The 50,560-nt window shown below is 45.2% G+C and carries 51 protein-coding genes, 4 tRNA genes and 1 riboswitch; of the genes, 22 read left to right on the forward strand and 33 right to left on the reverse strand.

Annotated features, from left to right (window positions below; translation table 11 throughout):
• Nucleotides 1-111: 111 nt before the first annotated feature.
• Entirely contained in the window at nucleotides 112-396 is a 285-nt protein-coding gene (locus H525_RS0108705; RefSeq protein WP_281172594.1) for a Ger(x)C family spore germination C-terminal domain-containing protein, read from the forward strand.
• Between the two features lie 25 nt (nucleotides 397-421).
• On the opposite strand, the gene H525_RS0108710 is transcribed toward H525_RS0108705, so the two are convergent.
• The 6 genes from H525_RS0108710 to H525_RS0108735 form a co-directional block, all read right to left on the reverse strand.
• Entirely contained in the window at nucleotides 422-1,867 is a 1,446-nt protein-coding gene (locus H525_RS0108710) for an NAD(P)/FAD-dependent oxidoreductase (RefSeq protein WP_027415892.1), read from the reverse strand.
• 228 nt (nucleotides 1,868-2,095) lie between these two features.
• On the reverse strand, nucleotides 2,096-2,719 hold the full coding sequence (locus H525_RS0108715) for a TetR/AcrR family transcriptional regulator (protein WP_027415893.1): 624 nt from the start codon (nucleotides 2,717-2,719) through the stop codon (nucleotides 2,096-2,098).
• A 182-nt stretch (nucleotides 2,720-2,901) separates the two neighbouring features.
• Nucleotides 2,902-2,972 (reverse strand) — tRNA-Gly (locus tag H525_RS0108720).
• Between the two features lie 75 nt (nucleotides 2,973-3,047).
• Nucleotides 3,048-3,124, reverse strand: a tRNA-Met gene (locus H525_RS0108725).
• Between the two features lie 39 nt (nucleotides 3,125-3,163).
• Nucleotides 3,164-3,255: transfer RNA gene (locus H525_RS0108730), tRNA-Ser, on the reverse strand.
• 3 nt (nucleotides 3,256-3,258) lie between these two features.
• Nucleotides 3,259-3,353, reverse strand: a tRNA-Ser gene (locus H525_RS0108735).
• Between the two features lie 322 nt (nucleotides 3,354-3,675).
• Here H525_RS0108735 and H525_RS0108745 point away from each other — a divergent pair.
• Nucleotides 3,676-5,091: a sigma-54 interaction domain-containing protein gene (locus tag H525_RS0108745; protein WP_027415895.1), complete on the forward strand. Its 1,416-nt coding sequence runs from the start codon at nucleotides 3,676-3,678 to the stop codon at nucleotides 5,089-5,091.
• A 200-nt stretch (nucleotides 5,092-5,291) separates the two neighbouring features.
• Here H525_RS0108745 and H525_RS0108750 read toward each other — a convergent pair whose 3' ends face one another.
• Nucleotides 5,292-6,722 carry a TIGR00366 family protein gene (locus tag H525_RS0108750; RefSeq protein ID WP_051330916.1) on the reverse strand — a complete coding sequence of 477 codons (1,431 nt, stop codon included), beginning with the start codon at nucleotides 6,720-6,722 and terminating at the stop codon, nucleotides 5,292-5,294.
• A 310-nt stretch (nucleotides 6,723-7,032) separates the two neighbouring features.
• Between H525_RS0108750 and H525_RS0108755 the strand changes: the two genes are divergently transcribed.
• Genes H525_RS0108755 through H525_RS0108770 form a run of 4 tightly spaced genes read left to right on the forward strand, consistent with a single transcriptional unit; the run spans nucleotide 7,033 to nucleotide 10,533 of the window.
• Complete coding sequence (locus H525_RS0108755; protein WP_027415897.1) at nucleotides 7,033-8,607, forward strand: AMP-binding protein; 1,575 nt, start codon at nucleotides 7,033-7,035, stop codon at nucleotides 8,605-8,607.
• Nucleotides 8,600-9,004 carry a VOC family protein gene (locus H525_RS0108760; protein WP_027415898.1) on the forward strand — a complete coding sequence of 135 codons (405 nt, stop codon included), beginning with the start codon at nucleotides 8,600-8,602 and terminating at the stop codon, nucleotides 9,002-9,004. Before H525_RS0108755 ends, H525_RS0108760 begins: the two co-directional genes overlap by 8 nt.
• Nucleotides 9,005-9,029: 25 nt before the next feature.
• Nucleotides 9,030-10,190 (forward strand): thiolase domain-containing protein, encoded by a 1,161-nt coding sequence (locus tag H525_RS0108765; RefSeq protein WP_027415899.1) that lies wholly within the window; start codon nucleotides 9,030-9,032, stop codon nucleotides 10,188-10,190.
• Nucleotides 10,191-10,197: 7 nt separating this feature from the next.
• The gene (locus H525_RS0108770; RefSeq protein ID WP_027415900.1) at nucleotides 10,198-10,533 is read left to right on the forward strand and encodes a Zn-ribbon domain-containing OB-fold protein; all 336 of its coding nucleotides are present in this window, start codon (nucleotides 10,198-10,200) and stop codon (nucleotides 10,531-10,533) included.
• A gap of 287 nt (nucleotides 10,534-10,820) precedes the next feature.
• On the opposite strand, the gene H525_RS0108775 is transcribed toward H525_RS0108770, so the two are convergent.
• Nucleotides 10,821-11,252 carry a BrxA/BrxB family bacilliredoxin gene (locus H525_RS0108775; RefSeq protein WP_027415901.1) on the reverse strand — a complete coding sequence of 144 codons (432 nt, stop codon included), beginning with the start codon at nucleotides 11,250-11,252 and terminating at the stop codon, nucleotides 10,821-10,823.
• A gap of 270 nt (nucleotides 11,253-11,522) precedes the next feature.
• Here H525_RS0108775 and H525_RS25480 point away from each other — a divergent pair, with 270 nt between their 5' ends.
• Nucleotides 11,523-12,482, forward strand: coding sequence for a polysaccharide deacetylase family protein (locus tag H525_RS25480; protein WP_027415902.1), 960 nt, complete (start codon nucleotides 11,523-11,525; stop codon nucleotides 12,480-12,482).
• A 92-nt stretch (nucleotides 12,483-12,574) separates the two neighbouring features.
• On the opposite strand, the gene H525_RS0108790 is transcribed toward H525_RS25480, so the two are convergent.
• The 4 genes from H525_RS0108790 to H525_RS0108805 all read right to left on the reverse strand — a co-directional run bounded on the left by H525_RS0108790 (nucleotide 12,575) and on the right by H525_RS0108805 (nucleotide 15,923).
• Nucleotides 12,575-13,567, reverse strand: coding sequence for an ABC transporter permease (locus H525_RS0108790; protein WP_027415903.1), 993 nt, complete (start codon nucleotides 13,565-13,567; stop codon nucleotides 12,575-12,577).
• Nucleotides 13,560-14,495 (reverse strand): ABC transporter ATP-binding protein, encoded by a 936-nt coding sequence (locus tag H525_RS0108795; protein ID WP_027415904.1) that lies wholly within the window; start codon nucleotides 14,493-14,495, stop codon nucleotides 13,560-13,562. Before H525_RS0108795 ends, H525_RS0108790 begins: the two co-directional genes overlap by 8 nt.
• A gap of 13 nt (nucleotides 14,496-14,508) precedes the next feature.
• The gene (locus H525_RS0108800; RefSeq protein ID WP_027415905.1) at nucleotides 14,509-15,285 is read right to left on the reverse strand and encodes a GDSL-type esterase/lipase family protein; all 777 of its coding nucleotides are present in this window, start codon (nucleotides 15,283-15,285) and stop codon (nucleotides 14,509-14,511) included.
• A 179-nt stretch (nucleotides 15,286-15,464) separates the two neighbouring features.
• Nucleotides 15,465-15,923: a C40 family peptidase gene (locus tag H525_RS0108805; RefSeq protein ID WP_027415906.1), complete on the reverse strand. Its 459-nt coding sequence runs from the start codon at nucleotides 15,921-15,923 to the stop codon at nucleotides 15,465-15,467.
• A gap of 1 nt (nucleotide 15,924) precedes the next feature.
• A riboswitch (cyclic di-AMP (ydaO/yuaA leader) is annotated at nucleotides 15,925-16,057 on the reverse strand.
• 358 nt (nucleotides 16,058-16,415) lie between these two features.
• On the opposite strand from H525_RS0108805, the gene H525_RS28955 reads away from it, so the two are divergent.
• On the forward strand, nucleotides 16,416-16,592 hold the full coding sequence (locus H525_RS28955) for a hypothetical protein (RefSeq protein ID WP_155837202.1): 177 nt from the start codon (nucleotides 16,416-16,418) through the stop codon (nucleotides 16,590-16,592).
• A 172-nt stretch (nucleotides 16,593-16,764) separates the two neighbouring features.
• Here H525_RS28955 and ptsP read toward each other — a convergent pair whose 3' ends face one another.
• The 18 genes from ptsP to H525_RS0108905 all read right to left on the reverse strand — a co-directional run bounded on the left by ptsP (nucleotide 16,765) and on the right by H525_RS0108905 (nucleotide 38,901).
• Nucleotides 16,765-18,501, reverse strand: a complete 1,737-nt coding sequence (ptsP, locus tag H525_RS0108815) for a phosphoenolpyruvate--protein phosphotransferase (RefSeq protein ID WP_027415907.1) — start codon at nucleotides 18,499-18,501, stop codon at nucleotides 16,765-16,767.
• 24 nt (nucleotides 18,502-18,525) lie between these two features.
• Nucleotides 18,526-18,783: an HPr family phosphocarrier protein gene (locus H525_RS0108820; RefSeq protein ID WP_027415908.1), complete on the reverse strand. Its 258-nt coding sequence runs from the start codon at nucleotides 18,781-18,783 to the stop codon at nucleotides 18,526-18,528.
• A gap of 19 nt (nucleotides 18,784-18,802) precedes the next feature.
• Nucleotides 18,803-20,752, reverse strand: coding sequence for a glucose-specific PTS transporter subunit IIBC (ptsG, locus tag H525_RS0108825; protein WP_027415909.1), 1,950 nt, complete (start codon nucleotides 20,750-20,752; stop codon nucleotides 18,803-18,805).
• A gap of 138 nt (nucleotides 20,753-20,890) precedes the next feature.
• Nucleotides 20,891-21,751 carry a glucose PTS transporter transcription antiterminator GlcT gene (glcT, locus tag H525_RS0108830; protein WP_027415910.1) on the reverse strand — a complete coding sequence of 287 codons (861 nt, stop codon included), beginning with the start codon at nucleotides 21,749-21,751 and terminating at the stop codon, nucleotides 20,891-20,893.
• Between the two features lie 151 nt (nucleotides 21,752-21,902).
• Nucleotides 21,903-23,645 carry a phospho-sugar mutase gene (locus H525_RS0108835; RefSeq protein WP_027415911.1) on the reverse strand — a complete coding sequence of 581 codons (1,743 nt, stop codon included), beginning with the start codon at nucleotides 23,643-23,645 and terminating at the stop codon, nucleotides 21,903-21,905.
• Between the two features lie 201 nt (nucleotides 23,646-23,846).
• On the reverse strand, nucleotides 23,847-24,095 hold the full coding sequence (locus tag H525_RS23390) for a hypothetical protein (RefSeq protein WP_051330917.1): 249 nt from the start codon (nucleotides 24,093-24,095) through the stop codon (nucleotides 23,847-23,849).
• Nucleotides 24,096-24,107: 12 nt separating this feature from the next.
• Nucleotides 24,108-25,724 (reverse strand): sodium:solute symporter family protein, encoded by a 1,617-nt coding sequence (locus H525_RS0108845; RefSeq protein ID WP_027415912.1) that lies wholly within the window; start codon nucleotides 25,722-25,724, stop codon nucleotides 24,108-24,110.
• A gap of 110 nt (nucleotides 25,725-25,834) precedes the next feature.
• Nucleotides 25,835-27,061 carry an ROK family transcriptional regulator gene (locus tag H525_RS0108850; RefSeq protein ID WP_027415913.1) on the reverse strand — a complete coding sequence of 409 codons (1,227 nt, stop codon included), beginning with the start codon at nucleotides 27,059-27,061 and terminating at the stop codon, nucleotides 25,835-25,837.
• Between the two features lie 30 nt (nucleotides 27,062-27,091).
• Nucleotides 27,092-28,207: a M24 family metallopeptidase gene (locus H525_RS0108855; RefSeq protein ID WP_027415914.1), complete on the reverse strand. Its 1,116-nt coding sequence runs from the start codon at nucleotides 28,205-28,207 to the stop codon at nucleotides 27,092-27,094.
• A gap of 26 nt (nucleotides 28,208-28,233) precedes the next feature.
• Nucleotides 28,234-29,223: a UDP-glucose 4-epimerase GalE gene (gene galE / locus H525_RS0108860; RefSeq protein WP_027415915.1), complete on the reverse strand. Its 990-nt coding sequence runs from the start codon at nucleotides 29,221-29,223 to the stop codon at nucleotides 28,234-28,236.
• Complete coding sequence (locus H525_RS0108865; RefSeq protein WP_027415916.1) at nucleotides 29,211-30,398, reverse strand: galactokinase; 1,188 nt, start codon at nucleotides 30,396-30,398, stop codon at nucleotides 29,211-29,213. Before H525_RS0108865 ends, galE begins: the two co-directional genes overlap by 13 nt.
• A 2-nt stretch (nucleotides 30,399-30,400) precedes the next feature.
• Nucleotides 30,401-31,381 carry a galactose-1-phosphate uridylyltransferase gene (gene galT / locus H525_RS0108870; RefSeq protein ID WP_027415917.1) on the reverse strand — a complete coding sequence of 327 codons (981 nt, stop codon included), beginning with the start codon at nucleotides 31,379-31,381 and terminating at the stop codon, nucleotides 30,401-30,403.
• 154 nt (nucleotides 31,382-31,535) lie between these two features.
• Nucleotides 31,536-32,408 carry a UTP--glucose-1-phosphate uridylyltransferase GalU gene (galU, locus tag H525_RS0108875; RefSeq protein WP_027415918.1) on the reverse strand — a complete coding sequence of 291 codons (873 nt, stop codon included), beginning with the start codon at nucleotides 32,406-32,408 and terminating at the stop codon, nucleotides 31,536-31,538.
• A gap of 735 nt (nucleotides 32,409-33,143) precedes the next feature.
• The gene (locus H525_RS0108885; RefSeq protein WP_027415919.1) at nucleotides 33,144-34,256 is read right to left on the reverse strand and encodes an ABC transporter ATP-binding protein; all 1,113 of its coding nucleotides are present in this window, start codon (nucleotides 34,254-34,256) and stop codon (nucleotides 33,144-33,146) included.
• A gap of 89 nt (nucleotides 34,257-34,345) precedes the next feature.
• Complete coding sequence (locus tag H525_RS0108890; protein WP_027415920.1) at nucleotides 34,346-35,419, reverse strand: PucR family transcriptional regulator; 1,074 nt, start codon at nucleotides 35,417-35,419, stop codon at nucleotides 34,346-34,348.
• A 128-nt stretch (nucleotides 35,420-35,547) separates the two neighbouring features.
• Nucleotides 35,548-36,867: a glucose-6-phosphate isomerase gene (locus H525_RS23400; protein WP_035100459.1), complete on the reverse strand. Its 1,320-nt coding sequence runs from the start codon at nucleotides 36,865-36,867 to the stop codon at nucleotides 35,548-35,550.
• 82 nt (nucleotides 36,868-36,949) lie between these two features.
• Nucleotides 36,950-37,909 (reverse strand): 6-phosphofructokinase, encoded by a 960-nt coding sequence (gene pfkA / locus H525_RS0108900; RefSeq protein ID WP_027415921.1) that lies wholly within the window; start codon nucleotides 37,907-37,909, stop codon nucleotides 36,950-36,952.
• Between the two features lie 35 nt (nucleotides 37,910-37,944).
• Complete coding sequence (locus H525_RS0108905; protein WP_027415922.1) at nucleotides 37,945-38,901, reverse strand: ROK family glucokinase; 957 nt, start codon at nucleotides 38,899-38,901, stop codon at nucleotides 37,945-37,947.
• A 318-nt stretch (nucleotides 38,902-39,219) separates the two neighbouring features.
• On the opposite strand from H525_RS0108905, the gene tlp reads away from it, so the two are divergent.
• Together tlp and H525_RS27190 are read left to right on the forward strand one after the other, a co-directional pair.
• Nucleotides 39,220-39,441, forward strand: coding sequence for a small acid-soluble spore protein Tlp (gene tlp / locus H525_RS0108910; RefSeq protein ID WP_027415923.1), 222 nt, complete (start codon nucleotides 39,220-39,222; stop codon nucleotides 39,439-39,441).
• A 425-nt stretch (nucleotides 39,442-39,866) separates the two neighbouring features.
• Nucleotides 39,867-40,019 (forward strand): hypothetical protein, encoded by a 153-nt coding sequence (locus H525_RS27190; protein WP_155837203.1) that lies wholly within the window; start codon nucleotides 39,867-39,869, stop codon nucleotides 40,017-40,019.
• 97 nt (nucleotides 40,020-40,116) lie between these two features.
• Here H525_RS27190 and H525_RS0108920 read toward each other — a convergent pair whose 3' ends face one another.
• Nucleotides 40,117-40,524 carry a DoxX family protein gene (locus H525_RS0108920; RefSeq protein WP_027415924.1) on the reverse strand — a complete coding sequence of 136 codons (408 nt, stop codon included), beginning with the start codon at nucleotides 40,522-40,524 and terminating at the stop codon, nucleotides 40,117-40,119.
• A gap of 45 nt (nucleotides 40,525-40,569) precedes the next feature.
• The gene (locus tag H525_RS0108925) at nucleotides 40,570-41,337 is read right to left on the reverse strand and encodes a DODA-type extradiol aromatic ring-opening family dioxygenase (protein WP_027415925.1); all 768 of its coding nucleotides are present in this window, start codon (nucleotides 41,335-41,337) and stop codon (nucleotides 40,570-40,572) included.
• Nucleotides 41,338-41,491: 154 nt separating this feature from the next.
• Between H525_RS0108925 and H525_RS0108930 the strand changes: the two genes are divergently transcribed.
• The 8 genes from H525_RS0108930 (at nucleotide 41,492) to H525_RS0108965 (ending at nucleotide 47,761) form a co-directional block, all read left to right on the forward strand.
• On the forward strand, nucleotides 41,492-41,815 hold the full coding sequence (locus tag H525_RS0108930) for a winged helix-turn-helix transcriptional regulator (RefSeq protein WP_027415926.1): 324 nt from the start codon (nucleotides 41,492-41,494) through the stop codon (nucleotides 41,813-41,815).
• Nucleotides 41,816-41,919: 104 nt separating this feature from the next.
• The gene (locus H525_RS0108935) at nucleotides 41,920-42,267 is read left to right on the forward strand and encodes a DUF1904 family protein (RefSeq protein WP_027415927.1); all 348 of its coding nucleotides are present in this window, start codon (nucleotides 41,920-41,922) and stop codon (nucleotides 42,265-42,267) included.
• A 245-nt stretch (nucleotides 42,268-42,512) separates the two neighbouring features.
• Complete coding sequence (locus H525_RS0108940; RefSeq protein ID WP_027415928.1) at nucleotides 42,513-42,887, forward strand: YhjD family protein; 375 nt, start codon at nucleotides 42,513-42,515, stop codon at nucleotides 42,885-42,887.
• Nucleotides 42,884-44,125: a DNA polymerase IV gene (locus H525_RS0108945; RefSeq protein ID WP_155837204.1), complete on the forward strand. Its 1,242-nt coding sequence runs from the start codon at nucleotides 42,884-42,886 to the stop codon at nucleotides 44,123-44,125. Before H525_RS0108940 ends, H525_RS0108945 begins: the two co-directional genes overlap by 4 nt.
• On the forward strand, nucleotides 44,122-44,454 hold the full coding sequence (locus tag H525_RS0108950; protein ID WP_027415930.1) for a YolD-like family protein: 333 nt from the start codon (nucleotides 44,122-44,124) through the stop codon (nucleotides 44,452-44,454). Before H525_RS0108945 ends, H525_RS0108950 begins: the two co-directional genes overlap by 4 nt.
• 450 nt (nucleotides 44,455-44,904) lie before the next feature.
• Nucleotides 44,905-45,609, forward strand: a complete 705-nt coding sequence (locus H525_RS0108955) for an iron-containing redox enzyme family protein (RefSeq protein ID WP_027415931.1) — start codon at nucleotides 44,905-44,907, stop codon at nucleotides 45,607-45,609.
• Nucleotides 45,610-45,666: 57 nt separating this feature from the next.
• Entirely contained in the window at nucleotides 45,667-46,635 is a 969-nt protein-coding gene (locus H525_RS23405; protein WP_081413314.1) for a superoxide dismutase, read from the forward strand.
• 193 nt (nucleotides 46,636-46,828) lie between these two features.
• Complete coding sequence (locus tag H525_RS0108965; RefSeq protein WP_027415932.1) at nucleotides 46,829-47,761, forward strand: AEC family transporter; 933 nt, start codon at nucleotides 46,829-46,831, stop codon at nucleotides 47,759-47,761.
• Here the strand turns inward: H525_RS0108965 and H525_RS27195 are convergent.
• The gene (locus H525_RS27195) at nucleotides 47,727-47,870 is read right to left on the reverse strand and encodes a hypothetical protein (RefSeq protein ID WP_155837205.1); all 144 of its coding nucleotides are present in this window, start codon (nucleotides 47,868-47,870) and stop codon (nucleotides 47,727-47,729) included. The two genes, H525_RS0108965 and H525_RS27195, sit on opposite strands and share 35 nt — an antisense overlap.
• A 228-nt stretch (nucleotides 47,871-48,098) precedes the next feature.
• On the opposite strand from H525_RS27195, the gene H525_RS23410 reads away from it, so the two are divergent.
• From H525_RS23410 to H525_RS0108990, 4 genes are all read left to right on the forward strand, one after another.
• Nucleotides 48,099-49,478 carry a globin-coupled sensor protein gene (locus tag H525_RS23410; protein WP_035100464.1) on the forward strand — a complete coding sequence of 460 codons (1,380 nt, stop codon included), beginning with the start codon at nucleotides 48,099-48,101 and terminating at the stop codon, nucleotides 49,476-49,478.
• A 27-nt stretch (nucleotides 49,479-49,505) separates the two neighbouring features.
• A complete protein-coding gene (locus H525_RS23415) occupies nucleotides 49,506-49,733 on the forward strand; it encodes a hypothetical protein (protein WP_245590437.1) in 228 nt (75 codons plus the stop codon).
• A gap of 73 nt (nucleotides 49,734-49,806) precedes the next feature.
• Entirely contained in the window at nucleotides 49,807-50,205 is a 399-nt protein-coding gene (locus tag H525_RS0108985) for an ATP-binding protein (RefSeq protein ID WP_027415933.1), read from the forward strand.
• A 15-nt stretch (nucleotides 50,206-50,220) separates the two neighbouring features.
• Entirely contained in the window at nucleotides 50,221-50,520 is a 300-nt protein-coding gene (locus H525_RS0108990; protein WP_027415934.1) for an STAS domain-containing protein, read from the forward strand.
• Nucleotides 50,521-50,560: the final 40 nt, after the last annotated feature.

The raw sequence follows: 50,560 nt of genomic DNA on the forward strand, positions 1-50,560 counted from the left end.
CAACGATTTCAATTTAAAAGAGATCCAGACCAATACCTTAAATGCGTAGAAGAAAAATGGCTTAATCAACGATTGTGTTAGTTAAGCCGTCTAAGTTTTTTTAAAGTCTCCATTTTAGTACACGGTAGTATCATTGAAATGGACAAAAAACTTACCGAAGACTTCTTACGCCATCAGGCCGAAAAAACCATAGAAAAAGAAGTTCAGCAGACATGGGAAGAAGGCTTAAAAAAACAAATTGATCTATTTGATTTTTCCGAAGTAGTGTACCGTCATTATCCAAAAAAGTGGAAACAATTGTTAGGAGGAGAAAAAGGATTTGCTTTAACTCCCGATTCAATTTCTTCCTTAAACGTAACAGTTAAAATAGTAGAATCAGGAAGATTATTCCCTTAACCGTTTATACTGGATAAACGAAGAGTTAATACCGTGATGCGCCGGGCATTCTACTTAGAATCGATCTCGCAATATGCACGCCGCATGCTCCGGCCTGCGCCAGCCCGCGCGTAATTCCCGCACCATCACCACCGGCATACAGCCCTTTGATTTCCGTTTCAAAATCACTGGTTAGACGGGGACGGGCAGAGTAGAACTTCGCTTCCACGCCGTAAAACAGTGTATGTTCACTGGCGATGCCCGGGGTGACATGGTCAAGGGCTTCAACCATTTCAATTAAACTCTTCATTGTATTGTAAGGAAGAACAAGGCCGAGGTCTCCCGGAACCGCTTCTTTTAAAGTAGGTTCAATAAAACCTTCTTTAATTCGTTTCTCCGTACTGCGCCTTCCCCGTTTAATATCACCGAAACGCTGCAGGATAACTGAACCGTTGGACAAATCATTCGCACGCCTGGAAATTTCCTTTGCATATTCATTAGGTTTGTCGAAAGGTTCCGTAAATGTGTGCGAGATAAGCAGCGCAAAATTGGTATTTTGGCTTCCTAAACTTTTATCTTTATAGGCATGACCATTAGCGGTCATAACCCCGCTATGGTTTTCAACCACAACATGGCCGCTCGGGTTGGAGCAAAAACTGCGAATGATCTGATCTGTTGAGGATTTAAATATAAACTTCCCTTCATACAAGTGCTTATTAATTTCTTCCATAACAACATTGGATGTTTCGACGCGAACGCCGATATCCACCTGATTATTAATCAGATAAAGCCCTTGTTTTTTGAGAAGGTTGCCAAACCATTCGGATCCATCCCGCCCGGGAGCAATGATCACGTGATCGGCAAAATAAACATCCCCTGATTTACACGTAACACCTTTCATTTGCAGCCCTGCTTCTGTTTTCTCCGTGATAATGTCAGCTACTTCTGTCTTAAATTTTAACGTGATTCGGGAATCAAGTGTTTGGTAAATACTTTTAAGAATTTCAAGATTCTGTTCCGTTCCCAAATGGCGGACATTCGCACGCAGCAGCTTTAAGCCAACGGCAGCCCCTCTACGTTCAATATCTTTTACGGCTTCTGTCGTTGGATCCGTTACATCAAGAGTAGCGCCATGACGGAGATTGATTTCATCCACATAACGAATCAACTCCAGCACTTCGGAAGGGGCAAGATAATCGGTCATCCACCCGCCGAACTCTGTCGTAATATTAAATTTTCCATCGGAGTAAGCGCCCGCTCCTCCAAAGCCATTCGTGATGGAACACGCCGGCAGACAGCCGCTGAACTCTTTACGGCCCACAGGCGGAGGGCACTTTTTAATTTTTTTCTCGAGAATGGGGCAGTGGCGTTTAAAGATATCATGTCCTTTATCTATAAGTAAAATGGATAGTTCCGGTTTTTTTTCGGTTAACTCGTATGCCGTAAAAATACCGGCAGGGCCGGCACCTACAATGATCACATCGTACTTCACAAAATGTACCTCCCTTGATGCTTATCGTGTGAAACCTTATTGATTATATCGTTTTTATTGCTAACATTCAAGAAAAAGACGAATATTAATGTTACATCCTTGTATTTCATTCGGTTTTATTCGTGTTTTCATAAAAAATCACCAAGATACCAAAAGAACCCTCCTTTGTTGGAAAAAGGGGGGCTCAGAGAGAAAAACAGGATAAAGCGCAGTGATCTCACGCAACGTTTAATGGGAATATTCAAGTACAGCAGAGCCTGCGGTATACAGGTTCGTCCACCCTTCCAAAAGGTCTTCTTCTGCGTACGTTCCTACCAAATCAAAATCTGCGTAAAATATCATCGCGTATGTCCGGGAAAAAATTGTTCCAAACAGACTGGTGGCTAACGCGTAACAGTCCAGATCCTCCCGGACTTTCCCATTTGTTTTATAAAGTTCGAAAAAATTTGTTAATTCTTGCAGAATTCCGCGGGCAAACGATGCCAGAAATTTTTTGCACTCATCCATCCGGGTCGATTCCGTGAGCATAAGCTTAATTACATGTATTTCTTTTTGCAGGATTAATGTGAACGTATAAATAATGGATTTCACATCTTGTTCGAAGTTTCCGCTAAAGCATTCTTTAATATGCCTGTTCATCTCGGACAGCAACGTTTGCCGTGTAATCATTTCAGAGAAAAGCTTTTCTTTGCACTCGAAATGGCGATATACTGTTAAATCATTAACGCGGGCCAACTTGGCAATTTCGCGAATAGTGGTCGATTGAAAACCTTTCTCAGAGAAAATTTCTAAGGCGCACGTCAATATTTTTTCTCTTGTTCTTTGGACCCTGGGCGAATATTTTTTATTCATTTGTACGGTCTCCTTTACTCTATCTACTACCAGTATCCTCCAACCAGAACCGGGATTCAAGTTACAAATTCGTTGCATTTTTAATACAAAAAAGGATATACTTCTGCATTCGTATCCTCCTTTTCGCAGGAACTGCGCCAAGGCGGGTAAAATACGACAGAAGATATATCCTTTAGTAAGAGAGCGGGTGATGGGAATCGAACCCACGTATTCAGCTTGGAAGGCTGATGTTCTACCATTGAACTACACCCGCAAAATGAAAATTTACAACGCCGAATATGTTTCCTTGTTACTGTTCAATCGTTGTCCCCGTAAGGGCACCCGAAAATGGTAGCGGCGGAGGGGATCGAACCCCCGACCTTACGGGTATGAACCGTACGCTCTAGCCAGCTGAGCTACACCGCCATATTATGGATTGCCAACAATAGATAAAAAATTGCTAAATGGCGGAGAGTGAGGGATTCGAACCCTCGCACGGTATAACCCGCCTACTCCCTTAGCAGGGGAGCCCCTTATAACCTCTTGGGTAACTCTCCATCTGGCGGACAGAGCGGGATTCGAACCCACGAGACGAGTTATCCCCGCCTACACGATTTCCAATCGTGCTCCTTCAGCCAAACTCGGACACCTGTCCACAATTCACCTGAAATCATCGAAAACTCACAATGACAATAACTATCATATCATGTTTAAGTTCGAGAAGCAACATCTTTTTTGGTGGGGCTTTTTGCGATATACCTTTTTCGTGATCGGTGGCTGCGAAAGGAATGCGTAATGGTAGGGCCTGAAACGGTTTGACTTCTCCCAATATTGTCATCTCATGCCACTCAAACAGTTTGAGTTGAGGTATAATAGCCAATGTTTTCTGATGCTCTTTTTTCCCGTATATTTGCATATGCAAAATCGCATTCCATATGTAATAATTCATATAGTACCAATAAATCGGGGATGAAATAATGAAAGAAACAATCCAAGAACTCTATGAATCAGAACTGTTGCTTCGAAATTTGATAGATAATTCCTACGATGCGATCTATATTACTGATGAAAAAGGGAAAACCGCCTGGTATAACAAAGCTTTCCTGCGGATTTCGGGCCTTTCTCCCTCCCAACTGGATGGATACACCGTTTTCGAGCTCTTAGAAAAGGGGTGGTTACCTAATTCAGTAGTGGCAGAAGTTATACAACAAAAAAAAGCCTTCACTAGCCTAATCAATTATTACAACGGCTCAGAAGGTTTAGTGAGTGCAACACCGGTTATGGATGATTCCGGTAACTTACTGCATGTAATTGCCAATGTAAGGGACCTAACCGAGTTAAATGAATTAAAACGGCAACTGGATGACACCAAGGCATTAAATGAGAGCTATCGCCAAACTCTTCAAGAAGTCCAATCAACAGGTGTTGAAGGCAATAGGATTATTTTTCGCAGTTCAGTAATGGAAAATATCGTCTCACTCGCCCATAAAGTCGCTTTGGTTGATACTCCTGTGGTAATTTTTGGGGAATCCGGCGTTGGTAAGGATATACTCGCCAAATATATTCATTACTTAAGTGAAAGACATAAAAAGGGGACATTTGTAAAAGTGAACTGCGGTGCTATCCCTGAACATCTGTTAGAGTCCGAATTATTTGGATATGAAGCAGGTTCCTTTACGGGTGCAGGGCGCCATGGGAAGGCCGGTTTGTTTCAAGTAGCGAATAACGGAACCATCTTTTTAGATGAAATTGGCGAAATGCCTTTAGCTTTACAGGTGAAGCTGTTAGGTGTTTTACAGGACATGGAAATACAAAGGGTAGGAGGAACTAAGCCGATTCCAATCAATGTCCGTGTCATAACAGCCACTAATGCGAATCTAGAAAAGATGATGCATGAAAAAAAGTTTCGACACGATCTTTTTTATCGTATCAATGTATTGACGATCCATATCCCACCACTTAGGGAACGGTCGGAAGACATATTCGATCTATTATTGCATTATCTTGATATGTTTAACAAAAAGTATAAAGTAAATAAAACGTTCTCCCCTGATGTGATAGAACAGTTGCTATCCTATGAATGGCCCGGGAATGTAAGGGAATTAAAGAATATCGTAGAACGGCTTGTTGTCATGTCCGATAGTGACATCATCGAGGTGAATCAATTACCTGGCAGCCTGCAGCAGAGAAAAATACCCGATCACCATATTAATTTAGAACTCCCGTCTTTCACTTCCATTCCCGGTCAGACCTTAAAACAGCTTGTCTCTGAACAGGAGAAACAAATCCTTTCTTACTATTTGTCTACCTATCGCCCGATGAAACGATGTGCAGAGGTGTTAGGAGTTGATCTAGCTACACTTGTTCGCAAGAAAAAGCGATATGGTCTTTGATTCATCATTTTACCGATGCACAAAAGGGGCTGTCTCAAAAGCCTCTTATAGAAATTTCGAGCCCCACTTTAGCAGTAAAAATCGCATCAAAAATAATGAGCCCGTACCACTTTTATAGTGATTACGGGCTATTTTTTGGGATTTAATCATTTGGGACTTACCTTTTGGGTCAGCCCCTTGTAGGTTAATCCTATTTTCAATTACAAATTCAAAGGCATTAAGAACATGGCAATACTTGTAATTATAATATAAATGATCAATAACATCATACAAAATCCAGCTATTTGCCCGAATTTCGTTTTTGTAATATCCAACAAGGCTATGGCCCAGAAAGGTTGGATCAGGTGTGACATCATATCTCCCCACCCATAGGCAATCGTTGTGCTTGCCGGGCTTATTCCCATCTCATGAGATGCTTTTAATAAATACGGTGCCTCGATGATCCATTTCGAACCGCCGGAAGGTACAAAATAGCCAAGAATTCCGGAATACCAATAGACAATGGGTAAAAAGGTATGTGGCGTTGAGATAGATATAAAGAAGTCAGTCAAAACATGTCCTAAGTCAGTATAAGATATGAGACCGAAAATCCCTCCGTAGAGAGGAAATTGGATCAAAATCCCCCATGCTCCCTGAACTCCTTTTTTACAGCTTTCCATGAAAACAACCGGACGCCATGTTAAAAAAAGGGCTAAAGTTAAAAATAACAGATTATACGTGTCTATACTCCATCCGGCGATTCCTTTGGTCATAAAAGTTTGAACAAGAACATACAGCGCAGCGCACCCCATGATTATATTCCAGCCAGGCCAAAAAGCCATTCGTTCAGCAGGAGCGAGGTTTTGATGACTCCTGGAATTATTTTCTCTCGTAATTGAATCCAGCACTTCTTGATCCATTACCACCTGTGACTTTCTTGGTGTTAAAAGCGTTAAGGCAAGCGCAGTCGAAAGAATGGTTACCAAAACAAGGACAATGTTAAATGCGGAAAAAATGGTTCGTGTTACAGGGATCAGTTCGGTCAATATCTTATCTTTTACCAAAAAGTTTTCTGGTGTTGCCACCAGTAAGGTTGCCGATCCGGACAATCCCGCATGCCAAAGCGTCGCCACACCGACATAAGCAGCCGCAACCAAAAGACGCATATCCGACTTCGGATTATGCTTAGCGACAAACGGGACAAATGTAGCAGATACAACAACCGTTAACGCCCAATTGATATAACCTGTTAGGAGAGATACGATTGCTACTAATAGCGTTGCTTGCCAGGGCTTATCTGGATGCGGACGCGAACCCAGCCAGTTTAAGGCTCGTTTAGTTGCAGGTGCTGTTGCACACACATAAGCCACAATGATAGCAAAACTAAATTGTGCCATAAGCGATAATAGAACCCATAGCCCTTTACCCCAAACCTGAATTGCTTTGACAGGAGAAGCATTTCCCCATAGTAACGTCATGGCGAAAACGATTACAGTTAGAACAACGGCAATGATCCAAGCGTCTGGTACCCACTTTTGCGTCCATGCACTCGTAACGAGGGCGAAATCACGAAATTTATTGAGTATTCCTTTGTCATTCCTTTCCTTGATGGAAGGTTGTTTTAATTCTTCTCCCAAATTACTTTGTGACATTTTTCTTCCCCCTTTATTCTCCTAAAAAATTAAACATCATCTTTAAAATGAGATTCTCCTATCACCCACTTTTATATAATTTCGCACCATAAAATTTGCAATTTTCATACCAATTAGCTTTACCAGTAGTTATAACTCCCTTCAAAAAGATCAGGCATTTTTGCATAAGTAAAAATGCCTGATATATGCAAAAGCACCTCAATGACTGTTTCCAAACCCATCGGGATTCTTACGTGTAAACAACGAAAAGATTGGCATCATATTTGCTTTTAATTTGGTTTAGAAAGACATTACTTTAGGGGGGTTATATGTGGACATCATAGGAAACCGGACTCTTCGCGACCTATTAGCGGAAAAGGTATCACTTCATCCCAAAAAAACTTTTCTTATCTATGAAAACAAGGAGGAGCAAACGTTTACACTGACCTACGAAGAATTCGCGGAAAAGGTAAAATGTTTGGGCCGTTTGTTCATAGATTATGGTGTGAAAAAAGGAGACAACGTAACGTTACATCTTCCAAACTGCATGGAGTTTATGATCGCCTGGTTTGCACTCGCACACATTGGAGCCATTATGGTTCCAACCAATATTTTGTCTACCGAAGATGAAATGGAATATATTTTAAAACACTCAGAATCAGTCCTGTTGATTACGGAAGAAGCGTATTTGGAAAAGTTTAAACCGCTACGCTCGAAATTGCCAAAATTGAAAGAGATCTTGCTTTCCCGATATCAAGGAGGTGGATATGCCGATAAAAGCCTTGATCGCTTAATGGAACGGGCTGCGCCTGAAATCCCTTTCATTCCCTTTCATTCGGAAGATGTAGCTGCCATGCTTTATACATCAGGAACCACATCCAGACCGAAGGGTGTACTCATTTCTCATGCGAACTATCTCTTTGCCGGTGAAGTCATGTCAAAATCCATTAGCTTGTCTCCCGAAGATCGGCAACTGATTGTACTGCCCCTCTTCCATGCGAATGCTCAATATTACTCTTTTATGTCCGCCTTAACTGTCGGCGCAAGTGTTGCCATCACAGAACGATTCAGCGCTTCACGCTATTTCAAACAAGCCAAAAGACTGAAAGCAACAGTGGGATCACTTTTTGCTGCTCCAATCCGCATGATTCTTCATCAGGAGTATGATCCTGCAGATCGAGAGAATCAACTTCGCCTCATCTGGTTTGCCCAAGTGATCACGGAAGCTCAGCTTAAGGACTTCGAAGAAAAGTACAACACTCAACTACTGCATTTGTACGGAATGACAGAAACGATCGCTACTCCATTAATGAATCCTCTCCACGGAGTTCGTAAAAACATGGGAATTGGCAAGCCTGTTCTTGGCTATGAAGTAAAAATTATAGACGATTTCGGGAACGAAGTTCCCCAAGGCGAAGCCGGACAGATCATCGTGAAAGGAGTCCCCGGGCGCACGTTGATGAAAGGATATTTCAACAATCAGGCAGCAACAGGGGAAGCTCTCCAGAATGGATGGCTTTATACCGGTGATAATGCCCGAATCGACGAAGACGGATATTTCTTCTTTGTCGACAGGAAAAAGGATATGATCAAGCGTGCCGGTGAGAATGTAGCAGCCAATGAAATAGAAAAAGTGATTGCCGAACATCCAAGTGTTTTTGAGTGCGCTGTGATTGGGATCCCGGATGAAATTCGGGACGAGACCATTAAGGCTTATGTTATTTTGCGCGAGGATAGAAATGCAACCGAAGAAGAAATCATTGCCTTTTGCCAATCCCGTTTAGCCAAATTCAAGGTTCCTGAATACGTGGAATTTGTCGGACAACTGCCTCGAACTTCTGTAGGCAAAATCCAAAAGCACCTGCTGCGAAAATGGCATGAGGAGGGAATCAAGTCTTATGGTTAAAAAAATCAACCATATCGCCATTATCGTTGAAGATATAGAAAAATCCCTTGTCCCCTATAAGCAAGGACTTGGATTAAAGCCAACTGACGTTGAATATGTTGAATCTTACGATGTTCGTGTAGCATTTTTGCCTATTGGTGATACACAGATCGAACTAGTGCAGCCAATGGGAAATGATGGAGATCTTGTAGAATTCCTCAAAAAAACAGGAGGCGGTCTGCATCATATCGCTCTTGAAGTTGAGGATATTCATCAAACGATTCATCGTTTGGATCAGGCTGGCATACCCCTAAAAGACCGTTCTACCCAGAAGGGAGCCCACAACTCAACAGTTACCTTTGCCGAACAGACAGGCTTCGATGGTGTCGTAATAGAATTAGTGGAACCAGCAAAATAATGAAGGAATAATAGGAGGTTACAAAATGGCATTAGCATCTGTTATTGGTATAGGCAGTACCCGCTACGGAATCCTACCATCCTCTTTTATCGAATTAATCATTGAAGCTGCAACGGAGGCGTTAGTTGACGCCGGATTAGGTCCGGATGACATCGATGCTTTCTATCTCGGCAACTTTGCCGGTGATGCCTTTATTGGGCAAAATCATTTGGCATCTTATGCAGCCTCGGCTTTAGGATTGCAAGGGGTTCCTTCAACAAGAGTAGAAGGAGCTTGCGCTTCCGGCAGCCTGGCTATTCGCGAAGCCATTTTTGCGATAAAAAGCGGACTTTACAAGCGCGTATTAGTTGTTGGGGCAGAAAAAATGTCTTCATTGCCCACCGCAGGAGTGACCGGTGTTCTCGCTCAGGCTAGCCATTTTGAATTAGAAGTAAAAGCCGGATTAACATTTCCTGCCGTTTTCGCCCTCGTTGCACAAAGGCATATGCATCGTTATGGAACAACCAGAGAACAGCTTGCTGCCGTAGCTGTTAAAAATCATGATCATGCCTTGTTAAATCCAAAAGCACACATGCAAAAAAAGATTAAACTGGAAGACGTATGTTCATGTACAACGATGGTAGCTGAACCGCTTAATAGGTTTGACTGCTCACTTATCTCCGATGGAGCCTCCGCGATGGTTCTATGCGCTCCTGAACTGGTTGAAGATTATCGGAGTGATGTGATAGATATCATTGGGTCCGGCCAGGCATCAGGTCAATTCGAGATATTTTTAAATGAAGAATTAACTTCTTTTCCAGCTACACGTTTAGCTGCGGAAAGAGCTTATCAAATGGCCAAGATCGAACCGAATGCCATTGATTTTGCTGAGGTGCATGATTGCTTTACCATCGCCGAAATCGTAGCCACAGAAGATCTTGGTTTTTTCAAACCTGGTGAAGGTGGGATTGCAGCACTTGAAGACCATACTCGAATAGGTGGGCGTTTACCTATTAATCCCAGTGGTGGACTCAAGGCAAAGGGGCATCCCGTTGGATCTACCGGAGTGGGTCAAGGGGTTGAAGTCATCACTCAATTACGCGGTCAAGCAGGTAATCGACAAATCAAGAATGCCAAGATCGGATTAACCCATAATTTAGGCGGGTCAGGCGGTACCTGTACGGTTCATATTTATCAAAGGAGGTAAAATCAACATGGCAAAAAAATTAAAAGCTTACCAATGTCGTGAATGCGGCAGGCAGGCACTCATTTCTCCTGGATATTGCCCAAATTGTCGCAGTAACAACAGTTATACTTCTGTTGATGTTGAGGGTAAAGGGAAAATTTTCTCCTATACGACCGTCCATATTTGTGAAGAAAGGCTACAAAGTGAAGTTCCTTACCTATTAGCCGTTATCGAAAGTGAAAATGGGTTGCGATTGATAGGAAGATTGTCTAAGCCCTGGAGGAAACCTGTGATCATTGGAAACCAAGTGGAGTTAATCGATGTTAAGGATGGAACAAACATATTTATGCAAATAGTGGATTAATTTATGAACTATCATTGATCCATGCTGTTCTCCCCTCATAATGGAATGGAGCATTTTTATTTTTTGCAGGGTATTCCCTTGCGCAGCGGGAAGAAAGCAAAAAATAAAAATGCTCCATTCCATCGCCCACCAACTCCGGGATTTTTCGGTCAACCCGAACATTGCAGGAGAAAATAAGGAAAACCCGCACACATAAAAGTGGTACGGGCTATTTCTTGATAAATTTTTATTGCCAAAGCAGGGCTTAAAATCAGAGCTTCAGGTCAGCCCCGTTAAACAGAAGGGTATTACCCGCAATACTTATCGTAAGCAGCCGTTAAATCAGCCGCAATTTCTTCCAGAGAGCGGTTTTCAATTTCATGGCGCTCGATCATGTGTACAAGCTTTCCATCTTTTAATAAAGCAAAAGATGGCGAAGACGGTGCATAGCCTGTAAAATATTCTCTCGCTTTCGCGGTCGCTTCTTTATCCTGTCCTGCAAATACTGTATATAAATGGTCCGGTTTTTTATCATTTCGCAGCGAATGGACCACGGCCGGACGCGCAAGACCAGCGGCACACCCGCAAACGGAATTCACGACAACAAGTGCGGTTCCCTTCAAATCGCCCAACTTTGCTTCCACCTCTTCAGGTGTGCGCAATTCTTCAAAACCATTTGTGGTCAGCTCTGTTCTCATTGGCTGAATCACAGATTTCATATATTCATCATATGACATCATAAATAACATTCCTCCTAGTATAGGCTCTATCTTTCCAAACAGGCATGATAATACCGCCTATTCTATTATATCCCTTTGTTATCGTTTAGAAAATTATAGAATGTGCTGAAATATTCACGGCTGTTATCCAGTTCATCCTCCTCATTGATGATGGCTTCCACGCCCTTTTATCTCCATTAGTTTTATAACCACAGAACAAAACTTTTTTTGCTTTACGCCGTCTATAAAGTGGGGTATGTTTATACTAGAGAAAGAAGGGAAAAAAACAACTTGGAACCACGTAAAAAAAAGAGAAATATAGGGATATGGGTTGCACTTATCGCGCTTGCTACCATTATTCAGCTTAATCTGGTTTTTTCACACAGTAAATCTGCACGCTCGGCAACAGAAACAAATGTAAAAGCGGCACAACCAAACCAATCCACCGCAGCTTCCGGCGGCCAGGAGTCTACTTCCATAACGGCTTCAACTCCACAAACGGGAGACAAGAATAGCGGGCAACCTTCCCCGGCGACCGGTTCATCCAATGCTCCGGATTCTCCATCTCCTCAACCTGCACCAGTCATTGAGGGCCCGATAAAAAGCGTCCTGCCATTCGGAAAATTAATTGCGAACGTTCCGGCAAAGAACAAAACGGTGTATCTTACTTTTGATGACGGTCCCAACGAACGTACGAAAGAGATGGTGGCTGTTCTCGATAAATACGGAGTAAAGGCCACCTTTTTCTGGATTGGTGAAAATATAAAAGATGATATTGTTCCGGTTGCCAAACAGATGGTTGCGGAAGGCCATGTCATTGGAACTCATACGATGCACCATACGAGTATGGCCCATAAAAGCCTGCAGGAACAGGAAGCGATCATCAACCAAACGACAAGCTTTATTTCACAGAAAATCGGAGCGCCTATCGTATATTTCCGTCCGCCATACGGAGCTGTCGACAAAAACACAAGAATTGCTTCTCAAGACACGAAGCAGAGTCTGATTTATTGGGAAGTGGACAGTGAAGACTGGAAATACCCGCACAATCCGCAAAAAATCCTGTCAAATATCGAATCGGAAGTGAAACCTAACGCTATCATTCTCATGCACGAAAAAGCATGGACGCTTGAACTGATTCCGAAAGTCATTTCAATTCTTAAAAATAAAGGATACGAACTTGCACCGCTGCCGGCGCCGGAATCAGCACAGCAATCGAACGAGAAGCCCGCGCAGCAGGTGGCTAAATAACGAAAGAGAGGCAGAGTACCGGGTGACACCCTGGTACTTTTTTCTTTACATTTAGACTATCCAACTCTACAACCTATTATACGTGTTTGTCTCTAACTTAGAACATCCCGTCGGATAAAAACGATATAACTGACTACGAGAGCGGCAAGGGCCCATACCGCAAGTGTAATGACCGAGAAGGCAAGCGTCATTCCCGGAATAGGCGGAAGAGTTCCTGCGAGATAGTCTGTAATTTCAAGATTAACCATAAAAAAATATTTGGCTGTCTCCCATGAGGATACCATATTGGTCAGTATCGTTCCTGCAATCAACGCAGCGACCATAACCCCCATTCCTGCCGCTGTGCTGCGGATAAGCACGGATACCATAAGGGAGATACAGGCGACAGCCAGGCAGGCGTACCAGCATAACCCGTACTCCATAATAATGTAAAGCCACTGCGGCAGCACATGAATATTTTGCGTTAGAATTTCTGAACCCGTGATTTGAAAACCTGTGAGAACCGGGTAACTCCACCCCCCGTAACCGAACACCATTCCGGAGATGAGATAGGCTACAGTCCCTGTCATGATTACAATGACGGATACGAACAGTGCAAGGGCGATACATTTGCTTGTGAGTATTTTCCACCTTTTTACCGGCCTCGTCAGGAGAACTTTAATTGTTCCCGATGTATGTTCTCCCGATACAAGGTCAGAGGCAATGATGACAATCAACAGCGGAATAAAAAGAGTAACCGCATTGCTCATAAAATCCCGTGTAAACGTAACGCCGTTTGGCGAAGTCGGATTAATATTATGGTCGAGATAATATTGCTGCTGCTGTACGCGGACCCGCATCCACTGTTTCCACTCTTCGGGAACCCGGCTGCTGCTTAACCGGTTTGTTGTATCATTAATCTGCTGGCGCAGCGCGACCTTCCAATCGGTCGTTCCCAGATGCTTCTGATTGGTCACAGTTACCCTATACTGTGCATATGTAAAAATAGGAACAAGTACGATAAGAATCATGAAGACAACGAGCAGCCTTTTCTTACGGAGGATTTTTATACATTCGTTCATTACAAGTAAATATAACCTACTCATCTCGGTCTCCTTCCGTGATATGGAGGAACAAATCTTCAAGCGTAGGCTTTCTCCGCTCAATAGAGAAAACCTCAATCCCTTCCTTAACAAGCTGGCTCGTTATCTGTGGAACCAGCTGAAATGGGTTCTGGGTAATAATGGACTCTCCTTCATTGTCATCTCCCTCCAGAATGGCGACCTCACGATACCGCGCGAGAATTGTACGGGCTGCGCCTGCAGGCCGGAGATGCCAGAACGTTTTTTCCGTCGTCTCATCCAGAAGGTTTGCAACCTCTCCCACCTTAATCACCCTGCCCTTATTTATGATCGCGACCCGATCGCACATGAGTTGAATTTCACTAAGCAGGTGGCTGGAAATAAATACGCTCATTCCTTCTTCCGCTAATTCTCTTATAAAGGCACGTAATTCTTTAATTCCCTGAGGATCAAGCCCATTGGTCGGCTCGTCCAGAATGAGCAGGTTTGGATTTCCGAGCAGCGCCTGGGCGATGCCTAGACGTTGGCGCATTCCAAGTGAGTAATCCTTTACCTTATCGTGAATCCGTTCCGTTAAATCCACACGTTCTACGACTTCATCAATTTTTGCGGTTGTCACCCCCGGAATCATGCGCGCAAAATGCTCTAAATTCTCCATCCCTGTCATATAGGAATATAATTCCGGGTTTTCCACAATCGAACCGACTCTGGCCAACGCTTTATTATGTTCCCTCTGAATGTCATATCCGCACACGTTGACGGAACCGTCTGTAGGCCGGATTAATCCGACCATCATCCGAATCGTTGTCGTCTTCCCGGAGCCGTTTGGTCCGAGAAAACCAAATACTTCACCCGAGCGGACAGAAAATGAAATACCATGTATAATCTCTTTTCCACGAATCGATTTTTTCACATCACGTAACTCCAGTGTAACAGACTGTTCGCCTTTCACTCTGCTATCCCTCCTATTCGAGCGCCTGTGCCATTCTCAAACCAATTCTTCTGTACCCTTCCGCATTTGGATGGTAATGGTCGCTAGAAAGGTATTTCTTCACGTCTAATTGAAATATATCAGCTGTCGGCACCATCACGGCAGCATGATATTGATTGAGTACATGGGCCGCCTGATTATTCCACGCTTGAACGACAGCATTGCTTTGTTTCGCGTTCGGCAAATCTCCAAAAGGGTTATAGAGTCCCATATATAAAAGCGTTGCTTTTGGATTGATGGCTGTGATGTCATGAACAATTTTTTGAAAGGCACCCATCGCTGTCGGGATTCGTTTGCTAATAACAGCAGGGTCGACTTCCTCTTCATTCGCATGGAAAAGATCATTTGCGCCAATGGACAGCGTAATGATTTCCGCTTCTTTCACGGATGCACGAATGTCCTGACGATGCTGTAAATCAGAGAGCAGGTTTTCCGCCCTGTACCCGTATATACCGAGATTGTAATCAAACACCTGGCGCTTGGAGCTTTTCCTTAATTCATCCTGAAGATTTCCAACATACCCTTTGCCTGTTTCATCCCCCGTTCCTCTCGTAAGTGAATCTCCGAGAGAAACAATGAGGATTTTATTTTTGCTGCCAATTTCCCCGGCTTCCGGAATGGCATTTCCGGGCGAAGCGACCGGACCCGAATAGGAAACTCCCTTCACCCCTAAATAAAAACCTGTGACTAACAAAACCGTAAATAGGAATCCGGCGATACCAAATATTCGCCACATTATGCGAGTGGACACGTTGTACCCTCACTTTCCCAGCAGTATCGTTTTTATTATATACATATCCCGGAGTAAAATAAAAAGCGTTCAATCTGTTTTTGAATCCAGAATAAACGCTTTTTATTAATAGGTTTAGTTTCTCAAAATACGGGTAATTCTATTATAGATGAGATGGTTTATTTAGGTATGGAGGATACTTAAATTCTTCTAGCTCCGGCAAACCGGCTTCCCCAGTAGTATGGATCATTAAGGCTGCTTATGCCTACACCATGACTTGTTGAAGAATGAATAAATTTACCGTTGCCTATGTACAATCCCGCATGAGATACCTGGTCGGATCCTGACGTTTTAAAGAAAACCAAATCGCCCGCTCTTAAAGCCGAACGTGAAACGGCATGTCCGCTTGATCTGTACATTTGGTCTGCCGTGCGAGGCAAAGAAATGCTTTGTTTATTAAATACGTACCGCACAAATCCGGAGCAGTCAAATCCACTTGTGGACGTTCCGCCATACTTGTACGGCGTGCCTATTAATTTCTCAGCATTTTTGACCAGACTCTTCGCAGGCACCGATGCGGAAGCTTGCCCTGCAGGTAATAAACCTCCAATAAGCACCAGACTTGCTGTTACTACTGCCATGATCTTCTTTTGTTTCACCTTTTACTCCCTTCATGCCTACGAGGTTAGTTGACGGGTTGAGAGGATAAGGTCTCTCTCTGATAACATCAGATACACCCCATAAATATAAATATCCCCCGTTCCATAAAATATGGATTCGGCAAGTAAATCTTTTTTGGCCAGCGACACACCTCTACATTTTCTTTTATCTTTTTAAATAAACCATCTACACAACGCTTTCATTTTATCGAATCTTCCCGAAAAATCATAGTTTTCCGGGAGAACGTTCACAAATTAGACATATTTCCGTGTCATTTTATGCAACTATTTCTGAAATGCATAAGATAGACTCCTTCGTTTTATATGGCCGGTTTTCGGGTATTCTAGCGGTATACACACTGCCTTACCGGCATGAAGGAGGAATCGAACGATGAATAACAATGACGATAATAGAAACCATAAGGAAAGTGAGAAAAACTCGCGGGCGTTGCCGCTCGTCCTTTTTCTGCAGGGAAGCGAAACGGCCGCTTAGTGACCGGAAGGTCGGACCCGACAAAACATCCGGGTATCTCAAGGATGGAGACAATTGTCGGTCTGATCGACCTTCCGGCCACACGCTCCACATCGAAAAAGAAACGTTCGGCACACCCCCGTGAGTTTTTCTCAGGTGACCAATGGAAGAAAGTATATGTTGCTTTAACACTGTAAAGCAACATATACTTTCCTTAACGATAAAGAAAACGGACAAGTCCGCCAGAAAAGCGAACGATAAGCACTCAATGGTCCGGTTAAAACGATCGGAGGACACATCTAACCAGGAGAAATGAAAAACGGGAGCCAGAGAGCTCCCGTTTTTTGTATGAACAAAATTTTTGGGATATTACATAAGTTCAGCAATTGCCGGAACCGACTCCTCAACATACCGCACGATTTCCTCGGCTGATTCCATCTGCAGCACACGCTCTGCAAGGGGCTTTACTTCACTTTGGCTCAACCTGTGCATCAGCGCCCGCGCAGGCAGTATGGAAGATGCGCTCATGCTGAATTCATCGAGGCCCATGCCGAGAAGAATCGGAATCGCCGTTAAATTGCCTGCCATTTCCCCGCACATACCGGCCCATTTGCCGGCTTTATGCGCAGCCTGGATCACCATGTTTATCAGGCGCAGGACGGCCGGATTAAACGGTTGATATAAGTATGAAACGCGCTCATTCATCCTGTCCGCGGCCATCGTGTATTGAATTAAGTCATTCGTTCCGATGCTGAAGAAATCAACCTCTTTGGCCAACTGGTCAGCAATGATAGCCGCAGCCGGAATCTCAATCATCATTCCGACTTCCATGTTTCTGTTGAACGGAATGTTCTTCGAGGTGAGTTCATCTTTCACTTCATCTAAAACTTTATTTGCCTCACGCAATTCAGCAAGCGAAGAAATCATTGGATACATTAATTTCACATTACCATATATGCTGGCTCGTAAAATGGCCCGCAGCTGCACTTTAAAAATGTCCGTGCGGTCAAGGCACAGCCTAATCGCCCGATACCCGAGGAACGGATTCATTTCCTTCGGCAAATCCAGATAAGGAAGCTCTTTATCCCCGCCAATATCCAGAGAACGGATGACGACGGGGCTTTCCTTATCAAACATCTCGGCTACTGATTTATAAGCTTCAAACTGTTCTTCTTCCGAAGGAAACTCGTTTCTGCCCATATACAAAAACTCGGTACGATAAAGACCTATCCCTTCCGCCCCATTCTTTTTAGCGCCAACTGCGTCAAGCGGATTACCGATGTTGGAAACCAACTCGACCCGGTGGCCGTCCGCTGTTACAGAATGGGCGTCCTTCAGCTTGTTTAGTTCAGCCTGCCTTGCTGCAAAATGGCGCTGTTTTTCCTTATAGGAAGCAACCGTGACTTCGTCCGGATTAACATGCACAACTCCTTGCGAACCGTCCACAACCACGTAGTCGCCCGTTTTTACCTGCTCCACAATGTTCTTTAACCCGACAACCGCAGGAATTTCCATTGAGCGGGCCATAATGGCTGAATGGGACGTTCTTCCGCCTATATTTGTAGCAAATCCTGCGACTTTATCACGGTTTAATTGAGCGGTATCGGAAGGCGTTAAGTCATGGGCAATCATAACGACCGGTTCTGAAACATCGTCAAGCGATTTTTCTTCAATGCCTGCAAGACGATGCAGGACACGGCTGCTCACATCACGAATATCAGCGGCACGTTCCCGCATGTATTCATTGTCCATACTTTCAAAAATAGCAATGAAGTTATCCGTTACTTCCTGCAGCGCTGCCTCCGCATTAATGTACTCATTTGTTATTTTTTCCCGTACAGCTCCAATATACTCCGGGTCATTCAATACAAGGATATGGGCCGAAAAAATTTCCGCTTCTTCATCCCCGAGTTTTTTACGGGCTTTTTCTTTAATCACTTCAAGCTCTTGAATGGCCTGTGTTACTTTGCTGTCAAACCGTTCGACTTCTGCACCAACCTGATCGGGACTGAGTGTTTGTTTTTGAACCGCGACTTTTTCTTCCTCTAAAAGGAAGGCAGGTCCCATGGCATAACCAGAGGCCGCGGCAATTCCCTTCCATTCCATAATGAGTAAGTCAACTCCCTCTTATCATTCAAAAACAGTTTCGATAATTTCACCCATTGCTTTTAGGGCTTCTTCTTCTTGCTCACCTTTCGTGGTTACCGTTAACTGTTCTCCCTGTCTGATGCCAAGCGACATCACACCCATAATGCTCTTCGCGTTAACATGTTTGTCACCTTTCGAAATCGTGACTTCACAGGGGAATGAACTTGCTTTCTGCACCAGCATAGTGGCCGGTCTTGCATGCAGACCCGACGGATTTTTTACTGTAAATACTTTTTCCATGATAAAATTCCTCCTTCAATTACTTTGTTTGAACCGTAGCTACTTCGGTTTGTCCGGCAATGACCTGGCAATTCGTTACGGTTACGGATTGGTTGGCTTTCAGATTTGTAAAAACGACAGGGGTGATGGTTGATTTTGCATTTGCTTCAATGTAAGCAAGATCAACATGGAGCAGGGGTGTCCCTATTTCAACACGCTGGTTCTCTTCGATAAGCAATTTAAAACCCTGCCCTTTGAGGTTCACCGTATCAATCCCTACATGAATAAGGATTTCCAGGCCTGTATCAGAAAGAATGCCAAGGGCGTGTTTGGTAGGAAAAGCATTGATAATCTTGCCTTTAACCGGAGAGACGACTTTGCCTTCCACCGGTCTTATCGCAAATCCATCCCCCATCATTTTACCAGCAAATACTTGATCAGGCACCTGTGTAATGTCGATAACTTTCCCCGATAGCGGCGCTACAATATATTCCGTTCCCGCTATCGCTACAGGGGCACCGGCCGGCACTTCCTTTTGAACGGCAGCTTCCTGTGCTTCCGCCGGTTTAGCCCCTTCCATCAGTGCCTTTATCTGCTCTTTAATGGCATCCGATTGAGTCCCGTATATCGCCTGAAAGTTGTTGCCCATTTCCAGTACGCCTGTCGCACCTAACCCTTTCAACCGGTTTTTATCGACTTTTTTCGGGTCGGCAACGCTCACACGCAAACGAGTGATACAGGCATCAAGCGCCGTCAGGTTTTCTTTACCACCGAGAGCCTCAAGAATACCGGCCGCCTGGCTGCCTGCTTGCGCTGGTTTGTTCTGTGTGTTTACTTCCTCGTCGGATTCACGCCCGGGCGTTTTCAAATCCCACTTGCGAATCGCAAAACGAAACATGAAGTAGTAGACCAAACCGAACACAAGCCCTACGGGAATAATAATCCAGCCTCTTGTCGATAACCCGTAGTTCAACACATAGTCGATGAGACCACCAGAGAACGTGTACCCGTCTCTTACTCCGAAAATGTCAAGAATCGTAAAAGACAGGCCGGCTAATAAGGCATGGATGAAGAAAAGAACAGGGGCTACAAAAAGAAAAGAAAATTCAACCGGTTCTGTAATCCCTGTTAACATGGAAGTCAGGCCGGCGGATACCAGAATACCTGATACCGCCTTTCTCCGTTCCGGACGAGCTTCATGAATCATCGCCAGAGCGGCAGCCGGAAGGCCGAAAATCATGTAGGGGAAGAGACCGGCCATAAACCGGCCTGCCGTTTTATCTCCGGCAAAGAAACGAGCCATATCCCCCGTAACCACCTTGCCTGTTGACGGATCGATAAATTGACCCATTGTGAAATAGAACGGCGTTTGAAAAATATGGTGCAGACCAAACGGAATAAGCAAGCGCTGAATAAACCCAAAGAAGAACGGGCCCGCGGTTGAGTTCATAACCCAAGTACTGGCGGCGTCAATTCCATGCTGAATCGGCGGCCAAACAAAGGCAAAGACAACACCCAGCAATAGGGAAGTAAACGCTGTTATAATTGGCACAAAACGTTTTCCGGCAAAAAAACCGAGAACAGGATGAAGTTGAATGTTAAAGAAGCGTTTATACAGAATGGCTGCCGTAAGGCCAATAATAATTCCGCCAAACACCCCCATATTAATAAGGTGTTCCGCCCCTTGATAGGGTGGCTGCAAATGCAGGAATTTCCCCATATTATCAAGTGTCGTTGTCAATACGAGATAGCCAATCACTGCGGCAAGACCGGCGACTCCGTCTCCCCCGGCAAAACCGATCGCTACACCGACCGCAAAAATAATGGGCATGTTATCAAAAATAGCGCCTCCAGCATTTTTAATAACCGGCATATTGAGCAGATCCTTATCGCCGAAGCGAAGCAGAAGCCCTGCCGCAGGAAGTACGGCGACCGGCGTCATTAAGGCCCGTCCAACCTGCTGTAAAACCTGAAACGCTTTCTTAAACATAGCTAATCATCACCCGCTCTTCCATCTCCATATATGTTCATCAACCAAAAAAGGCATGAGCAAATGTCCTGTTACGACTTAAGATGTCGCAATAACAGGAAATTTACTCATGCCTGATCGAATCAGTCACACGGTTCATCATTTCATATGGAGATGGCTAACAATTCGCTGGATGTGCAATGTTAAATAGCTTACTTCCGCTTCCGGAATATCTACTTTCAGTTCGTTCTGCATGATTTTCACTAACTTCCAACTCAAATTATAGCACGCGGGATATTCTTTACGCAACAAATCACTTACAGGGTGATTGTCTTCAAGCATCTTTTTTGCTTCAGCCCGTTCGACAGCGAAACGAAGGTGCGTGATCAATCGTGCGTAATCAATGGATGTTTTATCAATGGTGACATCAAGCTCATTCTCAACTACAGAAATCAGGCGTGATATAAGCTGTGAAAAACGATTCATCTTACTAAGGCTCTGGTTGGTTCTTGAACTGTGAAGGTGAAGGGTTATAAATCCGATTTCATCATCCGGTATTTTCATATGAAGCTGTTTTTCAATTTTCCTTATTCCTTCTTCAGCAATCTTATATTCATACGCATACAAGCTGCGCACCTCATGAAGGAATGGATTATCAATATTGACACCCTGTCCCAGACGCTTAATCGCAAAAGAAATGTGATCGATGAGTGTCACAATAAATTGTTCGGAAAACTTCTTGTTAACCGCTTTCTCAACATACTCAATAAACTCATTTATGATCCGAATAACTTCCTCATCTGTTTCGGCAAAAATCCGGACCATCTTTTCACGGTTGTCTTCTGAAGAAGGTACAAACACTTTTTCAACGGCTTCATTAAATAAAATGCTGTCTCCCTTTTTCTTCTCAAACCCGATTCCTTTTCCGAGCAGGATGACCTCGGTTCGCCTTTCGTCGAGGGCTAATAACGAGTTGTTATTCAGAACTCTTTTTATCTGGTAACGCTTTCCCGTATTCATTGCTTGATTCACCCTTTTCTCCGTAGACTATATAAAGATACATGTTCTGCCGCTAGAAATCAAGCAAAAAAAAGGCGATAAGCCCTTATCCGCTACCTTTTCCACGCGGGAAGGGCGAAGTGACTATCACCTTTGAAAACATTTTCGTCGACTAGCTCTTTATTATGCGTTGAACATTTTCCATTGCTTCCGTTTGCAGGGCAGCCAGAAGGTTCTTACTCTTTTCCAACGAATCCTCCCGAACACCGAAGTAAAACTTTAATTTCGGTTCCGTTCCCGATGGCCTAAGGCAGAACCACGATCCGTCTTCAAGAATGAATTTCAGCACGTCGGATGGCGGCAGCTGAATGGTCTCGTTCGCTGCCCCCGCAAGATTTTTACGCACTCCGGTTTTATAATCCTCGATAAGCACAACCTTCCTGCCCGCAGCTTGCTGCAATGGTTTCATACGGAATTGCTGCAGCACCGCTTCAATCTGCTTGATTCCTTCCTGCCCTTTTAAAGTGAGTGATTCAAGGCTTTCCAGGTAAAAGCCGTATGTTTCAAATATTTCATGCAATCCGTCGTAAAGCGACATCCCCCGTGATTTATAGTAAGCCGCCACCTCTGCAGCCATAAGACACGCCTGCACAGCATCTTTGTCCCGTACGAAGTCTCCAATTAAATACCCGTAGCTTTCTTCATACCCAAATAAAAAGCGATGTTCCCCGGTTGTTTCAAATTCATTAATTTTCTCGCCGATAAATTTAAATCCAGTTAGCGTATCAATGGTATCGATACCGAAACGCCCGGCAATGGCACGCCCGATTTCAGACGTTACAATCGTTTTTACAACGACGCCATTGTCTGGAAGCGTTCCCTGTTCTTTATGCTGCGAAAGCAGGTAATGGAGCATCAGGGCACCGGTTTGATTTCCGGTCAAAACGACATATTCCCCCTGATGATTTTTAACCGCCACTCCCATCCGATCGGCATCCGGATCGCAGCCAAGAAGCAAATCGGCGTCGGTTTCTTTTCCATAACGGATGGCCAGTTCAAAGGCGGCATGCTCTTCAGGATTGGGGGATTTCACAGTTGAAAAATTAGGGTCCGGACGTTCCTGTTCCTTAACGATCGTTACATTGGTAAAGCCTGCCGCATCAAGAGCGGCCCGCACCGGTTTGTTCGAAGTACCGTGAAGCGGGGTGAATACAATTTTCACGTCATCCGCCATTTGCTGAATAAGGGACGGATTCATGCAAATATTTTTCACCTGTTCTATGTATGTCCGGTCCACTTCATCACCGATGATGGTTAATATCCCAGAGGCTTTAAGAGCGTCTTCATCGGCAACCTCTATTGACAGTTCATCTTCAATACCATTAACATAGTGAATCACTTCATTAGCCGCCTGAGGCGGGAGCTGTCCGCCGTCCGGACCGTAGACTTTGTACCCGTTATACTCAGGAGGATTATGGCTGGCCGTAATGACAATGCCCGCGTACGCATGCAAGTGTCGTACGGCGAACGACAGTACAGGGGTAGGGCGCAGTTCGTCAAATAAATATGTGCGAATTCCATGTCTGCCGAGAGTACGCGCCGCTTCCCGGGCGAATTCGAGCGATTTGTGGCGCACATCATACGCGATGGCGACCCCGCGGTTTTTCGCCTCCTCACCCTGTGACTCAATGTAACGCGCCAATCCTTCCGACGCTTTACGAACCGTATAGATGTTCATGCGATTTGTACCCGGCCCAATTTCACCTCGCAGGCCCCCAGTGCCAAACTCCAGGTTTTTATAAAAGCAATCCTCCAGTATTTTTTCATCACCCTGTAGCTTTTCCAGGGCCTGTTTCATTTCAGCATGGAGAGAAGGGTGTTCTATCCACCGTTTCCATTGTGTTTTCCAGTTCATGTTATTCCCCCCTGTTTATAGTAGGAACCCTTTGTTTCTTACCAATTATTGAAGAAACTTTATTAGTATATGATTTATTTTACTTTGTTTTGTCCCCTATTTTATTTTATTTTAAAAGAAGTAAAGAAACCATCCCAAAAACATCAGGAATGACTTGAACATAAATTATTTAACTTCGCCGGTTCCTTCCATCTCGAGGCTTCAAATGGATTCCCCATAATCTGCATCCAGCTTTTTTTTAGCCGTCTGTGGTCTACGGGAAATAAGCCAAAACGTTAATCCAAATACAAGAGTAACGATTCCCCACCACAAGTCAAGGTTCCCGACTTGTTTAATTTTTGATTGAGGATTAGCTACGGCTCCATAGACAATAAGAATGACTCCATAAATGGTAAACAATATACCAACCAGGAAACGTAAATCAAACCACTTTGTCTTGTTCTTTTCCATGGAAATTCCCCCTTACCATAACCATGCATTGATGGCAATTAAAATGACAGCAGCAACAAATGCGAGATAACCAGGGCGCTTATACCACGACATGCTTGCATAATTCGGGCGCTTGGTTAATCCGTACACGACACCGGCCAGTTCTTCCAGCTTCTTCGGCTTTGTAAATAAACTAACACCAATCGTAACAATAACCGTAATAACCCATGCCCACCACGCGCGCCAGAAATTCCCCGCCTGCGGGCTGGCATAATAGGAAGCAGGAATAAGTGCATACAGTAAGAAAGCGCCTACAATTCCGGTAATAAGACCCCAGAAACCACCCCACGGTGTCGCCTTCTTCCAGAACATCCCGAGCAAGAAAGTGGCAAAGAGCGGGGCATTAAAGAACGAAAACAACGTTTGCATATAATCCATTACGCTTGGAAAATCTGCCGCCATATAAGCGGTTGCAATACTGATCAATACTCCCACAACAACAGACCAGCGCCCCATCGCAACATAATGTTTATCTGTAGCATTTTTATTGATATACGCCTGGTAGATATCATAGGTCCAAACCGTTGTAAACGCTGTAACGTTACCCGCCATTCCGCTCATAAAACTGGCGAGCATAGCCGTTAGCCCAAGACCCATGAGACCCGGCGGATAGTAGCGCTCAATCAGAAGTGGAAGCGCTAAATTGTAACTCGGTCCTCCTGTTTTTCCTATAGCCGGATAGATCGCGGCCGCAATGAGGCCGGGTACAATAACAAGAAGAGGAACGAACATTTTGAAATAGGCCGCATAAATAGGGGTATTTTGCGCAGCTCTTAGATTACGGGCAGCCAACGTTCGCTGTACAACGAGAAAGTCAGTTGTCCAATAACCAAAAGATAGAACAAAGCCTAGCCCAAGAATAATACCAACCCATTCAATGCCCATAGAATTGTGGCTTGCCGAACCAAGATTGGCCCACAAATGCCCAAAGCTTTGAGGAAGACGATTCATCATTCCTTGCCATCCGCCTAATTCTTTTAATCCGAGAATAGGAACCAGCAAAAGCCCAGTCCAGATTAAAAAAAACTGAATGACTTCATTGTAGATTGAGGATGTAAGCCCTCCCATTCCTACGTACAATAAAACAACTGCAGCTGATATTATAACACTAGTTGTTAGAGACCAGCCCATTAATACCTGAAAGATTAACCCCATGGAATATAAACTAATTCCCGACATCAGAACGGTCATAAAAGCGAATGATATCGCATTAACCGCGCGCGTTGCTTCGTTATAGCGAACTTTTAAATACTCAGGCACAGAGCGAACCTTGGAAACATAGTAGAATGGCATCATATAAATACCTAGAAAAAGCATAGCCGGAATTGCACCTAACCAGTAAAAGTGCCCGGTCAGCATCCCGTATTCAGCACCGCTGGCGGCCATTCCCAACACTTCAAGCGCGCCTAAATTAGCGGAAAGAAACGCAAGCCCTGTAATCCACGCCGGAATGGAGCGACCGGACAGAAAGAAGTCTTCTCCTGTATTTGCCTGGTTCTTCAAAAGGAACCCGATTCCTATTACAAAAATGAAATAAATGGCAATAATGAGATAGTCAACAAACGTTGCGGTAAATAAAGCGTGTGTCATTTTTCATTCCCCTCGGTTTTAATGGATTTTCAAAGCGGATTGTAATTGCTGTTTTTTTACTAACTTTATTAAATAAATCAAGTATCTGATCATCCAGAGGAACAGCGATATTAAACTTCTGTCACTCCCTGAGGTGTGAATAACTTATGCAATACGAGCGTAACTGCACCTACTGCTATCGCATGAGGACCAAGTTCGGATTTCACGATGGTAACCGATTTTGCCGGAACCGCAAGCGAACGATGCTCTACCGTTTCTTTCAGCGGCTGCAACACGAAATCACCCGCACGTGAAACTCCCCCGCTTAAAATAATACGCGACGGATTAAACGTATTGATCAGGTTGGCAATCCCAATTCCGAGGTATCGGCCGGTATCGGCAAGCACTTCTATCGCTACCGTATCTCCCTGTGCAGCAGCGTTCGCCACCATTTCACCTGTTATCGCATCCAGGTCACCCTTTACATACTCTTCCACCACCGTTTGTTTGCCGATGCGAATCGCCTTCTGTATCCGCTTAACGATAGCAGGACCTGACGTCAGAGTTTCCAGACAACCATAGTTTCCACAGCTGCATTTAGGCCCGTGGATATCAATCGTCGTATGGCCGATTTCTCCTGCGGTATAGGATGCGCCGTGGTACAGATGGTGGTCAAGAATGATGCCTGCTCCGACCCCTGTGCCGACATTTACGCAAATAAAATTGGCGATTCCCTGTCCCTGTCCAAACCAGCTCTCGCCGAGCGCAATCGCACGTACATCATTTTCGATTTCAACCGGGAGCATAAATTCTTTTTCTAGCTCCGTTTTCACAGGGATGTTGGCCAGATTCAAATTCGGGGCAAAAATAGAGATCCCTTTCTCAGGGTCAACCAACCCATGCATCCCGATGCCGATGCCAACAAACGATTGTACGGGATTTTTGGTGCCCTCGATCGCGGAATGGATGCTTTTTTTCAAAAGCCCTACGTATCCTTCCACGTCAACTCCGGCCGGAACTTTCGTCTCGGTATAATACACAACATGTCCGTCGAGGGTAGCAATAACGGCGTTTATTTTTTTGGCGCCCGCATACACCCCAATAATATAAAAGGCGGAGGAATTGATGCGCAGCATGATCGGCTTACGCCCACCAGTAGATTCTCCGAGATTACTTTCGACAACAAGCCCCGACTCAAGAAGTTCCCCAACAATGTTGGTTACCGTAGGCGCGGTAAGACGGGTGATTTTAGCGATTTCAGCGCGCGAAATCGGCCCATGAAGCCGTATTACATTAAGAATAGTTGACTTGTTCATGGATTTCATCCACTGGAAACTTCCAACCTGGATTTGTGTCATGTTTGATTCCTCCAGCCTCTCAATCTTCTGCTACCTGACGAGAATCCCCGGCCTCTTGTATAGTTGGCCGTTCTCTTCAAGAATAATGTACTCCCATTCTCCGGTGTGGGTCATAAATTCATTTCCGTCTTCCAATACAAGGATGGTATCCTCTGATTTAATTCCCCTGATGGCAGGATTCCAAGCAAACGCCTGATGCAGTTGAACCACCCCTTCACTTGCAGGTGTAGCGAGAAATTCTCGCGATTCATAGCCCGTTGGACCGCCCTGATGCAAATAGCGCCAGTCTTCCGCATAGCCAACTTCAGCATACGTTTCAATTCCTCTTTGAAACACGTCTTTAATCAGCACACCGGGACGGGTCGCAAGATTCATCGCTAAATCGATGCGGGAGACTTTGCGGCTGTTTTCTTGGATTTCAGCCGGAAGCGGGCCAAAATGAACAAAGCGTGTGGCATTCGCCACCAGCCCCCACTTCTCCGCACAAAGCACAAGCATGACATAATTGGACAGTTTCTTGTCCGTTGGAATCGGATGACGGTATTTAAAAATTCTCTCGTCCGTTGCCACCAAGATAACCTGCGGATTAATTCCTTGCGGCAGAATTTTCGAAGCCAGGAGGCTCCGGATCTCATATTCCGTCATCCCCGGCTCAATCTCCCGGCCTGTCGCTTCAATTGCCTTTGCGGCAGCTAGAGATAGCCGGCGATAGCGATTCATTTCGTCATCGGATAATACATACGACAATTCTGCCAGTTTCCGGCTGATATCGATTCCGCCGGTAAGCCCGGTGACAAGTACGGGAGGCACATCCGTGCCGATCACTTTTCCGCCGCATAACGTGTGGATCACGGATCCAGTCCCGTCCACCCACTCTGAAGCGGCCATTTCAAATTCGAGGCCTGTCAGCTCCTCCTCTGCAACGCGGGCGGCTTCCATTTTTGTGGTAATACAATATACAGTATCTTTCGTGACAAGCAGGTCAGCCACTCCATTTTCCGTAGTATTGACAATGCAGTTAACCTGACCATCGGTAAGCCATGAAAAACTCCGCCGTTTGCGGAGCAGCACACCGTCGAGCTGCTCTTCGCCCATAAGAATGCGAACTTTTTCAATACGCTGATTTACGTTCGCCAGTGCTGCCATTCCCTCTCCCCCTATATTCTCAGATGCTATTCTTTCGCGTAACCGTGCGGGTGGTGCTTATGCCAATTCCAGGCGCTCTCAATAATTTCGTCCAAGCTGTTATACCGCTGCTTCCATTCAAGTTCCGCCTGCGCCTTCTCATAGGCAGCAATCAATACGGCCGGATCTCCAGCACGCCGTTCGGATACTACCGCCGGTATTGGATGACCTGTTACCCTGCGGGCCGTATCGATCACTTGCTTGACAGAAAAGCCGGTGCCGTTTCCAAGATTGTAAATGCCGCTTTCCTTTGTTCGGCGCAGCCGTTCAAGTGCGAGCCAGTGCGCGTTTGCCAGGTCCATAACATGGATGTAGTCGCGGATGCACGTTCCGTCTTCTGTAGGATAGTCATCTCCGAAGACCGCAATCGATTCCCGCTGCCCGAGCGCAACCTGAAGAATAATCGGAATTAAGTGGCTTTCTGGCGTATGGTCTTCCCCGATATGCCCATCGGGGTGAGCGCCGGCGACATTGAAATAACGGAGCGCTATACTTTTCAATCCGTAAGCCACATCGCACCATTTGAGCATTTTTTCAATCGCAAGTTTGGTTTCCCCGTAAGGACTCGTAGGCTCTGTCGGATCCGTCTCCATGATCGGCACTCGTTTCGGTTCCCCATATGTGGCTGCGGTGGAAGAAAAGACAATGTTTTTCACGTTGTATTCCACCATTTTGGTCAGCAGGGTATGAGCGGCAATCACATTATTATCGTAATATTTTAGCGGCACCTGCACGCTTTCTCCAACAAGCGAATCCGCGGCAAAGTGAATCACCGCTTCAATTTCATTTTCCTGGAAGATGCGGTCGAGAAGCTCCCGTTTTCGAATGTCTCCGTCATAAAATGTTGGTGCCAGCACCGCCTGCTCATGGCCTTTCTGCAGGTTGTCAACTACGATCACATCCTCCCTACGTGAAAGCAATTCCGCAACCGTATGACTGCCTATGTAACCGGCACCACCTGTAACTAGAATTGACATATTTCCACCTCTTTTATCTCACGGGCACCGGCACCTACATCACACGTGTAAAAGGTTGGTGTCAGCCCTGTTTTCGTTTTATATTGCACAGTCACTGTCTGTTTAAAATGATCAATCGATTCGCGATGAACCAGACTTACCGTACATCCTCCGAAACCGGCGCCCGTCATTCGGGTTCCAATACAGCCTTCGATTTGCCGCTGACTATCGAAGAGAACGTCCAGGTGCGCACCCGTTACTTCAAACAAATCCCTCAGCGAGATATGGGACTGCTTCATTCGTTCGCCGAATTCAATTAAATCCCCATTCTGAAGTGCCTCCATGGAAGAGAGAACGCGCGCGTTTTCCGTTACGACATGCTCTACACGGCGGCGTATCGTCTCATCCGTAATGTGATGCTGCACTTTTCGCCATGTTTCTATGGAAATGTCCCCTAGAGAGGCGGCATCGGTATACGGCAGGATGGCGGCAAACCCCGCTTCGCATTCCGAACGGCGTTCATTATATTTGGAGTCGGCAAGGCCGCGCCGTTTATTTGAATTAGTAATCACCAGATTGTACACGCCCAGTTCGAGCGGAACATAACGATACTGGAGCGTATCACACTTTAAGAGCATTGCCTGTCCCATTCGGCCCATGCCGACCGCAAACTGGTCCATAATCCCACAGTTCACACCAATAAACGTGTTTTCCGCCCGTTGAGCCATCTTCACCAGTTCAACCGTCGGGATTTCTGCCTGTTCGATTGAAGCGAGCGCGACCCCTGTAACCAATTCAATGGAAGCGGAGGAGGATAATCCGGCACCGTTCGGTATGTTGCCGTGGAACAGCATGTCAGCCCCGTTTAAACCGATGCCCCGTTCAATAAACTGGCGAGCCATTCCTTTCGGATAGTTGGTCCAGTCATCCTCCGTACGATAAACTAAATCGTTTACAAAACATTCTGTACGAGTGGAAAAGCCTGTGGAAGCAAAGCGAAACAAACCGTCCCGGCGCGCTCGGGCAAACGCCCATGTTCCATAGGACAGCGCGGCCGGGAATACATAGCCGCCCGTGTAATCCGTGTGCTCGCCGATTAGATTCACTCGTCCCGGTGCAAAAAACAAACGGATCTCTTCGCCTGATGTATCAAATATATTATGAAACTCATGAAGCCATTTAGTATAGTCTTTCATAGTTAATCCCCGACCTTATTTTTTAAATATCGCTGGTACGCTTCGCGAAGTTTCGCGGATGTTTGCTCTACCGCTTTCGGATTACAGGCGGCCCATGCACCCGTTTCCGAGGAAGCGTTGTATTTAATTTTATTGGCTTCACGCAGCGGTGGATAAAACTCAATATGGAAGTGGTAATAATCGTCCACATCTTCACTGTTCACTGGCCGCTGGTGGAGAACCATCATATACGGAAACAGGCGGTCAAACAGAGTATCCATAGCGCCTGTCATTACCTTTAACATTTCCGCAAGGCTTTTTTTTTCTTCCATTGTAAAGTCCGGCAAAGCTGTTTTATGATTTTTACTAACGATAAACAAGCCGTAGGGATAATCGGTAAAGAACGGAATGTAGGCAATGAAATGTTCGTTTTCAAAAATCACGCGCTGCTTGAAATTCTGCTCTTCCCGGTTCATGTCGCAAATCAGGCAGTGTCCAGTTTGGTCGTGGTGGTTCTTACAGTTTGTAAGCTCAGTGCGAATTTTTAGCGGCATCTGCGAATACGCATAAATCTGGCCGTGCGGATGCGGCATCGTTACCCCGCATTCTTCTCCACGATTTTCGAAAATCATAATATATTTATTTTTCGGATCTCTACGCAACTCATTGAAGCGTTCCGTCCATAAATTTATCAATTGTTCAATATGCGGAACAGAAAGTTCGGGAAGTGTTGCTGTATGATTCGGAGAATACAGGATGACCTCGCATTTCCCGTACGATTTTTTTGTCCGGTATAGGTCGGACCCCACCTCGTCGGGTTCCGGAGGTTCGGGCATTAACGCGGGAAAGTCATTATCATATTTATACACCGTATAATCGTCCGGAACTTTTCCGGAGCCGGGGCAAAAGGGGCAAAAATCCTTTGGCATCGTCGGCCGGTTCGTCCGGTGGGAAGCAACCATGGTCCAATCATCCAGTAATGGATTATAGCGTAATTCAGCCAACTTTCTCCCTCCTTACTTTTTGCTGGATAGCTATACCACAATGGGTGACACCACGTGTGTCACTGCATGCTACCAGCTTGCATCTAACTTAATTAAATAAATTAATTAAGTTAATCATACTCTCCCCTATTTTTTTTTGCAATCTTTTTTTCGCTTAATTCCTCAACTTTTCAGCCTGCTTACACAAATATGCTTTAAAAAGCGGGCCTATGTCCTCACGTTCTAAAGCAAACTCGACGGTTGCCTTAAGGAATCCAAGTTTATTACCGGCATCATAGCGGGTTCCGTTGAATTGATAGCCCAGCAGCTTGTTCTGTTCTGCCAGCCGGTTCAGCGCATAGGACAAATCCAGCTCTATTCCCTGCTCACAGGGCGCTTCTTTTAAAAGTTCAAATACTTCGGGTTCAAATATATAGCGGCCAATAATCGCACGGTTGGTTGGCGGGTTTTCTTTCGGTTTTTCTACTACATAAGAAATATCATACAGCCGTTCGATCTTTTTCTCCCCTGCAATAATTCCGTAGTTTCTCGTCTCCTCCGGTTCTACCTCCTGCACCGCCACCAGCGATTTTTCCTCTTTCTCGTACAGTTCAAGCATCTGCTTCAAACACGGGGTGTCCCCTTTTATCAAATCATCGCCCAGCAGTACAGCAAATGGTTCGCCACAAATAAACGGCCGCGCACAGGCAATGGCGTCTCCAAGACCCAACGGTTCGCGCTGGCGAATGTAAAAAACATTGGCGAGATGGGAAATGTTTTCTACCACTTCAAGCTGACTCTCATTTCCTTTATTCCGGAGATTGGTCTCAAGTTCAAAGCTTTTATCAAAATGGTCCTCAATCGCCCGCTTATTGCGGCCGGTGACAATCATAATATCTTCAATCCCCGATGCGACTGCTTCCTCCACGATGTACTGGATAACAGGTTTGTCAACAATCGGGAGCATTTCCTTCGGCTGCGCTTTCGTTGCCGGGAGAAAACGGGTTCCCAGTCCGGCGGCAGGGATCACAGCTTTTTTAATTTTCATTTCACACTCTCCTTTCATTGGTAAAGACACAGTAAAGGGGACGAGTGCGACTCGTCTCCTTTACGATACAAATTGGATGCCCGGTTGTCAATCCATTGTAATTTCAATCAGTAATAAGTGATTTAATTTCATCTGCCAACGTTTTTTCTGTGACCGGCCCTTCAAGGAAATGGAAGATAAGAAAAGGGAGAGGGCTCTCCGGCCGAATTTCGATAGGCATCCCACATCGCAAATGTATAGAGACACGGGTAGAACATCTGCCATTGATAATCTGTTACACGAATTGCGGATTGAATATCCCCATAGAAGCTTGCAACGATGGCTCTATTCAGATTGGCTCGAACATTGATCAGAAATTCTAAAAAAATAAACACAAAACCCTTTACATATCTTCCATTCAAAATTTGTCAAAACCGGGCAGGGCAATACTCCAGAGAAGGCTTTCCATAACTTTTTACGGTCGGGTGCAAGCGGAATCTGCTCCATCCACCCGTTTTCGATCATGACCACCAAAAGAACAATTTCTGTCAACAGTCGGTATAGGAAGCGGCAATATCATTTCTGAGACTGATACCGATAAACACCCTATAATTTTCTAATTCAACTGCGTTTAAAGGCCTGCGATCTTCAAACAAAGGAAGTCCGGATAAAAAACTTTGCTTTTCAACAAACGCGACTCCGTCTCACTTTATAGTTTTAAAGTGGTTACGGGCTATTTTTCATAGTTTCGCGCGGTTAGAAAAGCGCGATCTCGGTATCTTTATCAAACAGATGAATTTTGTTCATATCGAGCGCGAGCGTGATTTTCGCGCCTGAACGAAGGCTGGAACGGGCATCCACGCGCGCCGTCAGCAGCTTCTCGCTACCGAATGCCGTAAAATACAGGTACATCTCTGACCCCATGTTTTCCGCTACCTCGATAACAGCTTCAAAGGTGCTGTTAGGGGAAGCCTCGATAAACAGCGGTTCATCATGGATATCTTCGGGACGGATGCCAAGGACGACAGCTTTGCCAACATAACCCGCATCCCGCACTTTTTTGGCGAGCCCGCCCGGGATGACAACATGCGATTGCGGTGTAGAAATAACGATTTCTCCATTTTCTTCTTTAAGGATACCATTGATAAAGTTCATGGCCGGAGAACCGATAAATCCCGCAACAAACATATTCTTCGGGTGGTCATAAATTTCGGACGGCGTAGCCACCTGCTGAATGACTCCACCTTTCATAACGACAATTCGATCACCCATCGTCATAGCTTCCGTTTGATCGTGGGTTACATAAATCGTAGTGGTTTCTAAACGCTTTTGAAGCTTGCCGATCTCTGTTCTCATCTGCACTCGCAGTTTGGCATCCAGATTGGAAAGAGGTTCATCCATCAGGAAAACCTGCGGTTCCCGCACGATGGCACGGCCGAGCGCCACCCGCTGCCGCTGCCCGCCGGAAAGGGCCTTCGGTTTGCGGTCGAGCAAATGCTCCAGGTCAAGGATACGCGCCGCATCCCGGACGCGTTTATCAATTTCACTTTTGCTTACTTTACGCAGTTTTAAACCAAACGCCATGTTTTCGTAAACATTCATATGCGGGTATAATGCGTAGCTCTGAAATACCATCGCTATGTCGCGGTCCTTCGGCGCCACATCATTGACCCGGCGATCCCCAATATACAAATCACCCCCGGAAATTTCTTCAAGCCCGGCGATCATTCGCAGTGTCGTGGATTTTCCGCAGCCGGACGGTCCGACAAGTACAATAAATTCTTTATCTTTAATTTCCAGATTAAGGTCATCTACAACGGCTACATCACCGTAGTGTTTATTAATATTCTTCAGACTTAACCCTGCCATAAAGGAAACCTCCTCGGATGCTTTTTTTATAGTGTAAGCGTAATCAGAGCAGGAAACCAGTGGGCATCCTATACAAAAAAGACAGGAACCTACTGATCAGATTGTACATCCGTATCCTGTTCCAGCAAGATAAGGAGGATTTTTGCCAATATCGCTTCTTCGAATCTTTTCGGGTCTAATCCGGTCAACGCCTTTATTTTATCCAGCCTGTACTGCAGGGTATTCCGGTGAATGTGCAGATGCCTGGCCGTTTCACTTACATTTAGATTTTGCTCAAAGAATGCGGCCATTGTCAGAGAACCCTCTTTATCGTGCAGGAATTGCCTGAGTGCTTCCTGTTCAGCACCGTACGTTTGAATAAACTTCCTGCCTTCTTCTTTTGTGAGAAGTGATAGAAGTTTTTCGAGCGGATACTTCCACGGTACATACATTTTCTGAGACGCTGTACCGCTTTGATAGAAGGCTTCATAAGCTTCGTACTCCCCCGCCATTTCCATAAACGCGAGCACCCAATCTTCCGGTGAGGCGACAGGATAATATCCCGCAGTTGATAAACGCAGACCGAGTTCTTCCTCCAGCAAGAGCTGCAGACCGACCGTCCACTGTTCGATGATTTCTTCAACGGATTCCTCCACTTGGCCGGCTGCCTCTTCCTCAGACACTGGAACAAGCAGGCCTGCATAGGAAGTCGTACCGGAGGAGGACAAAAAAGAGAAAAAAAGAACGTCGCGCTCATAGTAAGCGCCGATAAACCCTTTCGCTTCCTCAGGAAGCTCAGCGTTTATCAGAAACGGGAAATAGACATTTTCCCCGTTGAACGCGCTATTCTCATCCACCTTGTAAGGAGGTAAGGCAATCCCCTGGCGCCGGTTTTCTAATGCGCGTTTTAACCAGGCATGATCCCGCTCAACAACGCTGCCTATCTGCCTGACCTGCTGAATAACGATGCCGGACACCAGGCGTTTTTCACGCTCGGTAAGATGGGCTTCAATTTTTAATGCTATATTTTCTCCTGTTGGCAATGAGACAAACCAAGCGGTTCCCTCCGCCTCTGCCCGTCTCTCCGCCACCGATAGCGGAAGAGTGACGAGTGTAACAGGGGCGGCAAGCAATGTTTGCATATAGGAGACAAGCCCGTTCAACTGACTGTCGGGTCTGTTCATTTTTTCACTTCCCGTCGGCAGTACTAAATGAATATACGATTATTTTACCACAAGCATTTGATTTTTCCCGATTCCACCAGAAAAACCCTTCCTTGTTTTGTTTCAGGAAGGGTTTTTGGATTTTTTCATTATTTGCCAGGCTTGCCAAGCAGGGCAAACATATTTTTTTTGTAGGCTTCCACACCGGGCTGGTCAAACGGATTGACCCCGAGCAAGTAAGCACTGATACCGCACGCCTTCTCAAAGAAGTAAACGAGTTGGCCGTAGTAATAAGGTGTGATTTCAGGAATGTTTACGCGGAGATTCGGCACGCCGCCTTCGGTATGGGCAAGAATTGTCCCTTCCGCCGCCTTCTCATTTACATTATGGATCGTTTTACCGACAAGGTAATTAAGGCCGTCAATATCTTCTTTCAGAGCCGGGACGTTGATATCGGCCGTCGGTTTTTCTACCCAAAGTGTGGTATTAAACATAACCCGGCTCCCATCCTGAATAAACTGGCCAACTGAATGAAGATCCGTTGTAAAATTCACACTCGCAGGATAAAGGCCTTTGTTATCTTTCCCTTCACTCTCACCAAACAGTTGCTTCCACCATTCGGAGAAATAGATAAGAGAAGCTTCGTAATTTACAAGGAGTTCGATGGTTTTACCTTTACTGTATAAGATATTGCGGATCGCCGCGTACTGGTACGCCGGATTTTTGGTCAAATCCTGTTCTTTGTAGCGTTCGTACCCGTGGGCTGCCCCTGTCATAATCTCGTCAATATCAACTCCGCTTACGGCGATTGGAAGCAGACCAACCGCTGTGAGGACAGAGAAACGGCCGCCTACTTCATCCGGTACAACAAACGTTTCATATCCTTCATCATCGGCTAGCCCTTTCAGCACGCCTTTTGCTTTATCCGTTGTGGTAATGATCCGTTCTCTTGCCCCTTCTTTCCCGTAGCGTTCCTCAATTAAATTGCGGAAAATACGGAACGCCAGAGCCGGCTCAAGCGTGGTCCCGGATTTGGAGATCACATTGATATACAAATCTTTATCTTTGACAAGGTCTAATACCTCGGCAATGTAGGCCGAACTAATATTGTTGCCGACAAAGTAAACGGCCGGTCCCTTGCGTTTTTCCCTTGGCAGCTGGTTGTAAAAAGTGGGCTGAAGCAGTTCAACTGCCGACCGGGCTCCAAGGTAGGAGCCGCCAATGCCGATAACGACAAAAGCCTCGGCTTTTTCCCTGATTTTCCGGCTCACCGCTTTAATGCGGGCGAACTCTTCTTTATCATACGCCAAGGGCCAATCCAGCCAGCCTGTATATTCACTGCCTGCTCCGGTGCCATTGTGCAGCATATCGTGAGCAAGCTGAACTTTCGGCGCTATGTATTCCAGTTCGTGCGGAGCGAAAAAACCGGTTGCCTTGCTATAGTCCAACGTAATTTCTTTCTTCGTCATGAATGGTTAGCCTCCTTGTTTCGTCTGTATCTTACCCATTGGGCAGTATCGGGTGTCACCAAACGTTTTGCTGACAATAATTTTAGAAGGATAGACTCTTGCTTAATTCAATCATGTTTAAATCCACCGGCAGCTTGCCGTTAAATACCTCATCGAAATCAACCGCCACTATCCGGTTGTTCTGCATGCCAACCATTTTGCCCGCCTGCCCCTCGTGAAGCAGATCAACCGCTTTGGCCCCGAGCCGGCTGCCTAACATGCGGTCACAGGCTGATGGCGAGCCTCCCCGCTGCACATGACCAAGAACGGTTACACGCGTATCAAACCCAAGTTTTTCTTCAATGATTTTCCCAATTTCCGCAGCCGGGCACACACCTTCCGCAACCATGATAATGCTGTGTTTTTTCCCGCGGTTGCTTGCTTCCACCAGTCGCTTCAATACATCGTCCATATCGAGTTCTACCTCGGGAATAATGATTGATTCCGCCCCGGCTGTAAGCCCTGCCCACAGGGCAATATCGCCACGATGGCGTCCCATTACTTCAACGACATATGTACGCTCATGCGATGTAGCGGTGTCCCGGATTTTATCGACGGCTTCAATAACAGTATTGACGGCTGTATCAAAGCCCAGTGTTACTTCGGTACCCGGAATGTCATTGTCGATGGTACCCGGAATTCCGATGGTTGGGAAGCCTTTCTCGGAAAGTTTCTGCGCCCCGCGAAACGAGCCGTCTCCCCCGATCACTACAAGCCCTTCTATCCCGTGTTGTTTCAACTGTTCGATCGCTTGAAGCTGACCTTCGTCCGTTTTAAACTCAAGACAACGGGCTGTATGCAGAATGGTGCCTCCGCGGTGGATAATATCTCCAACACTTCCGGCATTCATTGCTTTAATATTTCCCGTCATTAATCCGCTATAGCCATAGTATACCCCGTATACTTCCATATCGATCGAAAGCCCCCGGCGAACAACCGCACGAATGGCCGCATTCATTCCCGGAGAGTCTCCCCCGCTTGTGAGAACCGCTATTTTACGCATTTCCAATCACCCTTTCCCCATGATTAACCTATTTATTAAAGTGTTTTCAAATTTAAATCAACCAACCTCGCAAGCCCGATCATGCCGGCATCATTGCCTAATTGAGCCGGATAAATAATCTCTTCTCCTTTTATCTCTGTAAGCGAGAACTCATTAAACCACTTAATGACCGGTTTGAACAAGATATCACCTGCCGCAGCAAGCCCCCCGCCGATGACAATTCGTCCGGGTGCAATTACCATATACATATTGGCCAGCGCAAAGCCCAGATAATAGGCTGCCTGGTTGACGATCTCCTGCGCCGCGGCATCGCCAAACGCCGCCGCTTCAACCACGTCTTTGCTTGTAATGGTGCCGGCGTCCTTCATTTTATCTGCCAACATGGTTGCCACGCCGTCTCTTACCGCTTTTTCGCCGTAGAACGCGAGAGCAGAAGCGGACGCCTCCGTTTCCAAACAGCCGGTTTTGCCGCAGTTGCACCGTCTGCCATGATCCTTGACGCGGATATGGCCGACTTCCCCCGCATACCCGTTTGTCCCGTTATGAACCGTTCCGTTAATAATGACTCCACCGCCAATGCCGGTGCCAAGTGTGATACACATCAAATCCCTGTAATTTTGCCCCGCCCCTTTCCACATCTCACCGAGAGCGGCGGCATTCGCATCGTTAATCACGAATGCCGGATAGGGGAGATATTCGGCCAGCCTCTTCGTAATCGGAACATCGTGCCAGCCAAGATTAACAGCAGTAGTAACGACGCCTTTCTCCATATCAACAAACCCGGGCACACCAAGACCTGCGCCAAGAATATGTTCTTTGCTGATGCTGTTTTCTTCAAGCATGCGATCCGCAATATCTTTAAATTGCTGCAGGACGCCTTCGAGATTCCCTTCTACTTGAGTGGGAATGTTCTTCTTGTTATGGATATGCCCCGATTTATCGATAAGGCCCGCTTTTATGTTGGTTCCGCCCAAATCATAGCAAAGATACACCGTTTGGCCTCCTCTACGGATACGTTTTTAATATAGCCTTATGTATATAATGTATCCTATATTTTCTTTCCCATTTCAATATTAGCTTTACCACAGACATGGTAACGGGACGATTAAAGTCCCTGCTGTGTGTTTTATGTCCCAAATAAACTAAAACTTATAACTATAACTACTCATGTCTTCTCTTTACCCATGTTACCATAGAGCCTTCGTAAAAAAAACAGATAAACAGATAATTTCATTCCAAATTGTGAACACTATTTTAAGGGTTTTTGGCCCAGTTCATTCATCCATTCTATAGAAGGAGGGCAATTCTTTATGGCAAAACCTGATGACCGTCGTGACAACGTAGAGAAACTGCAAAACATGATCCACAATACAATTGAGAACATGGAAGCGGCGGAGGAAACGGCGGCGAACGGTAATCTGTCCGCAAACCAGCGGGAGCAGATTGAAGCTAAAAACGAACGCCGCGCAGAAAGTATCGACTCGATGCGGGAGGAAATCCGTGACGAAGCCAACGACATGCGTCAGCAGTAACACCAGCAGAATACACCACGTTTTATTTATCCATAAATGAGTCGCGCAGCGGCTCATTTTTTTATGGATCCACACGATATGGAATCATCAAAAAGCCGTTTCCGAAGCAAAAAATTTTGATTGCAATTTGAATTTTCCTTTTATAAACTCTATCCTATAAAATCTAATTTTAGAAATGTATGGAAAACTGTGAAAAAAATAGCAGCTTGCACTGGTGCGCCGCATTTTTATTAACGGGGTGTTGCAAGTAAGCCTTAACTGACCATGCTTCCCTTCCGTTTGGGGACCGGCCCGAAACATCCGGGCAGTTCAAGATGCAGACAGTCGGGCCTAAAAGCGCCCCCAAACTCCAGGGAAGCACTGGCAGATGAATCCTTCCCCCTAATCCGTGGCACATTATGTACAGACGGATTGGAGGGAATGATGTGCCTTCAGAAATAGCCTATGATCTGATGCGGTTTATAGTCGGGATGTCCATTCCGATGTTTGGACTAGGTACCTTCTCTGTGCTGACCTTCTGCCTCGTTAGAAAGCGGGACGAACTCCTTTTGCTCAACGAGCAGGAATCAGATTTTTAATTTCGCATAGAATCGACATACCGGACATCAGCTCACACAAGGAAGCGGGAAACCCCTCCGTCCTTCTCTTCAGAACGGAGGGTTCCCCGCAATGTGTTTACTCATTTACAGTTTTACGGAAAAATGAATCAAGCGCGTATAATCGGCTTCCGTTGATGGCAAGGTAAATCGACATGGCTAACAAAGCCAATTCGAATTCATATCCACCCATTTTTCCATTACCCGTAAACCCGGCGGCGCCTTTAACCATCACGATCGCCCCAACTAAAACCAAGGCGAATAAAATGGAAACAATAGGTGTCCCTATCCCAAGAACCATGGCAATACCGCCGACCACTTCAATAATCGCAACAACATAAGCGGCGAATCCCGGAAGCCCCATACTTTCAAACCATCCGGCAATATTCCCGATGCCGCTGTGAAATTTAATAAGACCATGAATAAAAAAAGTGATTCCCAGAACAAGGCGAAGGATCAGTGCCCCTGCTTCATACCTTCTCGTCATCTGTTAACCTCTCCCTTTGAAAATATATTTTGTTTAATAAAATGATTAAAATTGCAAACAAAGATAGCTTAATGACCCCATATCATAACTTCGGTGAATAACCTTCGCCTCTGTCTCCTGATTACCACTTCCCATGGCAATCAGGAGGGGAACAAAGTGTTCAGGCCTTGGAACAGCCAGTCGGGCATGAGGTGCTTCCTTTTCGTAATGGAACAGTGAAGGCAGCTCCCTGTTCTGTATCTTATCAATCAGCCAGTCATCAAATTCGACCGCCCATGGTTCTGGAGTGGTTTCCCCCCATTTGACAGCCCGTAAATTATGAACCGTCACCCCGCTGCCTATGACTAAAATATCTTCCTTTCCCATCCCCTGCAGCGCTTGCCCTATTTTAAACTGCTCTTCTGCCACAAGATAAGGGTTAACCGAGACTTGCACCACAGGGATATCCGCTTCCGGATACATACGATACAACAGCGTCCACGAGCCATGATCCAAACCTCGTGCCGTATCCTGTCTTGCCGCGATTCTGTGTTTTTTGAACCGCTCTTCTACCATCGAAGCGATTTGTTTGGAGCCTTTCGCTTGATACTTAATGGAATACAATTCGTCTGGGAATCCATAGAAATCATAAATCGTTTCATACACATGTTCTGTGGAAGAAATGGTAAGAATATCACTTTCCCAATGCGCTGTAAAAATCACGATGGCTTTCGGTTTTATTGGTTGAGCAAATTTTTTCAGAAAACCGGTATACTCGGTATTTTCAATCGCAAGCATAGGAGAACCGTGCGCTAAAAATAAAGATGGAACCATTCCCTGTACCTCCTTATCAGTAATTTAGTTAATTACATTTCGTAAGTTAGTATATTATCATAAATATCGGGTGTCAAGTAATTAATTTATGAAAGGTATTTTTATTATAAAAGATAAATTAGTGCTATAATAGGACATAAGTGGGGTGATGAAATTGAACCAATCGTTGCTTTGTCCAAAATTTGAAAAAGCTATGCAAATACTGAGTAAACGCTGGACCGGATTGATTATTTACCAGCTGCTTTCGGGCCCTCAGCGATTTTGTGCCATCGAATCAGCCCTTCCGATTAGTGGAAGGCTGTTGTCAGAAAGACTTAAGGATTTGGAACAGGAAGGGATTGTCAACCGTCAAATCTATCCGGAAGTTCCTGTACGGATCGAGTATTCTCTAACCAAAAAGGGCCTGGCTTTAGAACCTATGCTCAGGGAAATTGAAAAGTGGTCACAAACGTGGGTACAGATAGAAGAGGGGTTATAATATAATACGCGGTTTCATGCTGCTTCATAGGCAAACTAGTTGTATACTTTATTTAGGAGAAACCGTAAAACTCTCCTCCATGCTGTACAGAAAGGAAAAGAAACATGCCATTTTTACGCTTTAAAGGGGTTGAAAAAGCACTTCTCAAAGAAATCGCCCCTGCCCTTATCGACGAATTCTCTCATATCGCTGCGATTCCAAAAGAAATCGTAAAAATTGAGCTTCTAAGTATCGAACAAATCACGGATACGCCACCCAGCCTGGAAATTTTCATGTTTCAAAGGGAAAAGGAAAAACATGACGCCCTCGCTTCGAGACTTTATAGCCTGTTAAGCGAACATGGATATAAAAATATTCATATTTTCTTTGTCATGCTCACCCATTCGCTTTACTATAAAGAAGGCAGCCCGCTAACAGAAATCCCCTCATTGAAACAATCCGTTACTTCATGATCCCAGGATCAAAAATGCTGACAGATACGCTAACCAAACCAATTTTTACTAAGGTAAGCGCGTATTAGATACGACTAATATGCAGCTTACCTTTATTTTTTGTCGATACCGGAATCCCAACCCACTGGTCCCGGCCAGCCGGCTTTTGCTTCTCATCGCCAAAAATTCCCTCTTGAAATACGAATGTTTGTTCCTTATGCTATATATAGTAATAAGAACAAACGTTCCCTTATGGTGGTGATTTTATGGACTGTGAAGCAGAAGAATCCAAATTAGTGAAAGAATACATCCTTCTCCCCATCGTGCTTGATGTCCTGGAAAGAGACATCAAAACCATAGAATCGGTTCCGATAAAAATGCGTGCCATTTATGTTAGAACCTTACGCCGTGTGCAGGACATGGTTGCCGCAGACCTAGCGGTGCTGCGCAAAGGGTTAAGGGAACACGGAATAAAAGTGTATGAACAGCATCGAACGAACATTCACATACAAGCAAGGTACATATGCCAGGGGTATCACCACAATTTTTCTATGCTGTGGGGTTTAATAAAAGCAGAAGTGGAGAAAAGGCTTAGCCTCTATTTAAAAAAATATTTTACAAACGATGGAGCAGGATTATGATGAAGCAATCAGAACGAGTCATTATGCTGGCGGACTGTCAATCTTTTTACGCAAGTGTGGAAAAGGCCGCGCACCCGGAATACAGGCATAAGCCCCTGGTCGTTTCCGGGGACCCTGCGCGGCATTCAGGGATTATCCTTGCCGCGTGCCCCCTCGCAAAAAAATACGGGGTCACAACGGCAGAAAGGTTGGGCACAGCGCTTGGCAAATGCCCGGACCTTGTGGTCGTGCGGCCGCGCATGGAGGAATATATTAGGGTCTCCTTACAAATTACAGAACTCCTGCAGTCCTACACCGATTTAGTGGAGCCTTATAGCATTGATGAACAGCATCTTGACGTGACAAACAGCCTGCGGCTTTTCGGAGACCCTGTAACGATCGCCAAACATATTCAGCAAAGAGTCATGAATGAAACCGGTATCTACACGAGGATTGGCATCAGTTACTGCAAAGTCATCAGCAAAATGGCGTGCGATAATTTCGCCAAGAAAAATAAGACCGGAATTTTTCAATTATCCAAGAAAGAACTCCCCGCCGTGTTATGGCCATTGCCGGTTGAACAAATGTTTATGGTCGGTTCCAGAATGGCCCGCCACTTGTACCGTATAGGCATTCAAACCATCGGTGACCTGGCGCAGACCTCTCTGTCGAGGTTGCGAAGCCATTGGGGAATCAACGGAGAGGTGCTCTGGCGGATCGCCAACGGAATTGACTCTTCACCCGTAACTCCGGAGACGCACGACCAGCAAAAAGGGTTTGGCCAGCACATGACACTGCCAAGGAATTATTCCACTCTGGAAGAGATTGAGGTTGTCCTGTTAGAGCTGTCAGAGCTCGTTTGCCAGCGCTGCCGGGCCAGAGGATGCATGGGTTCGGTGGTAACGGTCAGCTGTCAGGGATATGATTTTAACCGCCCAACGGGGTTTTCACGGCAAATGAAAATGGCCGACCCTACGAATGTGACAGATGAGGTGTATAAAACGGCTCGTACGTTGTTTCGCCGCCATTGGGACCGTCACCCTATCCGCAGGATCGGAATCGCCCTGACGGATCTGGTAAGCGATGCACAGTACCAGCTTTCCTTATTCGGTGACCGGGAAAAGAAAATGGCGCTTGAACATACAACGGATTCGATAAAAAACAAATTTGGTAATACCGCTATTATGCGGGCGGTTTCTTTGACGGAAGCCGGGCAAGCAAGAGATCGAGCGCAAAAAATTGGAGGGCACTATAAATGAGTAAAAAATTGCAAGAGAACGGTTTGTTTGAATCTTCCCGTATGATGCTCCCCGAGCACAAAGAAGCTTATATTAGACATCAACAAAATTTGCAGAAAAAAAAGCTCCCGCTGCTGGATGAACAAGAGATTGACCGTTTATCTTACCTCATTGCTCATTCCATGTTAACAGGAAAAAAAATCACCGTTACATTATTCGACGACTTCGAAGAGAGGAAAATTTCAGGGAAAATTCACAATATTGACCAGCAAAAAGGAACCATAAAGTTATCTAACGAAATGGGACGTAACTTGATTTCGTTTCATGAAATTATCAATATAGAGGAATAGATGTACGTTGATCTTTTTTGAGACCTATCCGATTAGAGTTCTCCTTTACTGAGTTGGACTCTTCCACGGCTTAGTTTGCGTTTGATGACACTGTATTGATAGAATAATACTAACCTTATACGGAAAGAGAATGACGATTCTCCGTGATAGTGATACCTTATATGTGGACAGCCAGGGAGGATCCTCATTTTTATAGAAAGGATGAAACATCTTGAGTCTAGGTAAGAAACTCCTGATTAAGAGCGGATATCGTTTAACTCTAGTCAATCGTGACGAACAACATACTAAAAGATCTAAATAATCAAACAAAACCCGTTTCGATGACATACTGGAACGGGTGTTTTACTATAATTTTATGTAAAGGTGATCTTGACGCAAACTATCCTGCAATGATTTAATAGTTTCGTTCCAAGGCACGGAGCTTATACATACAAGAAAGAGGGATTTACTATGAAATTTGAGAGCTATGAACACGTGGAAGCTGCCATCTGGAATATTGTCGAGGAAGAGATTATCGGAGCGCCATTTATGCAAACGCTGCTTGCGGGTGAATGGAGCAAGCACCAGGTGGCTGAATTTGCTTTGCAGTACAGCTACTACAGCCGCAATTTTCCACGCGTCCTGGGAGCCGCCATTGCCGCGGTAGAACCGGAGGATGATTGGTGGATTTCGATTGCCGACAATCTCTGGGATGAAGCCGGCCGCGGGAAACCGCAAGCCTACCACTCCCGACTGTATCACTCGTTCCTGATTACGGCCGCACCCGATGTGCCAACGAATGAAAAATATATTCCCGACTACCCTGTATCCCCGGCGGCGAGAGAAGCAGTTGATTCCTTCATCTCTTTCTTACGAACCGCAACCCCGCTTGAAGCCATGGCTGCTATCGGATTTGGTTCCGAAATGTTTGCCGGCAAAGTCATGGGCCTGATCGGCCAGGGGTTAAAACATGAAAATTATAACAAAGAAATGCCGTTGAATGTTACCTTTTGGACCGTGCATGCCGACACGCATGAGCCGCGGCATTATGAACTTTGCAAAAATGTCTTGACCCGCTTCACTACGGCGGACGACCTGGAGAGCATGTACCGCGCCGGCGCCTACATTACACGTTCAGAGGCACGCTTTTACAACAAAATATTTAAAAATTTTTAAGCCTATCTTTCCTCTTTTGCATACCATGATCAAGGATCAAAAGAGGAGGGATTACTGGTGAAAGAAAGCCTTGAACAGCTCATCACATGGAGCAAGAACCATATTGAGTACCTTGAAACATTAGAGAATGGCTCATCATCCGGGCGGTTCGCCGATTTATTGCATGAATTCACGCACGTTAAAAAAACCGCCGAAAGCTTTATCGAACGCACCACAGAAGTAGTGGATAATGCGGCCGAGGTGTATGCGTTATTCGAACGCTCAGAGCATTTATATAAAACGCTTATCAGCTTACTGGAAGAGAGCGGAGCGCTGTCGCTTGCCGAACATCTCCTGCTCGTAAGCGGGGTTGAGGAAGAACAGCGAAAGGATGACGTGTCCAGTTCACCTGCGGGACAGCCGGTTCCAATCGGCGGACATAACCTCCCTCCCCTGCCGTATCCTTATAACGCCCTCGAACCTCATATTGATGAAAAAACGATGCGGCTACACCACGACAAGCACCATAAATCGTATGTCGAAGGGCTCAATAAGGCGGAAAAGGAAATGCAGCGTGCCCGCCAAAAAAATGATTTTGTACTGATAAAACACTGGGAGCGGGAAGCCGCTTTTAACGGAGCCGGCCATTACCTGCATACGATTTTCTGGCATAATATGAGTCCGAACGGCGGCGGCCGTCCTACCGGGGCGATTGCGCAGGAAATTGACCGGACGTTCGGAAGTTTCGATGCGTTTAAGGCCCACTTCTCTGCCGCTGCAGAGAAAGTCGAGGGGGGCGGCTGGGCGCTGCTCGTCTGGAGCCCCCGCTCTCATCGCATGGAGATTCTTCAGGCGGAAAAACATCAGAATCTTTCGCAGCAGGATGTAATCCCTCTGCTTGTACTTGACGTATGGGAGCATTCGTACTATTTAAAGTATAATGACCGGCGCCCCGAGTATATCGATGCCTGGTGGAATGTTGTCAACTGGAGCGATGTCAACGAACGCTTCCTTCCGGCACGCAAACTGCAATGGACCGCTTTTTAACCGGTACATGTAAACGGACGACTGAAATGAAGGGCTCCTTGTCAAAAAAGGATAGTTCTGATTTGCCCGCGTACAGCAAAGGTTGCACCTTCACTATCGATGTACGCCACGCGCGTTTTTCTTATATCATTAAGGAAAAATTCATGCTATTGTTAATATAGAAAAATCCGAGACAGATGTAAGGGAGAACAGCATGGAAGTTTCCACAGTTTTATCTTCAATTGCTATCATGACGATTATGATTGGAATAGGAAGTTTGCTGACCCTCAGGGTTCCTTTTACAGCCGAGCGGCGGGAATTATTAATGACCCTCATTGTCAATGTGGCACTTCCGTTCATTATTATAAGCGGGGTATTTCATACGAGAATGGACGGGCAATTTCTTCTTCTCATTTTGGGTACCTTCGTTATTTCCATCATCGTTAACTGCATTGGAATTGCCATGGGGTGGCTGGCCGCCCGCAGCATCGGTGCCGGACACGAAAAAGTGCGGGAGATGGCTATTCTGTCAGGACTTGGAAATACCGGATTTATCGGCCTTCCGCTGTGTGCCATGTTGTTTGGCGCGAAAGGCGGGGTTTTGGCTGCGGTTTTTGATTCAGGGCTCGATTTTACCATTTGGACATTAGGCGTGATGATGCTGCAGCGGAAAAAATTCTCGTTCCGTTCGCTGAAAGAATTGATAAACATTCCAATGATGGCGATTGTAACCGGGCTGCTTGTTGCCGTCCTTAAACTTTCGCCCCCATTTTTCCTCATCCGGCTAAGCGATTCTCTGGCAAGTCTGGCCTCCCCACTGGCCATGATTTATATCGGAATGTTAATACCGTCTCTCTTGAGGAAGAAATCCGCTTCCATCCGGCAGATTGGCATGCCGCTTATTATGAAACTGCTTATTTTCCCGGTCGTTATTGCTCTGCTTGTACATATTGTTCCATTGCACAAAGAGATAACACAGGTCGTTATCGTTCAGTCCACAATGCCCACCATTTCGCTCGCCTCTATCCTCTTCGCACGATATTCGGCAGACGAAGAATACGGAGCTATGGCAACGGTGTTTTCTACCTTATTATCCATGATGACGATCCCGTTTATGATAGCCGTTGGTTTTTATATCCTAAAGTAGAGTGCGATGTATCAAGTCTCCCTTTTTTGTACCCCTGGCCCTTTAATGACTGAATCGCACGAATCGCTTCATCTTCTGTATAAAAAACTCCAACAATTTTCTTTTCCATCGGGTACATCCCTCCATACAATTTTTGTTCACACTTACTCTTACCCTGCTTAAACGGAATTTCAAACAACGATTTTACACAGGAACAAAAGGAAGGAAACGGCAATAGTTTAGTATAAAAGTATTAGTTTTATACTAAGGGCCGTGATATAATCATCACAGAGTTCTTTAAATAGTTAGTTATTTATAGAAAATCAGGAAGAGTTTTTAAAGGAAGGAGAGCGTACTTATGAGCTGTTGTCCATTTAAAGATTTGTTGGGAAACGAACGTGGGTCATTCAGCTTTTTAAAGGGAGCAAAGAAAAATACATCCTTTCCCGAAGCCGATTCGCCGGCTGTGCCCTCCGATAATAATGCGGGCAAAAAGTATCAGGAGCTTCTTAGCAGCCAGGAAAATTCCAAGGTTCAGTTTCTTGGCTTAAAAGAAGAGGATGTGACCCGGCTGGCAAGCCTACGACCCATATTTGAGAAGAATGTGGGAGATATTGTTAAATTTTTTTACGAACATGTCAGCGATGTTCCTTTATTGATAGAGATTGTTAACAACCATAGCTCGGTAGACAATCTGCGGAAAACATTAGAATGTTATCTTCTTGACATGGTTTCCGGAAACATTGGAAAAGACTACATCATTCGCCGAAAAATTATTGGTAATGTACACAACCGGATCAATCTTTTCCCCGAATGGTATATCGGTGCCTTTACACACATCCAAAATGAAGTACTCAGCATGCTGGTACGGGAATTAGAACCGTCTGCTGCACTCGAAGCGTTTTACTCCTTCCAGCGCCTGTGCTCGTTTGATATGCAGATTGCGATATCTACGTATATCGATTCCTACACATCGTCGATGATGAAGCTCAACGAAATCGAACGCATTCAGCACCATTTAACTGAATCGTCAGAGATGTTAGTAGCTACCGCTGAGGAAACGACCGCTTCTATCAATGAAAAAGAGAGACACGTTGTTGAGATGCTGGAAGGCACAAGGGTCATTCAGGAAGGATCGACCCAGATGGTAGAGCAGGTAGAAGAAGGAAAGCAGGAAATTGAAGCAGCTTTGTTAGAAATTGACAGGATTGTTGAAGTGATAGAAGAAACAAGGACAAAATCGCAGGAACTGATTGAGAGTTCCAATAAAATTGGGGAAGTCGTCCAGGTCATCCATGCAATTTCGAACAAAACAAACGTGTTGTCACTTAATGCAAGCATTGAGGCAGCTCGTGCAGGTGAGCATGGCCGGGGTTTCACGGTAGTAGCCAAAGAAGTGCGAAATCTGGCGCTCCAAACCCAATCTGCGCTTGATCATATTCAGGAACAAATCACCCGTGTTCAGACCAATGTGATAGAATTCGAGAATTCCTTTAAACAAATTGCCTTGCAAACGAGTAAATTCCGGGATATTAACAAGTCCATTATGAGTATTATGGATGATTCTTCCGTACACGTTCGGGAAAACAGCGAGAAAATTCAACGCGTAAGCCGGCATATCCATGATTTCCAGCAAACCTTCAAAGAAATATCAGATGCCTCCGAGCAGGTGGCAAAGATGGCGGAAGAACTGAGTATTTTAAGCAATCAATTGAATGACACATTCGATCTTAAATAACTAGAGAAACGCAGAGGTGGAGACACTGTGGAGACAGAGAAATTCTTGTATGAAAGCAAAGAGTTTGCATCCCTGCAAGAAATGTCGGAGAGCCTGCTACATGAAGCCAATCAACAGATTATTCGAATTGACATGGGGGAACTGCCGAATACAGCTGAAGTAAGAAACTATATAAAGTGGCGCCTGCTTCATTTGCAATATCACTTTAACGATAAAATACCGCACGAACTTCGAACCACCTACAATTCTTTATGAGGCCAGCTTTATCGTTTGGAACATCAGAGCGAATATCGCCATCCATACCTCAAACAATTGCTGGAACAACTGCATGCTGAACTATGAATGCACCCAACTGGCAGATGACGAATTGAAAAAACATGTTGACGTGATGATGAACCAGGTGAGCGATTATTTATCGCTGTCGCCGGAAAGCCTGCTGTATTATAATATCTATTTATCCATATGGGAGCTCCTCCTGAATATTATCAATCATAATAAGGCCGGGGATCATACAGTAAACGTTGCGGTATGGTGGACAGAAAAAGAAATCTTTTTGCAGATTAAACATGAGGGCGGCGGATTCGATTGGGAGAACTGCATGGCGTGCGAATTACCATCAGATGAACACGCGAGAGGAAGAGGGTTATTTCTTGTAAGCCATGTCAGTAAGACGTTTTCGTTTAACTCTACAGGCCAGATCGCAACTGTTACATTTGAACGGGTGTAAAGGAGGATATATAATATGGTTACTTTTATTGAACACGGGGAGACAATACATCTCCATTTCGAGGGGGACATCAACTTTGAAACGGTGAGGAAGATCGAGGTAAAAATACGAGACTGGATCGTTCCATCCCATACTAAAAAGATAACACTTGATTTTCAAAAAGTAAAGTTCGTGGACAGCACGGGAGTGGGCTTTTTGATTAGCCGGATTCATCCCTTAACCTCCCGCTATCAAGTGGAGATAAACAACGCTTCTCTGCCGGTAAAAAACATTTTGCAAATTTGCAAATTAGATAGCCTGGTTAAAATTTTATGAATTAGCCGAGAACACTCGTGACTTCCGTCATGAGATGAAT

The sequence above is a fragment of the Aneurinibacillus terranovensis DSM 18919 genome, assembly GCF_000430625.1.
GTDB classification, from domain to species: domain Bacteria; phylum Bacillota; class Bacilli; order Aneurinibacillales; family Aneurinibacillaceae; genus Aneurinibacillus_B; species Aneurinibacillus_B terranovensis.

Coding starts and splice junctions, on each gene's coding strand:
- H525_RS0108770 (WP_027415900.1), top strand. CDS start 10,198: ATGGCAAAAAAATTAAAAGCTTACCAATGTCGTGAATGCGGCAGGCAG.
- H525_RS27195 (WP_155837205.1), bottom strand. CDS start 47,870: ATGGAAAAGAAAATTGTTGGAGTTTTTTATACAGAAGATGAAGCGATT.
- H525_RS0108760 (WP_027415898.1), top strand. CDS start 8,600: ATGGTTAAAAAAATCAACCATATCGCCATTATCGTTGAAGATATAGAA.
- H525_RS0108715 (WP_027415893.1), bottom strand. CDS start 2,719: ATGAATAAAAAATATTCGCCCAGGGTCCAAAGAACAAGAGAAAAAATA.
- H525_RS0108950 (WP_027415930.1), top strand. CDS start 44,122: ATGAGTAAAAAATTGCAAGAGAACGGTTTGTTTGAATCTTCCCGTATG.
- H525_RS0108955 (WP_027415931.1), top strand. CDS start 44,905: ATGAAATTTGAGAGCTATGAACACGTGGAAGCTGCCATCTGGAATATT.
- H525_RS0108985 (WP_027415933.1), top strand. CDS start 49,807: ATGCTGAACTATGAATGCACCCAACTGGCAGATGACGAATTGAAAAAA.
- H525_RS0108925 (WP_027415925.1), bottom strand. CDS start 41,337: ATGGTTCCATCTTTATTTTTAGCGCACGGTTCTCCTATGCTTGCGATT.
- H525_RS0108835 (WP_027415911.1), bottom strand. CDS start 23,645: ATGAACTGGAAAACACAATGGAAACGGTGGATAGAACACCCTTCTCTC.
- H525_RS0108765 (WP_027415899.1), top strand. CDS start 9,030: ATGGCATTAGCATCTGTTATTGGTATAGGCAGTACCCGCTACGGAATC.
- H525_RS0108750 (WP_051330916.1), bottom strand. CDS start 6,722: ATGTCACAAAGTAATTTGGGAGAAGAATTAAAACAACCTTCCATCAAG.
- H525_RS23400 (WP_035100459.1), bottom strand. CDS start 36,867: ATGACGAAGAAAGAAATTACGTTGGACTATAGCAAGGCAACCGGTTTT.
- ptsP (WP_027415907.1), bottom strand. CDS start 18,501: ATGGAATGGAAGGGAATTGCCGCGGCCTCTGGTTATGCCATGGGACCT.
- H525_RS0108945 (WP_155837204.1), top strand. CDS start 42,884: ATGATGAAGCAATCAGAACGAGTCATTATGCTGGCGGACTGTCAATCT.
- ptsG (WP_027415909.1), bottom strand. CDS start 20,752: ATGTTTAAGAAAGCGTTTCAGGTTTTACAGCAGGTTGGACGGGCCTTA.
- H525_RS0108790 (WP_027415903.1), bottom strand. CDS start 13,567: ATGAGTAGGTTATATTTACTTGTAATGAACGAATGTATAAAAATCCTC.
- H525_RS0108935 (WP_027415927.1), top strand. CDS start 41,920: ATGCCATTTTTACGCTTTAAAGGGGTTGAAAAAGCACTTCTCAAAGAA.
- H525_RS0108820 (WP_027415908.1), bottom strand. CDS start 18,783: ATGGAAAAAGTATTTACAGTAAAAAATCCGTCGGGTCTGCATGCAAGA.
- pfkA (WP_027415921.1), bottom strand. CDS start 37,909: ATGCGTAAAATAGCGGTTCTCACAAGCGGGGGAGACTCTCCGGGAATG.
- H525_RS0108775 (WP_027415901.1), bottom strand. CDS start 11,252: ATGATGTCATATGATGAATATATGAAATCTGTGATTCAGCCAATGAGA.
- H525_RS0108865 (WP_027415916.1), bottom strand. CDS start 30,398: ATGAAAGACTATACTAAATGGCTTCATGAGTTTCATAATATATTTGAT.
- H525_RS0108745 (WP_027415895.1), top strand. CDS start 3,676: ATGAAAGAAACAATCCAAGAACTCTATGAATCAGAACTGTTGCTTCGA.
- tlp (WP_027415923.1), top strand. CDS start 39,220: ATGGCAAAACCTGATGACCGTCGTGACAACGTAGAGAAACTGCAAAAC.
- H525_RS0108990 (WP_027415934.1), top strand. CDS start 50,221: ATGGTTACTTTTATTGAACACGGGGAGACAATACATCTCCATTTCGAG.
- H525_RS0108890 (WP_027415920.1), bottom strand. CDS start 35,419: ATGAACAGACCCGACAGTCAGTTGAACGGGCTTGTCTCCTATATGCAA.
- H525_RS0108920 (WP_027415924.1), bottom strand. CDS start 40,524: ATGACGAGAAGGTATGAAGCAGGGGCACTGATCCTTCGCCTTGTTCTG.
- H525_RS0108940 (WP_027415928.1), top strand. CDS start 42,513: ATGGACTGTGAAGCAGAAGAATCCAAATTAGTGAAAGAATACATCCTT.
- H525_RS0108855 (WP_027415914.1), bottom strand. CDS start 28,207: ATGGCAGCACTGGCGAACGTAAATCAGCGTATTGAAAAAGTTCGCATT.
- galU (WP_027415918.1), bottom strand. CDS start 32,408: ATGAAAATTAAAAAAGCTGTGATCCCTGCCGCCGGACTGGGAACCCGT.
- H525_RS0108850 (WP_027415913.1), bottom strand. CDS start 27,061: ATGACACAAATCCAGGTTGGAAGTTTCCAGTGGATGAAATCCATGAAC.
- galE (WP_027415915.1), bottom strand. CDS start 29,223: ATGTCAATTCTAGTTACAGGTGGTGCCGGTTACATAGGCAGTCATACG.
- H525_RS0108965 (WP_027415932.1), top strand. CDS start 46,829: ATGGAAGTTTCCACAGTTTTATCTTCAATTGCTATCATGACGATTATG.
- glcT (WP_027415910.1), bottom strand. CDS start 21,751: ATGAATACGGGAAAGCGTTACCAGATAAAAAGAGTTCTGAATAACAAC.
- H525_RS0108845 (WP_027415912.1), bottom strand. CDS start 25,724: ATGACACACGCTTTATTTACCGCAACGTTTGTTGACTATCTCATTATT.
- H525_RS0108885 (WP_027415919.1), bottom strand. CDS start 34,256: ATGGCAGGGTTAAGTCTGAAGAATATTAATAAACACTACGGTGATGTA.
- H525_RS23410 (WP_035100464.1), top strand. CDS start 48,099: ATGAGCTGTTGTCCATTTAAAGATTTGTTGGGAAACGAACGTGGGTCA.
- H525_RS23390 (WP_051330917.1), bottom strand. CDS start 24,095: ATGGAAAAGAACAAGACAAAGTGGTTTGATTTACGTTTCCTGGTTGGT.